This is a genomic window from Phenylobacterium sp. (assembly GCF_036501465.1).
In the GTDB taxonomy this organism is placed as follows: Bacteria; Pseudomonadota; Alphaproteobacteria; order Caulobacterales; family Caulobacteraceae; genus Phenylobacterium.
Genome location: NZ_DASYAF010000148.1, coordinates 1 through 41,288 on the forward strand (window position 1 = coordinate 1; position 41,288 = coordinate 41,288).

Sequence of the window (41,288 nt, forward strand, 5' to 3'; positions counted from 1 at the left end):
GCCCCCGAAACCGCCGTGACGCGAATTTTGCTACCGGTGTCATAAGGGACATGACGACTGAAACGCAGGCGGGCCACGGCCGGGTTATGTTCGAAACGCCAGGGGAGGATCGATCGTGACGCTGAATCGTCGGCTGGCCCGAATCGCCGGGCTCGCGCTTCTCCTGCTCGGCCTGGCCGGGGCGGCGTATGCGGAGGAACCGGGCCTGCTGTTCCGGGCCTCCGGCGACAAGGGCCTGAACGCCGAGGTGGCCGGCGGCGACCCGGTCCCCAACTTCGCAGACAAGGTGCACATCATCCCGAATGGAAGGATCGGCGGGGCCATCTCCACCGACGACGACGTGGTGCTGACCTGGAAGGCGCCCGGCAACATCTACGCCCAGCGCGGCACCCTCTCCTTCTTCTGGCGCAGCCGCTATCCGGTGGGCGTGGCGCCCTTCCCGATCTTCCGGGTGGGCTACGCCGACCACACCAGCTGGGACATGGTCTGGCTGCGCATCGACTGGAACGGCGACGGCTACGACGCCTTCGTCACCGACGACAACCTGGCCCGCGTGCGGGTGTCGTTCAAAGTCCCGAACAAACCCGCGCCCGACCGGTGGACCCACCTGGCGGTCACCTGGGACGAGACCCAGGGGATCGCGCTCTACGTCGACGGCAAGTTGGCCGCGAAGAAGGACTCCGTCGGGGTCTGGGACACCGGCCTCGATCAGTTCGGGCCTACCATCCGCGTCGTCTCCCCGCACCAGGTGCAGAGCCGCTACAACTTCCTGCGCGGCGGCGACTACGACGAATTCCGTATCTATGACCACGCCCTGCCGGCGACTGCGATCGCCTCGCTCGCCAAGGCGGAGGAACCCGCCGGGCCGCCCGCCCCGGTCCGCGATCTCGCCAACCAAAGCGTCCGCGACGAATGGTGGTTGCGCTACGGCTGGAACCGGCCGGGCGACGTCCCGACACTCTTGGCCACCCCCTCGACCCGCATCCGCAAGGTCGAGTTCACCGACGCCAAGGACATCAAGGAATGGATGTGGAAGGCGACCGACGGCATCGCCGAGACCACCTGGCCCGGGGTCTACAATCGCTCGCGGCTGCCCGGCCGCAACGACTACTTCCCGCTGCCGGACTGGAACGTCTACGTCGAGGGCGGCAAGGCGCTCACGCTCACCCTGCCCAAGGAGCCGTGGAACCACCTGGAGATCCAGGGCGCGGCCTGTGGCGACCTCACCTGGGGGCCGGGCGCGACCTCGGACACGAAAATCGCCAGCCGGGCGAAAGACCAGGAGCGCACCTTCAACCAATTCGCCGAGGCGCGTACCGGCGGCACACTGACCTTCACCAACATCGCCCAGGAGACCCCGATCCAGGAGATCGCGGCCTATGACCTCGGGCCAGGCGCGGAGCCCAAGGGCACGACCAGGCTCACCTACACCGTCCATGTGAACGCGGCGGCCGACTCGCCGGACCTGGATGCGCTGAACGCCTTCATCGCCGGGCGCTATCCGCCGGAAGAGCGGTCCACCGTGGTCGCCCTGCCCGACGGGGCGCCCTCACGGACGCGGCCCGCCGACAAGGGCCCGCGCCTGCCGCTGGTTCACATCCTGATCCCCTATGAGATCGGGGCCTCACCGCATGCCGAGCCGCTCTACCGCTCGTTCGGCTACGGCTGGGAGAACATGCACGACGCGCTCGACGGCATCGCCATCGACCTGCCGGCGCTCAAGGTGAAGCCGACGCACGGCGAGGCCTTCCCGCTGAACATCCAAGTCAAGGATCCCATCTGGCCGATGCGGAACCTGATGGACATCTCGGTCTCGGTGAAGCCGGGCGAGGCGCGCACCCTTTGGCTCGACACCCGCGACCGCATCCTGCCGAACAAGAGCTTCTACATCACCATCGCAGGCGCCGGCGCGGACTTCGACGCCAAGGCCCTGGACGGAATGAAGATCCGCCTGGTGTTCAAGGACCGGCAGGCCGGCCTGAAGGAGCACGTCACCGACCGCTTCAACCAGATCAAGGACAATTGGGGCTATCTGGTCGAGGAGCACACCGCCTCGAAGCGCGAGAGCCTCTACGACCGACTGGTCACCGACGCCACGGACCTGTTGAAGGTCGACCCGGACAACCGGCTGGCCCGCGAGTACTGGGCCGACATCACCTACAACAGTCAGGGCCCGCTGCCCTTCACCCAGCCCACGCCGCCGCCGGGCGCGCCGCCCAATGAACCGCTATGGGCCTTCCGCCAGCTCGAGGACCTGAAACTGGTCCATAGGTTCGTCGACTGGTGGATCGACAACCGCCAGGTGCCGTTCGGCGACCTGGGCGGCGGCATCTCCGACGATACCGACCTGCTCGAACAGTGGCCTGGCCTGGCGCTGATGGGCGTCGAGCCGGACAAGATCCGCCGCTCGCACACCGCGTTGGCCGACGCCGCTTACAAGGACCACATGTTCACCAATGGTCTGGCGACCATCGCCACGGACGAGCTGCACTCCTACGAGGACGGCATCAATTCCAACTCGGAGGCCATGTACATCGGCTGGGGCGACCCGAAGGTGGTCGAGCGGCTGATGACCACCACCGCGGCGCTGAACCGGATCATCCAGCCGAACGCCGCCGGCCACCTGCACTTCAAGACCAGCTGGTTCTCCGGCTCCATCGTCTACAGCGAAGGGCCTTGGGAATGGCAGAAGGACCAGTCGGTGCTGGTGATGCACCCGAGCCTGTTGATGGCCGACTTCAACGCCGATCCGACGGCGCGGAAGTATGTGCTGGGCGTCGCCGACGGCCTTCTGGCCCACGCCAAGCCGGACGGCTCCGTGCCGGACGAGATCAACTGGCGGACCGAAGCGACCAAGGGGTCGCTGCCCACCAATACCCCGGCCATGCAGCTGCTCTGGGGCGCCTATCGGCTTTCCGGGAACCCCAAGTACGCCGGCCCGCTGATCGCCGCGGCCAACAAGACCGGGCCGCGCGCGCTCACCGAATTCAACGAGAACATGCTGGATGCGCTGAACAAGCGCGGTGACTGGAGCGCGGACGCCATCAAGCGCGGAGCGAGCGCGAACGCCTCGAACTACGACCGCTACCTGGCCTGGCAGGCCAGCGGCGACAAACGCTTCCTCGAGGACCTCTACGCCGACGAGATCCGCGTCGCGAACCAGCACATGTACATGCACACCGAGGGCCACTGGTGGATCGACCGAGTGGAGATCCCCTCCGAAGAGCTGCAGCGAACGCGCCTGGGCGGCATCGCGCTGAAGCGCAACTGGATCTGGCCGGGGAACACCGTGTCCTGGCGCTTCGACCGCGACGAGGCGGCCGAGCAGGTGGCGATCCTGATGCCGGGCGCGACGCCGACCCACTTCAAGGTCATCGCCTTCAACACCGCCGAGCGGCCGGTGAAGGCGGCCATGACCGGCTGGGACGTCACCGCCGGCGACTGGACCATGACCTCGGGAACCTCAGCGTCCGGTGCGGACAAGGCCGACGCGGTCGCGACCCGCACCGTGCCGCTGGAAAAGTCGAGTTCGGTGGAGGTGACCTTTGCGCCGCGCACCACGACGGTGCTGGAGTTCACCCTGGCCAAGGCCGGCCCGGCGACCGAGCGCCGGCCAGACCTCGGCATCGGGCCGGATGACGTGAAACGGACGGGCCGCCAGCTTCAGGTGACGGTTCACAGCCTGGGCGCGCTGGACGCGCCCGCGGGTTCGGTGATGGTCGAGGACGCGAGCGGCAAGGTGGTGGTCCGTGCGGGCACGCCGGCGCTGAAAGCGCCTGTCGACCTGAAGCCCAAGACGGCGGTGGTGAAGCTCGCCCTGCCCGAGGGCTTCAACGCAAAGGGAGCGAAGGTGCGCGTGGCCTTACCGGAGGGTGTGCGCGAGATCACCCAGCTCAACAACGCGGTGGCCCTGCCCTAGGTCGCCTTCAGCGATGCGGGCCGCAGCAGCCGCCAGATCCAGCCGATGAAGGCCAGGACCATGAACGGATAGCCGAGCGACGGCAGCGGCGCACCGGTGGGCAATATCTGGGCGCCGGCGAATATCTGCGCCGCCGTCGCCAGGAAGACCACCGCGGCTACAGCCGCCGCCGCGCGCGACCACCACGGGAACGACCCGGGCAGGCTGACGATCACCAGGCCCGCCGACCAGAGGGCCAGGCCGGACCCGAAGGTGGGCACGCTCGCGGCCAGGCCGGCGGGCGCATCGGACAGGACAAGGGTCTGGCCGGCGCCGTAGACCAGGAAGCCGGCGGCGAGCAGGTCCTGGCCGCTGCGCAGATATTTCACCGCCAGCAGGGCCGCGGCGACCACCAGGGCTGTCCCGTCCACGCCCCAGAGCTCCTGGCGCAGCGCGGCGTCGGACATGAACGAGCCCGCCATCCCGCAGGCGCCGCCAATCGCCAGCCCCGCGGCGGCGCCCCAGTCCGACGATGTAGGTTTCATGGCATCCCCCCAAAACTCTCGAACATGGGAAGGACGCCTGCGTCCAAGGTCAAGCTTGGAGCCGCCGCTCCAGCTCACCGAACGGCCAGGGGCCGTCGATCAGCACGGCGCGATGGAAGGCCGGCCACCTTGCCTGGTCCTTCGGCCGCCAGTGGGCCAGCGCCAGCGCGCCCAGGCCCTCGGCGGCGTACTTGCCGGGGGTGACGGCGATGCGGTCGACATCGGCCTCGATGGTGATGAAGGCGGCGTCGAAGCCCTGCAGGTCGCGCACGGCGGCGATGGCGCGGTCGTGGTTCCAGCCCATGGCGCCGAGACCAGTGTCGACGACGATGCGGGCCAGGCGGAACAGCCGCCATTGCAGGTAGCCGATCTCGCCCAGCGGATCTGCGGCATAGGCGCCGAGGTCGGCGCAAAGCTGCTCGGCGTAGATGGCCCAGGACTCGAAATAGGCCGCTGCCGCCTTCACCCGCTCGGCCGGCGGATGGGCGGCGGCCTGCAAGGGAAGCTGGGTCAGATGGCCCGGGATCACCTCGTGGAAGGCGACGGTGGTGAGCGTCCAGGCCGGCCGGGCGCGGATGTTGCGCAGGTCCACGTAGTAGGCGCCGGGCCGGTCCGCAGGCGCCTCGCGGTAGCCGCCCTTGCCAGCCGCCACATCGGCCGGCGACATCCGCAGCGCCCGGCCCTCGCCCAATGGCAGGTCGCCGAACGCATGCTGCAGGCGCGGGCGCAGGGCCGCGACGCGGGCGTTCATCTCGGCCACCGCCTGGTCGCGGCCCGCCTCGGTGTCCGGATAGAGGAAGCGCGGATCGGCCTGCAGGGCGCGCAGGCGCTCGGCCACCGAACCTGTCGAAAGCCCCCGCCCGCGCAACAGGACGTCAGCCCGGGCCTGGGCGGCGCGCGCCGCGGCCAGGGCGTCGGCGTGCGCCACGGCCGGATCGATCGGACCGCCATAGGCTGCTTCCAAGGCGGCGCGGTAGGCCGCACCGGACGCGGCGAACGCTGGCGTCGCGATGGCGGCAAGGCCCGCGGCGATCAGCTGTCGACGGCTCGGCATGGCGGTCACGCTAGCGGGACTCCGCAACGAATGATACCGGTGTCATAGCCTTCTCACCGGAACGGCCAGCATGCCGTACGACCGCCGCACTGTCCTGGGATTCGCCGCCGCCGGCGCGGCCGCGCCGGCGCTCGCCCAGGCGCCACCGGTCAAGCCCGGGACCTTGCCCGATCCGACCGAAGTCGTCCCGCTGTGGCCCGGTCTCCCGCCCGGCGCGCGCGCCGCCCTGCCCCGCGAGACGATCACCGACCGTGCAGCGACCTCCGGCTTCCAGGATCGTTTTGTCACCGGGATCGCCCGGCCGATCATGACCGTTTTCCGTCCGGCCCGGCCGAACGGAGCGGCAGTGCTGATCGCGCCCGGCGGCGGCTACATCCGGGTGGTGATCGACAAGGAGGGCTTCGAGGTCGGCCACCGGCTGGCCGCGGCTGGGATCACCAGCTTCGTCCTGCGCTACCGCCTGCCGGGCGAGGGCTGGGACCGGCCGGCCGACGTCCCCTTTCAGGATGCACAGCGGGCCGTGCGCCTGATCCGCCAGGGCGCGGCGGGCTTCGGGATCGATCCCGGCCGGGTGGCGGCCATGGGCTTTTCGGCCGGCGGCCACGTGGCGGCCTCGTTGGCGACCCGTCACGCCGCTCAGGTCTACGCGCCGCTCGACGCCGCCGACCGGCTGGACGCGCGGCCCGACCTGTCGGCGCTGATGTATCCGGTGATCGACATGGCGAGGCCCTACGCCCACCCCGGTTCGCGAGAGGCGCTGCTCGGTAAGCCAGCCTCGCCCGCCAAAGAAGCCGCCTATTCTCCGCAGCGGCATGTGGACGCGACCACGCCGCCCACCTTCCAGGTCCACGCGCTCGACGACCCGGCCGTGCCGCCAGAAAACACCTTGCAATATCTCGCCGCCCTGCGCGCCGCGAAGGTCCCGGCCGAGGCGCACCTTTTCGAGGCTGGCGGCCACGGTTTCGGCATCTGGGGCGCGCGCGGCAAGCCGGCGGCGGCCTGGCCGGAACTGTTCCTGGCCTGGGCGGCCCCGCGCGGATTCCTGGGGGGCCGGACGTGAGGCGGCGCGAGGTGCTGGGCGGCGCGGGCGCAGGCCTGCTGCTGGTGCGCGGCGCCTGGGCCGCGGGCGACGATCCGGTGGCGCAGACCCGCCACGGCCCGGTGCGCGGCTACCGCGACGGCGGAATCAAGGTCTTCAAGGGTATCCGCTACGGGGTCGACACCGGTCCGCGCCGCTTCCAGCCGCCGGCCGCGCCGGCCCCCTGGACCGAGGTCCACGAGGCCAAGACCTATGGCGCTGCCTCTCCGCAGGGCGGGCGCACTGGAGAACCGACCAGCGAGGATTGCCTGTTCCTGAACGTCTGGACGCCAAGCTTGGGGAACGGGGGCCTCAGCGATGGCGCCCGGCGGCCGGTGATGGTCTACATCCATGGCGGCGCCTATTCGACTGGCTCCGGCTCGGCGGCGCTCTATGACGGGACGCGCCTGGCGCGGCGTGGCGATGTGGTGGTGGTGAGCCTGAACCACCGGCTGAACGCCTTCGGCTACGCCTACCTCGCCCGCCTGGTCCCGGAATTGGCGGACAGCGGCAATGCGGGCCAGCTCGACCTGGCGCTGGCGCTTCGATGGGTGGCCGACAACATCGCCGCGTTCGGCGGCGACCCCGGCCGGGTGATGGTTTTCGGCCAATCCGGCGGCGGGGCGAAGATCGCCACCCTGATGGCCATGCCGGCGGCGAAGGGCCTGTTCCATCGCGCCGCCACCATGAGCGGCCAGCAGGTCACCGCCTCCGGCCCCGGCAACGCCACGCGCCGGACCCTGGCCTGGCTCGACGCGCTGAAGCTGAGGCCGGAACAGGCGGCCGAGGTCCGGCGACTTCCCGCCGAACGGCTCGTGGAGGCCCTGCGCGTCCAGGACCCGGTGCTGGGCTTCGGCAGCGTCTATTTCGGCCCGGTGCTGGACGAGCGCAGCCTGATCCGCCACCCGTTCTATCCGGACGCGCCGGCGCAGTCGGCAGCGATCCCGATGATCATCGGCAACACCCACGACGAGACCCGCGCCTTCCTAGGGGGCGATCCCACGAACTTCACGGTCGACTGGGCGGGCCTGCCGGCCAAGCTCACCCAGGCCAATCTGCGCGTCGATATCGACCCGGCCACGGTGATCGCCGAGTACCGCCGGCTCTATCCCGCCTATTCCGCCAGCGACGTGCTGTTCGCGGCCACCACCGCCTCGCGGTCCTGGCGCGCGGCGGTGATCGAGGCAGAGGAGCGCGCCAAGGCCGGGACGCCCGCCTTCGTCTACCAGCTCGACTGGGTAAGCCCCAAGGACGGCGGCAGGCTCGGCGCCCCGCACATGGCCGATATCCCCCTGGTGTTCGACAACGTCGCCGCCCCGGGCTCGCGCGCCGAGGGCCCGGGCGCCCAGCCCATGGCCGAGGCCATGAGCGAGGCCTTCATCGCCTTCGCCCGCACCGGCGATCCCAACGGCAAGGCGATCCCGCATTGGACGCCCTATGGCCTGCCGCGGCGCCAGACCATGATCTTCGACGTCCAGCCGCACATGGCCGACGACCCGCGCGGGGCCGAGCGGCGGCTGTTCGCCAAGGTTCCGTTCGTGCAGGCGGGGACCTGAGGCTCAGCGGGCCAGCCAGCCGCCGTCCACGGGGACGATGGCGCCATGCATGTAGTCGCTGGCCGCACTGGCCAGGAACACGGCGACGCCGGCCAGGTCGTCCGGCGCGCCCCAGCGGCCGGCCGGGATGCGCTCCAGGATCTGGCGGCTGCGGGTCTCGTCGGCGCGCAAGGCCTCGGTGTTGTTGGTGACGAAGTAGCCAGGCGCGATGGCGTTGACGTTGACGCCCCTCGCCGCCCACTCGTTGGCCATGGCCTTGGTCAGGCCCGCCAGCCCGCTTTTGGAGGCGGTGTAGGACGGCACGCGCACGCCGCCCTGGAACGACAGCAACGAGGCGACCTGGATGATCTTCCCGCCCCGGCCGGCGGCGATCCAGCCGCGCGCGGCGGCCTGACTGAGGAAGAAGGCCACCTTCAGGTTGGTGTCCATCACCGCGTCCCAGTCGGCCTCGGAGAAGTCGATAGCGTCGGCGCGGCGGATGACGCCGGCGTTGTTGACCAGGATATCGATGGGCCCGGCTTCCTCCATCACCCGGGCGATCGGCTCGACACTGGAGAGGTCGGCGAAGACGGCCTGCACCGAACGGCCGGCATTGGCCACAAGCCTGGCGGTCTCCCCAGGTTCGGAGCGGCCGACGGCGACGATGTCCGCGCCAGCCTTCGCCAGGCCCACGGCGATCGCCTGGCCGAGGCCGGTGTTGGCGCCGGTGACCATGGCCCGCTTGCCGGCGAGGTCGAAAAGGCCGGTCATCCGCCTGCGCTCCTGGTGGAGCTTCGGAGGATTGATCTCGGGAGGATGCATCCCCCGAAGCCTTGGCGAAGGAGGATCATTTCAGCTGGCAGATGTCGAGGACGTTCATGTCGGTGTAGTCGAGGTTCTCACCGCCCATGGCCCAGATGAAGGTGTAGTTCGAGGTGCCCGAGCCCATGTGGATCGACCACGGCGGGCTCATCACCGCCTCGTCGTTGGCCATCACGATGTGGCGCTGGGCCTCCGGCTCGCCCATGAAGTGGTAGACCCGCTCGTCGTCCTTCAGGCCGAAGTAGAAATAGACCTCGCTTCGGCGGTCGTGCAGGTGCGGCGGCATGGTGTTCCAGACGCTGCCGGTCTTCAGGATCGTCAGACCCAGCAGCAGCTGGGCCGAGCGGCATGTGGCCGGCACCACCAGCTGGTAGATGGTCCGCTCGTTGGATTGGGCCAGCGAGCCACGTTCGAGCGGCACAGCCTCGGCGACCGAGATCTGCTTGGCCTCAAACCGCGCGTGGGCCGGGGTGGAGACAAGGTAGAACTTCGCGCCATCCCCTTCAAAGATGACGTCTTTCGAGCCCATGGGGATGTAGAGGCAGTCGCGCGGCTGAAGCGTGTAGACCTGCCCGTCGACGGTGATCGTGCCGGTGGCGTCGGAGACGTTGACCGCCCCCAGCTCGCGCCGTTCCAGGAACGGCTGGCCGGCGGCCGAGGCGGGTTCGGTCTGGGCCGGCAGGCGCACCGGCCCCTTCCCCGGCATGGCGCCGCCGATCACGAAGCGCTCGTTGTGGGAGTAGTTCAGCACCACCTCGCCCGGGGCGAACAGGCCGCCGATCAGGTAGCGGTCGCGCAACTGATCGTTGGTGGCGCCGTCCATCATGTCCGGGTGGGTGGCGTGATAGGTCTTCTTGAACACGGTCGCGTCTCCGGCAGTTACGCGCTCGCCCGGTTGGGCAGGGGCGCGTCGGCGTCCAGTCGATAGGCTTGTTTCGGCAGGTTGTAGGCGAGATCCGCAGCGACCTCCGCCGCCTCGTCCTCGTCCAGGCGATGCTCGGCCACCAGGCGGGCGAGGAATCCGCAGTCCACCCGCCGGGCCACGTCGTGCCGCGCCGGGATCGACAGGAAGGCGCGGGTGTCGTCGTTGAAGCCCACCGTGTTGTAGAAGCCCGCCGTCTCGGTGGTCTGCTCGCGGAAGCGGCGCATGCCCTCGGCGCTGTCGTGGAACCACCAGGCGGGCCCGAGCCGCAGCGCCGGATAGTGGCCGGCTAACGGAGCGAGTTCGCGGGCGTAGGCGGTCTCGTCCAGGGTGAAGAGAATGACGGTCAGGGCCGGCTCGTTGCCGAGGCGGTCCAGCAGCGGCTTCAGCGCGCGGACATAGTCGGTGGGCCGCGGGATGTCGGCGCCCTTGTCGCGGCCGAAGGTCCAGAACAGCTGGGCGTTGTGGTTGCGGAACGAGCCGGGGTGGATCTGCATCACCAGGCCGTCGTCCAGGCTCATCTTCGCCATCTCGGTCAGCATCTGGGCGCGGAACAGCTCGGCGTCCTGCGGGCTCCAGACGCCGTCGAGGATGCGATGGTAGAGCGCCTCGGCATCGGCGGCCGGCAGGTCGGCGGTGGCGGCGCTGGGATGGCCGTGGTCGGTGGAGGTGGCGCCCGCGGCGATGAAGGCCCGCCGGCGGATGCGGTGCGCCTCCAGGTAGCCCGCCCAATAGGACACATCCTGGCCCGCCAGTTGGGCGAAGCGCTCCAGAGAGACCCAGAACTCCTCGTGCTCCGGATCCACCACGGAGTCTGGGCGATAGGCGGTCACCACCCGACCCTTCCAGCCGCTCTCGCGGATCGCCTTGTGGTGCAGGAGTTCGTCCGTCGGGCTCTCGGTCGTGGCCAGGAGCTCGATATTGAAGCGGTCGAACAGGGCCCGCGGCCGGAAGGCGGGCGCGGCCAGCAGCTCACCAATGCGGTCGAAATAGAGGTCGGCCGTGGCGGCGCTCAGGCGCACGTCGAAGCCGAACACCTCGGCGAACACATGGTCCAGCCAGACGGCCGACGGCGTGCCGCGGAACAGGCGCATGTGGCTGGCGAACAGCCGCCAGGCGGCGCGCGGGTCGGCCACGCTCGCGCCCTTGCGGTCGGGCACGCCCAGGGCCTGCATCGGCACGCCCTGGCTGTAGAGCATGCGGTAGAGGTAGTGGTCGGGCGCCAGCAGCAGGCTGGCGGCGTCGGCGAAGGGTTCGTTCAGCGCGAACCAGGCCGGGTCGGTGTGGCCGTGGGGGCTGATGATCGGGAGGCTCGCCACCTCGCCATAGAGCCTGCGCGCCAGGTCGCGGACCGCCGGATCGGCCGGGAACAGGCGATCGGGGTGCAGGCGGAGCGGTCTGGCTTGCAGCGGGTTCGGCGGCTGGCCCATGGCTTTCGGACGCACTTTTCGGATCGGCGCAGGTAACCGGTGTCATGATCCGCTGGCAAGCCCTGTCGACAAGCCTGACCACGAAATTGACACCGGTTACCTAATCGCCCAATGTCGGCCCATCGTGATCCCCGAAACCCGACCCTCCAAGCTCCGAAAGACGGTCCGCGCCCGCTGCGGGACGGCTCGCGACCTTCGCGGGAAACGCCTCTCGTGAGCGGCGCGGCGCGCAAACCGGTCGCCGCCCTGCCGCCGCTGGAGGTGGCCAGGCGCTTCGTGGGCGGACGCCGATCAGCCCGTGCGCTGACCGACTTCCCCGGCGCCCTGCCCGCCGACATGGCCGCCGGCTACGCCATCCAGGAGCAGGCTATCGGCCTGTGGCCCGACAAGGTCGCCGGCTGGAAGGTGGGCCGCATCCCGACTGAGCTGCAGGCTGAACTCAACGCCGACCGGGTGATGGGCCCAGTGTTCGCCGCCAATGTGGTCAAGGCCGGTCCGAAACCCACGGTGGTCCGTGTCATCCCCGGGGGATTCGCGGCGGTGGAGGCGGAATACATCTACCGCATGGGCGAGGATGCGCCGGCCGGCAAGGCCGACTGGACCCCCGCCGAGGCGCTGAAGCTGGTGGAGGAAGAGCTGGTCGGCGTGGAATTCGCCGGCAGCCCGCTCGCCACCATCAACATCCTGGGTCCGCGGGTCGTGGCCGCGGACTTCGGGAACAACGCCGGCCTGATCCTTGGCCGCCCCATCCCCGACTGGCGCACCCGCACCGACGATTGGCCGCCCTGCGAGGCGTGGATCGAAGGCAAGCTGGTGGGTCGCGGCGCCCCCTCGTCGCTGCCGGGAGGCCCAGCCGCCTCACTCGCCTTCCTTATGAACGCGGTCGCCGCGCGCGGCCGGCCGCTGCAGCGCGGCCAGTACGTGACCACCGGCGCGGCCAGCGGCATTCATGATATCGAGGCCGGACAGACGGCCCGCATCGCCTTCGGCGACCTGGACGAGATCTTCTGCGTCGCGCTCGCGGCCTCGCCCCTTCAGGTCGATTTGGCCGATGGCAAGGGAGGATCCGCAGATGGCGGCCGAGAGCGTCCCGGCTAACGACCATGCGGCGGCCAAGGCGGCCGCGATGGGACGCTATCGCTGGGTGATCGTGAGCCTGTTGCTGGCGGCCATGGTCATCAACTACGTCGACCGTCAGACCATCGGCTTCCTGAAGGGCGACCTCTCCAAGCAGTTCGGCTGGAGCGAGGGCGACTACGCCGACATCATCTTCTGGTTCCAGGCCGCCTATGCGGTCTCCTACCTGGTCTTCGGGCGCGTGGTGGACCGGATCGGCGCGCGGTTCGGCTTCGGCCTGGCCTTCCTGATCTGGCAGTTGGCCCACATGTCCAACGCCTTCGCCCGCTCGATGGGCGGCTTCATCGGCGCGCGGATCGCGCTGGGAATCGGCGAAGGCGGCGCCTTCCCAGGCGGCATCAAGGCCATGGCCGAGTGGTTCCCCAAGAGCGAGCGCGCCTTCGCCACCGGGGTGTTCAACGCCGGCACCAACATCGGCGCCATCGTCACTCCGCTGATCATCCCGGCGATCGTGCTGGCCTGGGGCTGGCAAGCGGCGTTCATCGTCACCGGCCTGGGCGGCCTTCTCTGGCTGCCGATCTGGCTCTTGATCTACCGCACGCCGCGCCAGACCAAGGCGCTGTCGGCCGCCGAACTGGCGCACATCGAGAGCGATCCACCGGACCCGGTGGAGAAGATCGCCTGGCTGCCCCTGCTCCGGAAGCGCGAGACTTGGGCCTACGCCGCCGGCAAGTTCCTGATCGACCCGATCTGGTGGATGTTCCTGTTCTGGCTGCCGGACTTCATGCAGAAGCGTCACGGCCTGGACCTGAAGACCTTCGGCCCGCCGATCGTGGTGATCTACCTGGTCTCCGACGTGGGCAGTGTGGTGGGCGGCTGGGCCTCGTCGCGGCTGATCAAGCGCGGCTGGAGCCTCAACGCGGCGCGCAAGGCGACCATGCTGGGCTGCGCCCTGCTGGCCACGCCGGTGGCCTTCGCCGCAATGGCCGACAACCTGTGGCTGGCGGTGGCGATCATCGGCCTGGCGACGGCGGCGCACCAAGGCTTCTCGGCCAACCTCTACGCCCTGCCCGGCGACGTCTTCCCCCGAGCCGCGGTGGGATCGGTCGCCGGGATCGGCGGCATGGTCGGGGCCATCGGCGGCATGGCGATGTCGAAGTACGCGGGCTTCGTGCTCGACAAGCTGGGCACCTACACCCCGATCTTCGTCGTGGCCGCCTCGGCCTATCTGCTGGCGCTCGCGGCGATCCAGCTGCTGACGCCCAGGATGGAGCCGGTGAAGCTCTAGCGCGCCGGGCCGGTGGATTCTCGGACCACCAGGGCCGGCAGGCGGTCCTGTGGCTCGCCCTCGTCCGCGCGGCCCATGAGCTGGGCGACGGCCAGGCGGCCGATCTCGCGGGTCGGCGTGCGGATGGTGGTCAGGCTGGGCCAGAGCCGGCGCGCGATCTCGAAGTCGTCGAAGCCCACCACCGACAGCTCGGCCGGCACCGCCACGCCGGCCTGACGGGCGGCCTGCAGGACGCCGGCGGCCATCTCGTCGTTGCCGGCGAAGATCGCCGTGGGCTGGGGATCGAGCTTCAGCAGCTCGCCCGCGCAGGCGATGCCGGATTCGAACGTATAGGCGCCCTCCTGGGCGTAGTGCGGCTCCAGCGCCAATCCGGCCGCCTTCAGACCGGCCTCGAAGCCCGCCCGCCGCTCATGGGCCGAGCGGAAGCTGGCCGGGCCGGAGATGTGGGCGATCCGCCGGTGGCCGAGTTCCGCCAGATGGCGCGCCGCCGCCTCGCCGCCCAGCCGGTCGCGGGTCTCGATCATGTGCTGCGGCGCGTCCAGCGACACCGAGGCCACGCGGACGTAGGCGCAGCCGATGTCGGCCAGCAGGGCCGCCACCCGCTCGTCTTCCGACACGGACGGCGTCAGCACCACGCCGAACAGTTTCTGGCGCTCCACGAAGCCGCGCAGGTCGGCGAGGAAGGTGGGGCTGGCCCGGTTGCACGGATGGACCACCAGCTCGAAGCCCGAGCCCTTCATGCCATCCAGCAGGCCCAGCTGCATGTTCACGACGTACTGCGGGTTGGGGTTGTCGTAGACCAGGCCGATCAGGAACGAGCGACGGAAGGCCAGGCCCCGGGCCTGCGGATCCGGGGCGTAGCCGTGCTCGGCGATCACCGCCTCGATCCGCTCGCGGGTTTCCTTCTGGACGTAGGGGCTGGCGTTGATGACCCGGCTGACGGTCTTCTTGGAGACCCCGGCCAGGCGGGCGATGTCGTTGATGGTCGGCCGCCGGCGCGGCCCCTCGCCCGGCCCATGGTCGTCCGTCTCAGGCGCCTCGCGCTTCGCCATCCGGCCGATTCTCTCCCTGCTCTCCGCGCGGCGCTTCATAGCCCCGGCGGCGCCGTGGGGTATAGGCCCAAAGGGTGACACCGGTTACCATGGCCCATGTCCAGCGTCCTGACCATCGATCCGCGCGACGACGTGGCCGTGGCGCTGGCGCCGTTGGCCGCGGGCGAGGCGGTGGCCGATGGCGTCCGCGCCGCGGCCGACATCCCGGCTGGGCACAAGGTGGCGGTCCGCCCGATCGCCAGGGGCCAGGCAGTGCGCAAGTACGGCTGGCCGATCGGCTGCGCCACGGCCGACATCGCGCCCGGCGAGCACGTCCACAGCCATAACCTGGCGACCGGCCTTTCGGGCCTGGAGACCTACGCCTACGACCCCGCCACGCCGGAAGCGCTGGAAACGCCCGAGCGGGCGACCTTCGACGGCTATCGCCGCGCGAACGGCAAGGTCGGCACGCGCAATGAGATCTGGATCCTCTGCACAGTCGGCTGCGTGGCGCGCACCGCCCAGAAGATCGCCGCCGAGGCCGACCGGCGGTTCAAGGGCCGCGTCGATGGCGTCTACGCCCTGACCCATCCCTTCGGCTGCTCGCAGTTGGGCGGCGACCTGGCCGCGACGCGGACCATGATCGGGGCGCTGGCGGCGCATCCCAACGCCGGCGGGGCGCTGATCCTGGGCCTGGGCTGCGAGAGCAACCAGCTGGGGCCGCTGCTGGAAGCCGCGCCGCACATCGACCCTGCCCGCCTGCGCGCCTTCACCGCCCAATCCACCGAGGACGAGGTCGAAGCCGGGCTGGCGGCCGTGGAGGAACTGGTGCGCGTCGCCGAGCAGGATCGCCGCGAGCCCTGCCCGATCTCCGAGCTGGTGGTCGGCGTGAAGTGCGGCGGCTCCGACGGCTTCTCGGGCCTCACCGCCAACCCGCTGGTGGGCCGTATCGCCGACGCGGTGGCGGGCGGCGGCGGCACGGCGATCCTGACCGAGATTCCGGAGATCTTCGGGGCCGAGCGCCTGCTGATGGCGCGCGCCGAGACGCGCGAGGTCTTCAACGGCATCGTGGAGGTCGTGAACGACTTCAAATCCTACTTCCTGAGCCACGGCGAGCCGGTGAGCGAGAACCCCTCGCCCGGCAATATCGAGGGCGGCATCACCACGCTCGAGGAGAAGTCGCTGGGCGCGGTGCAGAAGGCCGGGCGGGGGCCGGTGACCGAGGTGGTGCGCTATGGCGAGCAGGCGCACCGCGGCGGCGTGGTGCTGCTGGAGGCGCCCGGCAACGACGCGGTCTCGTCCACGGCGCTGACGGCGGCCGGGGCGACGGTGATCCTGTTCACCACCGGGCGCGGCACGCCGCTGGGCTTCCCGGCCCCGACCCTGAAGATCGCCACCAACTCGGGCCTGGCGCAGCGCAAGCCGCACTGGATCGACTTCGACGCCGGACGGGTCGCCGCCGGCCAGGGGCTGGACGAGGCGGCCGAAGGGCTGCTGCGGCTGGTGCTGGCCACGGCCTCCGGCCAGGCGACGCGGGCGGAAGACAACGGCGAGCGCGAGATCGCGCTCTGGAAGCGCGGCGTCACCCTTTGAGCGCGCGGCTGAGCGAGGCCACGCTCGCCCAGGCGAAGGCCGAGGTCGTCCGACCGGCCTACGACCGCGCCGCGACCCGCATCGGATGGCTGCATTTCGGGCCCGGGGCCTTCCATCGCGCGCACCAGGCCTTCTATGCCGACCGGATGCTGGCGGCCGATCCGGGGCTGGCGATCAGCGCCGTCTCGCTGCGCAGCGACGACCTGCGCCAGGCGCTGGGGCCGCAGGACGGGCTCTACAGCCTGTTGGAGCGCGAGGCCGAGCCGCGCCTGAGGGTCATCGGTTCGATCCAGGAGACGGCGACTGCGCCGCGCGATCCGGCGGCCGTTTTCGCGCGCCTGACCGATCCGGGTCTGCGGGTCATTTCAGCGACGGTGACCGAAAAGGGCTATTGCCTGACCGTCGCCGATGATCTGGACGAGGCCCACCCGGACGTTCTCCACGACCTGGCCGGGCCGCCCTGCCCACGCACCCTGACGGGCTGGCTGGTCGAGGGTCTGCGACGGCGGATGGCGGCAGGCTTGCCTGCGCCGGCGGTGCTGAGTTGCGACAATCTCGCGGGCAACGGCGGCAAGCTGCGCCGAGCGGTCAGGCAATTCGCCGAGGCGCGCGGCGAGGCCGACCTGGCGCGCTGGATCGCGGGCGAGGTTCGCTTCCCTGACAGCATGGTGGACTCCATCACACCAGCGACCGACGAGGCCCTGCGCGCCGACGTCGCGCGCAGACTGGGCCTCTCCGACGCCTGGCCGGTGCAGCGCGAAGGCTTCACCCAATGGGTGGTGGAGGACAGGCTGGGCGCCGAGGCGCCCGCCTTCGCCGAGGCCGGCGTGATCCTGACCGGCGACGTGGCGGCGTTCGAGCGCGCCAAGCTGCGGCTGCTGAACGGGGCGCATTCGACGCTGGCTTATGTGGGCCTGCGCCTCGGCCACGCGACGGTCGCCCAGGCCATGGCCGACCGGAAGCTCGCGGCCTTCGTCGAGGCGCTGATGCGCGCCGATATCGCCGCCAGCCTGGGGCCTGCCGCCGGTCTCGAGGTCGACGGCTACATCGGCGACATCCTGGCCCGGTTCCGCAATCCGGCCATCGCGCATCGGCTGTCGCAGATCGCCTGGGACGGCTCGCAGAAGCTGCCGATCCGGCTCTTGCGGACCATCGGCGAGGCCCGCGCAGCCGGGCGGCCCGTGGCGCGGCTGGCGGTGGGCGTGGCCGCCTGGATGCTGTTCGTCCGCGACCAGGCCATGGCCGGGGTCCCGATCGTCGATCCGCTGGCGGAGACGCTCGCCGACCTCGGCCGCGCGTGCGACGGCGATCCCACGGGTGACACGCGACGCTTCCTGGCGCTCACCAGCGTGTTTCCGCGCGACCTCGCCGGCGACGGGGAATTCGGCGCAGCCCTCGCCCGCGCCTATGGGCGGCTGTCCGGGGGCGCGCCCCGCGAAGCCCTCGCCTAGCCGTTCGCCGGGGTTGCGGCGCGCCTGCGGAGCGACAGGCGACCGGCCCGGCGCTCGTTACGCCGCCAGGCTCTCAGGCGGGCGCGTCCTTCGCGCTGTTTGGCATCGACCCTCGCCCCGTCGATCTGGTGCGCGCCGTCGTCCGATTCGTATTGGAAGTAGCCCTTGGGCCGGACCCCGAAGGGATCGAGCGCCAGATTGAGGAAGTTGGTGGCCTGGGTCTTGCCGCCGGGAATGGCGAAATAGGCCTTGGTGATGAAGTTCGACACCGTCACCGTGCCGATCACATAGGTGTCGCCCTGGGTCGGGTCGCAGACCTCCAGGTCGTAGTTGACCGTCGATCCGGCCGGCGCCGCGGCGTTCGGATCCGGACCGGCGATGGTCTTCACCGCCGTCGGGTCGCCCAGGAGTTCCAGCATCTCGTGCGACAGGGTGGTGCTCCAGGCCTCCTGGTACAGGGCGCAAACGTCCAGGTAGACGAAGCCGTAGGGCTTATCGCCGTGGTTCGTGGAGTGGTAGCCGAAGGCGTTGCTGACCCCCGACGTCGGGTCGGACGAGCTGTCACCCAGGTAGATAACCGCCTCGGCGGCGGTGTCGATCCCGGCTTCGCTGTCGCCCAGATCCAGCCGCACGCCGCTAATCGAAGCGCCCAGTCCCCACTCCGGCTGGAAGTCGCGCGCGACCTGGGTCTGCAGGGCGGCGACGGCGGTGTTGAAATCGGCGTCGGTGATCTGCTTCGAGACGTTGGCGATCACCAGCTTCAGCCCCGGCGGCGCGACGCCCACAGGCGGCGGAGGGAGAGGCGGCGGGGCCTTGGCCGTGACAGCCGCGGCGACCGCGCCGGCGCTGAAGATCGATTTGATCTGGTTGAAGGCATAGGGGAGGAACAGCGCGGCCCCGATCAGGAAGAAGTTCTGCACGCCCTGGAGCAGGAGCTTCATGTCGCTGATATTCGTGAAGGCCTTCATCAGCAGCAGGTTGCCGATCGCCCAGAAGAAGGCGGTCATGGCCACCGCGCCGACCATGCCGGTGATCCGGCTGTAGCTGGTGGTGTCGGAGGTCCCCCCGATGGGGTCCTTCTCCTTGAGCGCCTGCCGCAGCTGGCTGATGAATGGCATGCCGCCCAGGATCAGCATCACCGGGAGGTTGAAGATGACGAGGACAAACCACTCGAACAGGCCGTCGGGATATTTGACCATGAAACGATCTCCCCCTGCATCCGCGGCGGCGCACGGCCCCTAGGCCAGGCCCGCAGAACGAGCTAGACCGCATATCAGCGTTCTTCAATTAAGAATAGTCTCGATCTATAACACACGCATAGAGACGCAAATCGCGGGGAGCGGGACATGTCGAAGCAAGCCTGGGCGAGCCTGTGCCTCGCCATGCTGAGTTGCCTGTGCGTGAGTTGCGCGACGCCGAAGGCCTGCGATCCGGCCAGCAACATGGGTCAGTGCTGGACCGCCCAGCAGCGCGCGGACTGGTACGGCGCGACCCAAGGTTCGCGTCTGATCCCCTACGCTTGGCTGACTGCGATTGAGCAGCCGGATTCGACCGCCCCGTTCCTGACCGACAGCTACATCGACGCCTTCCGCTACATTCCCAAAGGCGGGGCCAAAGGCGTGCTGCCCATGGGCTTCGCGGTCGACACGCAGGACGACACGGCGCTCACCGAAAGCAAGCTCCGCTGGTGGTCGGGCCAGGGCGGCAAGGAGCCCTGGGTGGGGCTGAACTGCTCGGCCTGCCACACCACGGTGATGAGCTATGGCGGCCACACGCACACCGTCGACGGCGGCGCCACCATGGCGGACTTCCAGTCGTTCCTCGCCGCCCTGAACCAGGCGCTGGTCAATACGCAGGCCCAGCCGGACAAGTTCGACCGGTTTGCGCGCAAGGTGCTGGTTCAGCCGGTGGGCGTGGGCTCGATCACTCTTTGGCGGCGCAGTCTGGACACGCCCGCCAATCGCGCCCTGCTGAAGACCGCGCTCGACCAGCACAACCGCTATGAGCGCATCCATGCGGTGATGAACACAACCAGCGTCCACTACGGCTTCGGCCGCCTCGACGCCTTCGGCCACATCTTCAACAAGGTGGTCCTGGCGGCGACCCAGAACACCACCGACGGCGCTCCGCCCGACGCGCCGGTGAGCTATCCGTTCCTCTGGAACGTGCCGCAGCACCAGGCCGTGCAGTGGGACGGCATCGCCCCCAGCTTCACCGTGCCGGGCGGCCAGCCGTTCGACGTGGGCGCGCTGGTGCGCAACACCGGCGAGGTGACCGGCGTCTTCGCCGACGTCAGCACCAAGCCCTCGCCGGCCGGCGGTTATGCCTCGAGCCTGGACGTGCAGAACCTGATGGCCATGGAGATCTTGCTGACGCAACTGCGTCCGCCGAAGTGGCCCGCCGACTTCCCGCCCATCGATCCGAAGAAGGTGGAGGCGGGCCGCACCCTGTTCCACGACCACTGCAGCGGCTGTCACCAGGTGCTGGACCGCGCCGACCTGAAGACGCCGATCCCGCTGCAGATGAGCCTGTTCAAGCCGGGCGGAAAATTCATGAACCCCGCGCCGGGGACCGACAAGTCCATGGCCTGCAACGCCGCCATGGCGACCTCTCCCACCGGGACCCTGAAGGGCGCGCACTTCGCCTATGTGGACGTGCTGCACCCGCCGCTGGGCGACACCGCACCGGTGGCCGACATGCTGATCACCCTGGCCGGCGGCGAGCTCTGGAACCACCGCGACGTGGTGGCGCAAGGCGCGATCCAGAGCTTCCTGGGCCAGCATCCCCCGCCGCAGGTGGTCCCGCCGCCGCCGAAGAACCCGTTGCTCGCCGCCCAGCTCGGGCGCGACGCGCTCTGCGATCTTGCCGGGTCGCAGCCGATCCTCGGCTACAAGTCGCGGCCGCTGAACGGCATCTGGGCCACGCCGCCTTACCTGCACAACGGCTCGGTCCCGACGCTCTACGACCTGCTGCGGCCGCCCGCCTTGCGGACGAAGAGCTTCTATGTGGGCACACGCCGGTTCGACCCCGTGAAGGTGGGCTATCAGACCGCCCAGGCGCCCGACAATCCGTTCCTTTTCCAGACCCAGGCGGGCGACCAGCCGATCCGCGGCAACGCCAACGCCGGCCACGACTATGGCAACGCCGGCTTCACCGACGCCGAACGCTACGCGATCATCGAGTACCTCAAGACCTTCGGGGAGACGCCCTAGGCGCAGCGCGAGGCCCGTTGCGCCGACGCCGGCAAGCAGCCTAGCTTGGAGAAAAGCTGGGAGGATGGGGTCATGAGGATGCCGACACGCCTGATGGCGGCGAGCGTTCTGGCGGGTTTGGGCCTTGCGGCGGTCTGCGGCCTGGCCCAGGCGGCGGAAAAGCCGGCCGCAGCGCCGGCGGCGAAGCCCGCGGCGGGGCTCTCGATCCGCACCCTGTCATCGCGCCCCGACATGGTGAGTGGCGGCGACGCCCTGGTGGAGGTGAAGGGCGGGGCCAAGGGAGCGAAACTCAGCCTGAACGGCAAGGACGTCACCGGCGACCTGCGGCTCGATCCCGCCAGCCACACCCTGCGCGGCCTGGTCGGCGGCCTGAATCCCGGCAAGAACACGCTGACCGCCACGGCCGGAGCGACGAAGGCCAGCGTGACCCTCACCGACTATCCGCTCACCGGGCCGATCCTGTCCGGGCCGCACATGAGCCCTTACGAATGCCGCACGAAAGAGTCGGGCCTGGGCGAGCCCACCGATGCGGACTGTTCGGCGCCGACCCGCAGCGACTGGTTCTATCGTTCGACCGACGGGAAATTCAAACCCCTGGCCAACAGGACGGATCGGCCGGCGGACCTGGCGACGACGACGGTCGACGGCGCGAACGTGCCCTACGTCGTCCGCGTCGAGTCCGGCACGATCAACCGCTCGATCTACCGGATCGCCATGCTGGACGACCCCAAGGGCTGGAACCACCGCCTGGCGGTCAGCTTCGGCGGCGGCGCTGGCGCCAAGTACAACCAGGGCAGCAATACCGCCGAGAGCGCGCTGTCCGACCTCTACCTGTCACGCGGCTTCGCGCATGCGGTGGACACCGAGCTGGTGAACAACCTGCACGGCAACGCCGTTCTGCAGGGCGAAACCCTGATGATGCTGAAGGAGCACTTCATCAAGACGCACGGCGTCCCAAAGTGGACGGTCGGCAACGGCGGCTCGGGCGGGGCGATCCAGCAGCTGACCATCACCCAGATCTACCCGGGCCTGCTGGACGGGCTGCAGCCATCCCTCTCCTTCCCCGACTCCACCCTGCACACCTCCGACTGCGGGGTCCTGCAGCGGTTCTGGAAGTCGGACGCCGGCAAGGGCTGGAGCCAGGAGAAGAAGACCGCGGTCGAGGGCTTCACGCCCGGCAGCTGCGCCGCCTGGGAGCGCTCGTTCGTGCCGGTGTCGATGAGCGGCTACAAGCCCGGCTGCGACCTGAAGGACCAGAGCCTGGTCTGGGACCCGGTGAGCAATCCGAAAGGCGCGCGCTGCGCCCTGGCCGACTGGCGGGTCAACGAGTACGGCCGCGACCCTGCGACCGGCTATGGCCGCACCACCGAGGATAACACCGGCCTGCAGTACGGCTTCAAAGGCCTCAACGACGGCGCGATCAGCGTCGACGAATTCCTTGAGCTCAACGAGAAGATCGGCGGCTACGACAAGAACGGAAAGATGGGCGACGCCCGCTCCCACGGCGACCCGATCGCCCTGAAGGCGGCTTACCAGTCAGGCCTCCTGGATGGCGGCGGCGGCGGCCTGGCGACCGTGCCGATCATCCACTACCGCACCTACAACGACCGGCTGGGCGACATCCACAGCCGCGAGCGGGACATGTCGATCCGCGCCCGCCTCGTGAAGGCCAATGGCGACGGCGACAACGAGGTCTTCTGGGTGGGCCCGGGCGGCAGGCCCGGCGGGCCACGCAACGATCCGGCGGTCGCCAAGGGCTACCAGCTGATGGCGACCGAGGCGCTCGACGCCATGACCCAGTGGCTGGACGCCCTGGCCGCCGACCCCGCGCCGCTGACCCATGCCAAGGTGGTCAGGCACAAGCCGGCCGCGGCCAGGGACGCCTGGTTCGACGAGGCCGGCCAAAAGCACGTGGAGAAGGCCACCTGGGACGGTCCCGGCGGCTACAACGCGACCTATCCGAACCACTCGGAGCCCAGGATCGTGGCCGGCGCGCCTATCGCCAACGACGTCCTGAAGTGCCAGCTGAAGGCGCCCAAGCCGTCGGACTACAAGGTGAAGTTCACGCCCGCCCAGTGGGCGCGGCTGAAGGCGGTGTTCCCGACCGGGGTCTGCGACTTCTCCAAGCCCGGCGTCGGCCAGGTCCCGTTGAAGGGAACCTACCAGCGCTATTGAGGCCGGGTCAGCCGCTGGTCAAGCTGACGTGGGTGGCGCCCAGCGAGGCCAGCGTCGCCGCGCGCTGGGGCGAGCCCACGCTGTAGACCAGGACCGACCTGGCGACCTTCTTGGCGGCGGTGACGGTGGCCGTGGCCCAGCCCAGGAACTCGGCGTCGCCGAGGCCTTGCTGGCATTCGAAGGAGAGCGCCTGCAGCCCCGCGCCGCGCAGCCGTTGCATCATGGCTGCGGACGCGCCGGTGAGCCGGCCCACGACCAGAAGCGAGAACGGCTTGACCAAGGTCGCGGCCGAGGTGAGCGCGCCGGATGGCACGCCTTCGAGGTCGAGGATCTCGGTCACCACGCCCAGGCGCACCAGGCCGCCGGCCTCCTTCAAAGGCTCGACCAGCTCGGCGCGGCCGCGCTGGCTTGAAAGGCTAGAGAAGGAGATCGGCACGATCAGGCTGAGCTGCTGCTCGCCGCCCGCCTCGGACTGCAGGCGGTCGATCCCGCGGGTTATGGTGGCCAGGTCGGCCCGCAGGATGTCGCCGGCCGAAAGCGCGCTCACCTGATGCGGCGCCAATTCATCGGCGGTGGCGATGTCGATCACCCGGCGGATCATCCTAAAGCCGATGCGGGTGAAGCCCTTCAGCTCATAGACCGGCTCCAGGGTTGCCGAGACCCGAAGGCGCCGGCCGTCGACCGCCACGAATGGGCTCCAGCGATTGACCAGCCCGCCGGTGATGTCGCTGTCCTCAGTGAAGCCCGCGAGCCGGCAGATATCTTCGTCGCCGGCGCCGGTGCGCAGCGCGCTCTCGGCCTGCAGGGCGTCGACCTCGGCGGTCTGCAGGCGGGTCTTGGCGATCGAGGTCACCTGGCGGATGCCGCCCGGCGCGTCGCGGTCGTCGTTCAGGAAATGGCCCAGGATCTCGCGCATGTAGCGCAGGCAGGCCACCTGGCAGGCCAGGCGGCTGAGGTCCGGGTGGATGACGAAGAAATCCATGTCCGAGACGCGGATCGCCACGCCGCGGTCGCCGATCGAGCGGGCCAGGACCCGGTCGGCGAAGTCGAAGACCTGCTCGCGGTGGCTGGGCCAGCGGTCGCCGAACTTATGCTGCACCGCCTCGAGCGAGATGATGTTGACCTTGCCCGAGGCCAGCAGGGCCGGGTCGCTGAACCGTTCGATGGAGACCGCCGCCTCATTGGAGATCAGCCGGGTCGCGCCGGAAAGCTGGGCCTGCGCCAACGCGTCCAGCGCCTCGCCCTGGGAATCGGGCCGGGCGCCGGCGGGGCCCGTCGGACGGGCGAGCGTCGCTGCGCTGTCTGCCACCGTGACCTCTTGGGGCACAACCGTTCGTCGCGCAGGATGGCAGCGTACGGTTAAGGGATGGCGCACACGCGCGATGAATTCCCAGGGGGCGGCGCGTAACCATAGGCCTTAACCATGGCCTCGAAATACAACCAGAACGCAAGAAGCCTCGCCGGCCAAACCGACGAGGCTTCTGCAACCCTTGGCTTGCAGCGAGGCCCCAAGTCCCCGCTGTGGACCAGTCCTACTTCAGGTGACCGGCCAGGTGCTTGTTCATTTCGAACATGCTGACCTTGTCCTTGCCGCCGAAGACCGGCTTCAGCTTGGCGTCGGCCAAGATGTCGCGCTTGTTCTTCGGATCCTGCAGATTGTTCTTCTTGATGTAGTCCCAGATCTTGGAAACCACTTCGCCCCGGGACAGCTGTCCCGAACCGACGACGGCGGCCAGTTGCGGCGACGGCGTGAGCGGCTTCTGCAGGGCGTTGGTCTTCTTGGCGTCTGCCATTTTGTGGGCTCCCCCAGCTAGATATTTAGGCGTCCGAGGCCACACGTCGAATGTGCGTGAACTGAGTCGCTTGGTGGTATGTTGGAGCGCAAACAGCCCCGCGTCACCTAGAGAAACGCAAGGCGCTCCCCCTGCGCGTGCAAAATGGCGATTTAGCCGCTTCCGGACAGCTCTGCCGTGCGTTCCGCCGGCTCCGAAAGACCGGCGCGGACCCGGACGCGCGTGCGACAGGCGCTGAGAATCTCGTCCGCCAATCGGTCGTCCGAGACGGCGCGGGAAAGCGCCACCGCGCCGGCCATCTCGGCCAGCAGGGAGGCGGCCAGGGCGCGCCGCGCCGCGGGCTCCGCATCCGGCAACCAGCGGGAAAGCCCGTTCAGCATACCATCAACGCCCGCATCGAACGCGGCGCGCGCCGCCGCGGGCTGCCGGGCCATGTCGCCGGCCAAGGCCGAGACCGGGCAGCCGCGGGCCGGGTGGTCGCGGTGTTCGCGTGACAGATAGGCCTCGACGAAGGCCGCGAGGGCGGCGGCCGGGGCCAGACCCTGGGCCTGGCGGCCGAAGCGGCGACGGCCCTGGGCGAAGGCGTCCTCGATGGCGGCGACGACCAGGGCGTCCTTGCTGTCGAAGTGGGTGTAGAAGCCGCCATGGGTCAGGCCGGCCTGCGCCATCACCTCGGCCACGCTCACGCCATCGGGGCCCCGCGCGCGGACGGCAGCCGAGGCGGCGCGCAACACCCGGCTGCGGGTCTCGTCCTTGTGGCCTTCGCCGTACCGCACTGCGCCTCCATTTATATGATGATCGTAATTTCCGGGCGCCGCAGCGGCAAGCGGGCTTCGGAGATCATCTGGCGCATGGAGCGCGTGAACTGTAGATCAGGATTCTCAGCCTGGGGGTTCGTGCATGCAGATCGTTCTCGACTCCATCGACCGTCGCATCCTTCGCGAGCTGCAGGCCGACGCCACCGTGCCTATCGCCGAGCTGGCCGAGCGGGCCGGCCTGTCGCAGACGCCCTGCTGGAAGCGGGTGAAGCGGCTGACCGACGCGGGAGTCATCGAGAAGCGCGTCGCGATCCTCGATCGCGACCAGCTGGACCTGGGCCTCGTGGTGTTCGTCTCGATCCGCACCAGCCGCCACGACGAGGACTGGCTGAACGCCTTCGCCAAAGGCGCCTCGGGCCTGCCGGAGGTGGTGGAATTCTATCGGATGAGCGGCGAGACCGACTATCTGCTGAAGGTGGTGGTCAAGGACATCGGGGCCTACGACGCCTTCTACAAGCGCCTGATCGCCGCCGCCCCGTTGCAGGACGTCTCGTCCTCCTTCGCCATGGAGCAGATCAAGTGCACCACAGCGCTGCCGATCTGACCCCACGACACCGTTGACTCCGAAGCGTCGCGAGACGCCAACTTCACCCCAACGACAAGACGTTGGGAGAATGCGGTGACGACCTGGACCTTCGCGGACGTGTGGGAGGCGATCGCCGCCGTCCAGCCTGAGCATCCGGCCTTCATCCAGGGTGATCGGGTCATCACCTGGGGCGAGTTCGACGCCCGGGCCGATGCGCTGGCCGCCCACTTCATCGCCAAGGGCATGGGCCGCCAGGGCAAGGTGGCGGCCTTCCTGTTCAACGGGCCGGAGTACATCGAGAGCTACTACGCGGCCTTCAAGGGCGGCTTCGCGCCGGTGAACACCAACTATCGCTATGGGCCGGAGGAGCTGTTCTACCTGTTCGACAATGCCGACGCCGAGGCGGTGGTGTTCCACGCCAGCTTCACCGAGACGCTGGAAGCGATCCGCGGCCGTCTGCCGGGCGTAAAGGCCTGGGTGGCGGTGGCCGAGCCTGGCCATCCGGTCCCGGCCTGGGCGGACGACTATGAGACCATCGTGGCCAGAGCGCCGGCGCAGCGGCCGACGCGCGCGCCCTGGGGCCGCTCCGGCGACGACCTGCTGCTGCTCTACACCGGCGGCACCACCGGCATGCCCAAGGGTGTGATGTGGGCCCAGGACGACCTGTTCAACGTGATCGGCGCGGGCGGCAACGCGCTGTTGGGCATCCCACCGGCGGAGTCCATCGAGGGGCTGGTGGCAAACCTGCAGACGCCGCAGCACATGCGGCCGACCTCGCTGATCGCCTGCCCGCTGATGCACGGCACCGGCCAGTTCTCGAACCTGATCGCCTTCAACGCCGGCGGCACGGCGGCCTATCTGCCGTCGCGCAAGTTCAACGCCATGGAGCTGTGGGACGAGGTCGACCGGATCGGCGCCACCGCCGTCGTGCTGGTCGGCCTGGCCTTCTCGACTCCGATGCTCGAGGCGCTGGAAGCCAATCCCTGCCGTTGGGATCTTTCGACGGTGAAGGCGATGAGCTCTTCCGGCTCCATGTGGAGCCAGGAGAACAAGCGCGGCCTGCTGAGCTACGCCAAGAACGCCATGATCTTCGACAGCTTCGGCTCGTCGGAGGCGGTGGGCCTGGGCGTTTCGGCCTCGGCGCCGGGGGCGGAGGCGCAGACGGCGGCCTTCATCATCGGCCCCAACTGTTCGGTGTTCACCGAGGATGGCCGGCGCGTCGAGCCCGGATCCGGCGAGCGCGGCCTGGTGGCGGTGACCGGCTTCCTGCCGCAGGGCTACTACAAGGACGCCGAGAAGACCGCCAAGACCTTCAAAACCATGGAAGGCGTGCGCTGGAGCGTGCCGGGCGACTGGGCGGAGGTGAACACCGACGGGACGCTGAAGCTGCTGGGCCGCGGCTCGGTCTGCATCAACACCGGCGGCGAGAAGGTCTTCCCCGAGGAGGTCGAGGAGGCGCTGAAAACCCATCCGGTGGTGCGCGACGCCGTGGTGGTGGGCCTGCCCGACGCGCGGTTCGGCGAGCGGATCTGCGCGGTCGTGGAGACCGCCGAGACGCCCAGCCTGGCGGAGCTGTCGGAGCACGTGCGCCTGACCCTGGCCGGCTACAAGGCGCCCCGCGAGCTGGTGCTGGTGGACAGCATCGGCCGCGCCCCGAACGGCAAGGTGGACTACAAGGCGGTGAAAGACCGGGCCGTCGCGGCGCTGGGGGTCAGCGCCTAGGGTCTGGGCCGCGGCTCCTTGGCGAGCCGGGCCATGAGCAGGGCGGCGCGTTCGGCCTGGACATCCATGGTCTTGAGGTCGGCGGTTTCGCCGGGCGCGTGGGCCCCCTCGCCGCCCATGCCAAGGCCCAGCAAGCCGGGCAGAAACGACACCAGGGCGATGTCGCCGGCGCCGCGCTTGTCGGGGTCGCCTTCGGGCATCTGCGGCAGGCCGAGCGAGGTGTTCACCTGGTTCAGCTTGGCCAGCAGCTTGCGGCTGGCCTCGGTGGGGGCCATGGCCGGATAGCCGGTGTCGGCAAAACTGATCTCGGCCTGCGTCTTCGGCAGGTGCTTGGCGACGATGGCGGCCATCTTGGCGCGGACGCGGGCCTCCTGCTCGGGCGAGAGCGTGCGGATATCGCCCATGGCGATGGCCTCGGCGGAGATGACGTTGGACTTGCCTGAGGCGGTGGCGCCGGTCTCGGTGGGGTTGATCGTCGCCTGCGAGCCGCCGGAGATCAGGCCCACATTGTAGGTCAGGTGCGGCTCGGGCAGCTCGCGGCGGAAGTCGTCCAGGATGCGCGCCAGCTCATAGATCGCCCCACAGCCGGCCTGCGGCGTGCAGACGCCGGACGAGTGGCCGGACTTGGCGTGCGCCCGCACGGTCCAGGCGCCGGAGGAGCGCCGGGCGATCGAGCCGATGTCCTGGCCGTTCTGTCGGGCGAGGCCCTCGAATTCCAGGGCGACGTCGTTGGCGTGGCCGGCGTCGATCAGGTCCTTGCGGTCGACGGCCAGCGGCGCGCCGCGCTTTTCCTCATCGCCGGTCATGACGACGGTGATGTCGGCGTCCTTCAGCGTGCCGGCCGCCTGCATGGCGCGCAGGGCAGCGATCATGATCACATCGCCGCCCTTCATGTCGCTGGTGCCGGGTCCCTCGACGATGTCGTTGCCCTTCAGGGTCCAGCCCTGGAAGGGGCTGTCGAGCTCGAAGACCGTGTCCAGGTGGCCGATCAGCAGCATGTGCACGCCGCGGCCACTGCCCTTGTGGATCGCCACCAGATGGCCGGCGCGGTTGGCCGCGGCCATAGGCGACCAGCGGACCTGGAAGCCCAGGGGCTCAAGCTCGGCGCGCACCATCTGGCCCACCTGCTCGACGCCCTTGAAGTTCATGCTGCCGGAATTGACCAGCACGAGGCTCTCCAAGAGCTTCAGGTTGCGGGCGTGGTCGGCCTGGACGGTCTCCACCATCTTGCGCTCGGCGGGGTCGCTGGGCGCGGCGCAGCCGATCCCCGGTGCGGCCATGGCGAGGGCGAGGCCGGCGGCGGCCGTCAGCAGCAAAGTCTTGAACATGGTTCCTCCCCCGCGATGCGGGCGAGGCTTAGACCGCTTTCAGACTGCGGACAAATTCCACCAAGGTGGCCCTGGGCGCGCCGCGCGGCAGCATAGAATAGGCCTTCAGCAACTCCAGCGCGCCGGGCTCGGCCAGCAGGGCGGCGACCTCGTCGATGGCGCCGCTGGCGGCCGGATTGATCTCGCCGAACATCTCCGAGACCGGGGCCTGCAGGGTGGCGGCGATGCGCGAGAGCATCGAGGCTGAGACGCGGTTCGCGCCGCGCTCGTACTTCTGGATCTGCTGAAAGGTGACCCCGGCCGCTTCGGCCAGCGCCTGCTGGGACATGCCACGCACCTTGCGCAGCAGGCGGATTCGCGCGCCTACGGCGATGTCGATCGGATCGGCTAAGGTTTCAGGCTTACGGGCCATGGAATCTCCGGAACCCAAAGGAACTAGCGCGTCCGACGCGCGGAGTCATCGGTCGGCGGCGCCCACTCCGCCTGGGCCACGCCGGGGTCACTGATCAGGTAGCAGGCTTCGGCGATGGCGATGCCCACCGCGCGCCGCAGCGCCCCGGCCGCCGGATTCAGCCGTTCGAACGCCATCAGCTCCTCCTCGTAGGGGCCCAGGATCTCCAACAGATTCCGCGCCAGCGCGGTTTCGCGCCCAGTCTCCGCTTGGCTCATGAAGTCCCCCAGAGTTCGATCGGAAGCTTGGCCATGGCGGAACCGAATGCAAGACGCCGCAGCCCGGATTGTTCCGCATACGGTGACGCTTATCGCCGCAGGGGTTAATTGGAGGCGCTGGCCTTGGCGCGCCGCGTGGGGTCCCGGCGGCCCGCGCCATAGCGCGGATCACGTTCCCAGCGCAGGGCGTCCTCGACGATCCGGTCGAGGGACGAACATCGAGGCGTCCAACCCAGGAGGCGGCGGGCGCGGGCTGGGTCGGCCACCAGGCTGGGCGGGTCGCCGGCGCGACGGCCGCCTATGCTGTGCGGGACGGGCGCGCCCACCGCCTTGCCCACCGCGGCCACCACCTGGGAGACCGAGCGGCCTTCGCCCGTGCCGACATTGATCGCCTCGAAGGTCCCGCTCGGCAGGTCGACGTTCAGCGCCGCCACATGGGCCGCCGCCAGGTCGCTGACGTGGATGTAGTCGCGCAGGCAGGTGCCGTCCGGCGTCTGGAAGTCCTGGCCGAAGATGGTCAGCGGCTTGCCGTCGCCGAGCGCCGCGGCGATGGCCAGGGGCAACAGGTGGGTTTCCGGCTCGTGGGCCTCGCCGATCAGGCCGGAGGGGTCGGCGCCCGAGGCGTTGAAGTAGCGCAACGCCACCGCGGTCAGGCCATAGGCCCGGCATTGGGCGGCGATCAGCCACTCGGCCGCCAGCTTGGTCGCGCCGTAGGGGCTGTCGGGCGCCTTGTCGGCCTCCTCGGCCAGCGATTCCTGGACGCTGCGCTCACCCTGGCCGTAGACCGCCGCGCTGGAGGAGAACACCAGCCGGCCGACGCCCTTCTCGCGCATGACGCTGAGCAGGCCGATGGTGCCCCCGACGTTGATGTCCCAGAAGAGATCCGGCTGGACGGTCGAGCGGCCCACCTCGATCAGGCCGGCGAAATGGATGACGGCCTTGATGTCGTGGTCGGCGATGGCGTCACCCAGCGCCGCGCGGTCGCGCAGGTCGCCATGGACCAAGGGCCCCCAGCGCACCGCCTCGCGGAAGCCGGAGCTGAGGTTGTCGTAGACCACCGGCAGGAAGCCCTGCTCATGCAGCGCCTTAGCGGTGTGGGCGCCGATGTAGCCGGCCCCGCCGGTGACCAGTACGGCCGTTTGCGATCCGCGATCCATCCGCCCCTTTTCCCACCGACCGGTTGAAATTCCCCTAGCTCCCGCCTCAGCCGGCGAACAGTGGCAGCGACAGCCCCTTGATACCCGTCTCGACGGCGAATAGGCCGCCGGCCAGCGGCTGTTGCGGTCGCGCGCCCAGCGGCAGCTCGTCCCAGGCGCTGGTGATGAAGAGCGTGGTCATGTCCTCCCCGCCGAAGGCGCAGCTGGTCGGGTTCTGCACCGGCATCGGGATCACCCGCTCGATCGAGCCGTCGGGGGCGTAACGCGCCACCCGCCAGCCACCCCACTGTGCGTTCCAGAGATAGCCGTCAGCGTCCACCGCCGAGCCGTCCGGGCTGGCCGGCGCGCCGGCCGTGTGGGCGAACATCCTGACCTTCGAGAGGTCGTCCATCGGATGGGCGAAGATGGTCTGGAGTTTTGAGTCGACCATGTAGAGGGTCTTGCCGTCCGGGCTCATGGAGATGGTGTTGGGCACGTGGATGCCGCTCAACATCTGCTGGGTCTCCAGATCCGGGCCGGTGCGGAACACGCTGCCCGGCCGTTCGCCATGGTTGTCGTCCATGGTCGACCACCAGAAGTTCCCGAAGATATCGATCTTGCCGTCATTGGTCCGGAAGCCCTCCGGCAGCTCATAGGCGCGGACCATCTCCAGCGTGCCACGGACAGGATCGCAGAACGCCAGGCCCTTGTCGGTCGCAATGATCAGGCCGCCCTGGGCGCGGGGCGCGCCGGCGCTGGCGCGGAACGGCAGGTCGAAGGCGCCGCGCGCGTCGGTCTTGGGCTCGTACCAGGCCAGCCGCTTGCCCTTGATGTCGAACCAGTAGAGGCGGCCTTCGAACGGCGACCAGCAGGGGCCCTCGCCCAACCGGTCGTCGGATTTCACGAGGCAGCGGAGTTCCATGGGCGTTGGCATGCCGGGCGACTTAGCGCGGCAGCTTGGAGATTCCCATCAAAGCTTCGTCGACGGCGCGGGCGCACTGGCGGCCTTCGCGGATCGCCCAGACCACCAGGGACTGACCGCGGCGCATGTCGCCGCACGCGAAGATGTTGCGCTGGCTGGTCTGGTAGTTGGCGACGTTGGCGGCCACGTTACCGCGCGGATCGAGCTCGACGCCGGCGTTCTCCACCAGGCCGGCGCGGGTGGGGCCCAGGAAGCCCATGGCGAAGAGCACGAGGTCGGCCTTCAGCGTGAACTCCGAGCCCGCGACTTCGCGCGTCTCCATCCGGCCGTCGGCGCCCGCGACCCACTCGAGACGCACGCATTCCATGGCGGTGACCTTGCCGTCCTTGCCGAGGAACCGCTTGGTGGCGACGGCGAAGTCGCGCTCGCAGCCCTCCTCCTGGCTCGACGAGACGCGTAGCTTCAGCGGCCAGTCGGGCCAGGTCAGCGCCTTGTTCTCCCGCTCCGGCGGCTGCGGCATGATCTCCAGTTGGGTGACCGAGGCCGCGCCCTGGCGGTTGGAGGTGCCGATGCAGTCGGACCCGGTGTCGCCGCCGCCGATCACCACCACATGCTTGCCCTTAGCCGAGATCGCGCCCTTTGGTGCGGCGATGGCCTCTGCGTCACCGGCGTTGCGCTTGTTCTGCTGGGTCAGGAACGTCATGGCGAAATGGACGCCGTCCAGCTCCCGGCCCGGGACCTCCAGGTCGCGCGGCGCCTCGGCCCCGCCGGCCATCACCAGGACGTCGTAGTCGTCCAGCAGGCGCTGCGCCGAGACCGTGACCCCAACCTCGAAGCCGGTGCGGAAGATCACGCCCTCGGCCTCCATCTGGCGGATCCGCCGGTCGATGAGCGGCTTCTCCATCTTGAAGTCTGGGATGCCGTAGCGCAGCAGGCCGCCGATCCGGTCGGACTTCTCGAAGATGGTGGGCGCGTGGCCGGCGCGGGCCAGCTGTTGCGCACAGGCCAGGCCCGCGGGGCCGGAGCCCACCACGGCCACGCGTTTGCCGGTGCCGCGCGGCGACATCTGCGGCTGGATCCAGCCCTCGTCCCAACCGCGGTCGACGATCTGGCATTCGATCGTCTTGATGGTCACCGGCGTGTCCGGGATGTTCAGCGTACAGGACGCCTCGCAGGGCGCGGGGCAGACGCGGCCGGTGAACTCTGGGAAGTTGTTGGTCGACTGCAGGTTCTCCAGCGCCGCCTTCCACTGGTCGCGGTAGACCAGGTTGTTGAAGTCGGGGATCTGGTTGTTGACCGGGCAGCCCTGGTGACAGAACGGGATGCCGCAATCCATGCAGCGCGAGGCCTGCCGCGAAACCTCGGTCAGCGGCAGGGGTTGGACGAACTCCTTCCAGGTCTTCAGGCGCTCGGCCACCTTGTCGTAGGTGCGGTCGCTGCGCTCGATCTCAAGGAAGCCGGTGGGCTTGCCCATCGGGTTGGTCTCCGGAACTAGGTGTCTATTCGGCGGCGACGGCGGCGGCCGTCGCGCGTTCGGCGGCCATGTCGCGCAGGGCCTTGGCGTAGTCGGTGGGCATCACCTTCACGAAGGACGACAGCGCCTTGTCCCAGTTGGCCAGAATCTCGGCGGCGCGCGCGCTCTTGGTGTGCAGGTGGTGGCGTTCGATGAGGATCTTCAGCCGCTCGGCGTCGAAGCGCAGCATGTCGCCCATGCCGGCGTTCTCCACCGAGACCGATCGCTGCTTGGGCGTCTGGGCGTCGTCGGCCTCGTTCGCCGCGGCGGCCGGGCCGATCTTCTCGAGCTCGACCATCGCCTTGTTGCACAGGGCCTCGAAGCGGCCGGCCGGGTCGTAGACATAGGCCACCCCGCCGCTCATGCCTGCGGCGAAGTTGCGGCCGGTGTCGCCCAGCACCACGACGACGCCGCCGGTCATGTATTCGCAGCCGTGGTCGCCTAGGCCCTCGACCACCGCCACGGCGCCGGAGTTACGCACGGCGAAGCGCTCGCCGGCCACGCCCTCGAAATAGGCCTCGCCGGCGATGGCGCCGTAGAGCACCGTGTTGCCGACGATGATGTTGCGGGTGGGCTCGCGACGCGCCTGCGGCGGCTGGCGCACCACCACCCGGCCGCCGGAGAGGCCCTTGCCCACATAGTCGTTGGCGTCGCCGATCAGCTCCAGCGAGACGCCGCGCGCGGCGAAGGCGCCGAAGCTCTGGCCCGCGTTGCCGGTGAAGCTGAGCGAGATGGTGTCTTCCGCCAAGCCCGCGTGGCCGTAACGCCGGGCCAGCTCGCCGGAGAGCATGGCGCCCACCGTGCGGTTGACGTTCTTCACCGCATATTCGCGGCGCATGGGCTTGCCGTGCTCCAGCGCCTGGGCGGCGTCAGCGATCAGGGTGTTGTCCAGCGCCCGGCCCAGGCCGTGATCCTGGCGATCCTGGTTCCAGAGGCCCTTGGCGGCTTCGGCGGGGCCGGCGTGCAGGATGCGCGACAGGTCGACGCCCTGCGCCTTCCAATGCTCGATGGCGGGCGACAAGTCGATGCGGTCGACGCGGCCGATCATCTCGTTGACCGTCGCAAAGCCCATCTCGGCCATGATCGCCCTGAGCTCTTCGGCGACGAAGAAGAAGTAATTGATCACGTGCTCAGGCTGGCCTGTGAAGCGCGCGCGCAGCACCGGGTCCTGGGTCGCCACGCCCACCGGGCAGGTGTTGAGGTGGCATTTGCGCATCATGATGCAGCCGGCGGCGATCAGCGGCGCGGTGGCGAAGCCGAACTCGTCAGCGCCAAGCAAAGCCCCGATGGCCACGTCGCGCCCGGTGCGCAGACCGCCGTCCACCTGCACGGCGATACGGGTCCGGAGCCCGTTCAGCAGCAGGGTCTGCTGGGTCTCGGCCAGTCCGATCTCCCAGGGCGAGCCGGCGTGGGTGAGCGAGGTCAGCGGCGAAGCGCCCGTGCCGCCCTCGAACCCCGAGATGGTCACATGGTCGGCGCGCGCCTTGGCCACACCGGCGGCGACTGTGCCGACGCCCACCTCGGAGACCAGTTTCACTGAGATCCGAGCACGTTGATTGACGTTCTTCAGATCGTGGATGAGCTGAGCCAGGTCCTCGATCGAATAGATGTCGTGGTGCGGCGGCGGACTGATCAGACCGACGCCCGGGGTCGAGTGGCGCACCCGGGCGATGTTTTTGTCGACCTTGTAGCCGGGCAGCTGGCCACCCTCCCCGGGCTTGGCGCCCTGGGCCATCTTGATCTGGATGTCGTCGGCGTTGACCAGATACTCCGTAGTGACGCCGAACCGGCCCGAGGCCACCTGCTTGATGGCCGAGCGCATGGAATCGCCGTTCGGCAGCGGCTTGAACCGGTCGCTCTCCTCGCCGCCCTCGCCGGTGTTGGACCGGCCGCCGATGCGGTTCATGGCGACGGCGAGCGTGGTGTGCGCCTCGCGGCTGATCGAGCCGAAGCTCATGGCGCCGGTGGCGAAGCGCTTGACGATCTCGGCCGCCGGCTCGACCTCGTCGATCGACAGCGGCTTTTCCGCCGGCTTCAGCCGCATCAGGCCACGCAGGGTGAGCAGGCGTTCGGATTGCTCGTTGATGCTCTGGGCGAAGGTCTTGTAGGCCTCCGACTGGTTGCCGCGCACGGCGTGCTGCAGGGCGCCGATGGTTTCCGGCGTCCAGGCGTGCGCCTCGCCGCGCAGGCGGAAGGCGTACCCGCCGCCGACGTCGAGCATGTTGCGGTAGATCGGGTTGTCGCCATAGGCGTCGCGGTGGCGGCGCACGGCCTCGCCGGCGATCTCCGCTAGGCCCACGCCTTCGATCGTGGACGCGGTGCCGGTGAAGTACTTCTCGATCAGGCCGGACGACAGGCCCACGGCGTCGAAGATCTGGGCGCCGCAATAGGACTGGTAGGTGGAGATGCCCATCTTGGACATCACCTTCAACACGCCCTTGCCGATGGCCTTGATGTAGTTCTTCCGCACCTCATAAGCGGTCTGGGAAAGACCGTTCTGGATGCGCAGGGCTTCCAGGGTCTCGAACGCGAGGTAGGGGTTCACGGCTTCCGCGCCGTAGCCCGCCAGGACACAGAAGTGATGCACCTCGCGCGCCTCGCCGGTCTCGATGACCAGGCCGGTCTGCATGCGCAGACCCTGGCGGATCAGGTGGTGGTGGACGGCGGCGGTGGCCAGCGCAGCCGGGATCGGCGCCCGGTCGGGGCCGGTCGCCCGGTCCGACAGGATGAGGATGTTCATGTCCGCCAGCACCGCGTCGGTCGCATCGCGGCACAGCCGGTCCAAGGCGCCTTCCAGGCCGTTGGCGCCTTCGATCGCGGGCCAGGTGGTGTCGAGCGTGGCGGTGCGGAAGGCGCCGTCCAGCAGGTCGTGCACGGCACGGATCTTGGCCAGGTCCTGGTCGGTGAGGATCGGCTGGGCGACCTCCAGGCGTTTGTGGGCGCCAGCCTGGCGGCCAAGCAGGTTGGGCCTGGGCCCGATCATCGAGACCAGGCTCATCACCAGCTCTTCGCGGATCGGGTCGATCGGCGGATTGGTGACCTGGGCGAAGTTCTGTTTGAAATATTCGTAGAGCAGCTTGGGCCGGCGCGAGAGCACCGCGATCGGGGTGTCCGCGCCCATGGAGCCGATCGGATCGTCGCCCGCCTTGGCCATGGGTTCGAGGAAGAACTGCAGGTCCTCCTGGGTGTAACCGAAGGCCTGCTGGCGATCGAGCAGGGTGGCCGGATCGTTGGAGATCGGGGCCTCGGGCTCGGCGGTCAGGCCAAGCTCCTCCAGCTTGAACTGGGTGTCCGCCAGCCACTCCTCGTAAGGCGCGGCTTCGGAGAGGGTGCGCTTGATCTCCTCATCCTCGATGATGCGGCCTTCTTCCATGTCGATGAGCAGCATCTTGCCGGGCTGGAGCCGCCACTTGCGGACGATCCGCTCCTCCGGCACGTCGAGCACGCCGACCTCGGAGGCCATGATCACATGGTCCTGGTCGGTGATGATAAAGCGCGCTGGGCGCAGGCCGTTGCGATCGAGCGTGGCGCCGATCTGGCGGCCATCGGTGAACGCCACGGCGGCCGGCCCGTCCCAGGGCTCCATCAGAGCGGCGTGGTACTCGTAGAAAGCCCGGCGCTTGGCATCCATCAGCGGATTGCCGGCCCAGGCTTCGGGGATCAGCATCATCACCGCATGGGCCAGCGGGTAGCCGCCGGCCAGCAGCAGCTCCAGCGCATTGTCCAGGCAGGCAGTGTCCGACTGGCCGTGCGGGATGATCGGCCACATCTTGTTGAGGTCCGGCCCCAGGAGGTCGCTCTCCAGGGTGCGCCGGCGCGCGTTCATCCAGTTCACGTTGCCGCGCACCGTGTTGATCTCGCCGTTGTGGGCGATGAACCGGTAGGGGTGCGCCAGGCGCCAGGACGGGAAGGTGTTGGTCGAGAACCGCTGGTGGACCAGGGCCAGCGCCGATTCCGTCAGCGGGTCGGTCAGATCCTTGTAGAAGGTGCCCACCTGGTGGGCGAGCAGCAGGCCCTTGTAGACCACCGTCCGCGTCGACATGGACGGGATGTAGAGCTGGGCCACGGCGGGCATGTTGTGCTTGCGGGCGAGCTCGGTCAGCGGGTTCTGGGTCTGCTTGCGGATCGCCAGCAGCTTGCGCTCATGGGCGTCCTGGTCCCGAACGTTCGGGCCGCGGCCAATGATCGCCTGGCGGATCACCGGCATCTGGGCCAGGACAGCGTCGCCCAGGCCCGTAGTGTCCACCGGCACGTCGCGCCAGCCGATCAGCGGCTGCTTCTCGACGGTCAGGAAATGGCTGAACTGGGCGATGGCGATGGTCCGCGCCGTCTCGTCCTGCGGCAGGAAGCACATCGCCACGGCGTATTCGCCCGCCGGCGGCAGCTCGAGGCCTTCCTTGCCGGCCCAATCGCGCAGCAGGGCGTCGGGGATCTGGATCAGGCAGCCCGCGCCGTCGCCGACCAGGGGGTCCGCGCCCACCGCGCCGCGGTGATCGAGGTTCATCAGGATCTGCAGGCCGCAGTCGATCACCTCGTGCGATTTGCGGCCCTTGATATTGGCCACAAAGCCCACGCCGCACGAGTCATGCTCGTTCGCCGGATCGTACAGTCCCTGCTTCGGGGGGAACCCCATCTCGTCCTCTATCAAACCCCGGCCCATCCTAAGGCCGTCTACTCTTGCGCCGTCTACGCATGCCGAAACGCGGCCAAACCCCGTTTTGTTGAGAGGCTGGTCGTGTTCGCGGGCATTTACCCGGCAAGATCGCCCCTTGTCGATGGGCGGACGGCCGCAGGCGAGGAAGATTCTTCTAATGCCTGCCCCAGGGCGCCTATCGACGGCAATGCGCCTTTCAGGGCGCAACGAGCGCTTGCTTGCCCGTGCAGCCGATCCAGCCGCCTCCGGCGCGGCGATAGGCCACTGGCGCATAGGTCCCGGGCGGCAACCTGCGGATGAAGAAATCGCCCACCAGGCCGCTCGCCTCGCCGTTCGGATTCTTGAAGTAGGCCGCGACGTCGGGCCGCGGCCTGTCCATGTCGATCGGCGCAACGAGCAAGGCGCCGGCCTGACTCTTCAGCCCGATGAGGCCGTGGGGCGAAGTCACGCCACGGCCAAGTTCGGAAAGCCATCCGGATACGCCGAACCGGGCTTGGCCGCCGCTGGACGAGAGCTTGGCGGTCTCGATGTTGCAATTGTCTGTGCGCACGGCCGCGGCGATGGCCGCCGCCTGTTCGCGACTGGCCGGCTCGAGCGTGGGCAGAGCCTGGCCCGCCGCGGCGTGGGCGGCCATGTCGACCAGCATCTTGTCGATGCGGACCATGGTCTGCGGCGAAGGGTCGGGACTGCCGTACATGCTGACCCGCAGGCCGTGCTCGATGGTCTCGCCGATCACCAGGTCGGGCTTGAAGCGGTCGACCAGGTCCGGCCGCCAGGTTCCGTCCTGGTTGTGCGCCAGGATGATCCGGCTGAAGTGCGGCAGGAGCAGCGGCAGCATCTCGTTGGAGAAAGAATCGCGCAGCAGCAGCAGCGTGGGTTTGCCGACCTGACCGGTGTCCAGCTCTTGCGGCGAGGTCCAGTCGGTCTTGTCGGTCAGGAAGGTGCGCTTGAGCGCCGTCTCGCCGGGCGGGTTGATGATGTGCGGATAGTCGATCGACACCTTGTCGCCGACGCCTAGCATTTTTGCGAGATCACGCGGCTGCGCGGAGCTTCCTGGGCCGCCAGGAATCATGACGAAGGCGCTTTCCGGCAACGGCCCTTCGGTCAGGCCCAAGGCGTGCAACCGGGTCATCAGCGCCGCGTAGCCGACATAGGCCCCCTGCCCGTTCCAGTGGGTGTCGTGCAGGCTGTAGAGCGGCGGGCCATTGCGGGCCGCCGCGGCCAGCGCTGGCGTGAGGTCGATCACCTCGCCGAGGTTCGCCTGGCGAACCAGGCGCGGGAGCAACTGGGTCGGGCGGTTCGGGTCCAGCCCGTGCAGCCACCCCGGCGCGAACTGCGGATAGATGATCTCCTTGGCCGGGGCGACGACCATGACGTAGGCGATGCCCCGGGCGCGCAGGTTTTCGGTGCGGCCGGCGAAGGCAGTCAGCCAGGCGCGCAGGTCGGGCCCCGACATGGGCGGGTCGTTGCGCGCCGCCCCCAGGTGCGTGCCGTCGTCGTAGAACAGCCACCCCTGGCGGCCGACGATCACCCGCTCGGAGCCGCTGACCCCCACCATCATGCGTAGCCGGTTCAGATAGCTGATCAGGTACGCACGCCCGGGGAAACGGTCGGCCACATAGGCGTCGCCGGCCTTTCGGAAGGCGTGGATGTCGGCGAGGTGGCGCGGCAAAGCCGGGGCCGCGGCAAGGACGCGGTTCTCCTGGAAATCCGGCTTGGGCAACCAGGCCGGCATGAGCCAGATCGCCGCCATCAGCGCCAGGATGGTCCCGATCAGCAGCCGCCAGTGGAAACTTGAGGCGATCACGGCTTCAGAACCTGAAATAGAGGAAAGGGTTGAGCGTCGAGCCGACCAGCAAGGCGACCGACAGCACAAAACCCGCCGCCAGCAGCGGGATTGGCAGGGCGTGGACCGACCGGGTCTCCAGCCGGGCCGGCAGGTCGGGGCGCGGTGCGCCGGCCAGGGGACGCTTCAGGCGCGCCATGAGGGTCGGCAGCAAGGGCGCGGCAAGCAGCGTCCCGCCCACCAGGGCCGCGACGACCTGGGCGTTGAGCACCACGGCCAGCGCCACATCCTGTCCGGCGACAGCGCCAGGCCACAGCATCCGGCCCAGGTAGCCCAGGGCCTGCGGCAGGCTGTCGGCGCGGAAGAAGACCCAGCCCACCATCACCACCAGCAGGGCGTAGAGGTGGCGCAGCGGCCGCGGCGCCTTCTCCAGCGCCCGGCCCAGGCCGAAGCGCTCCAGCATCAGGAAGGCCCCGTGATACAGGCCCCAGACGATGAACCGCCAGGCCGCGCCATGCCACAGGCCGGTCAGGAAGAAGACGATGAGCAGGTTGCGCACCGTCTGGACCAGGCCATGCCGGTTGCCGCCGAGCGGGATGTAGACGTAGTCGCGGAACCAGGACGACAGGCTCATGTGCCAGCGCCGCCAGAACTCGGTGATCGACTGGGCGATGTAGGGGTAATCGAAGTTCTTCGGGAAGGTGAAGCCCAGCAGGAAGGCCAGGCCGATGGCCATGTTCGAATAGCCGCAGAAGTCGAAATAGATCTGCAGCGTGTAGGCCCAGATCCCCAGCCAGGCGGCGCCGGTTCCCAGATGGGCGAGGCCCAGGCCGAAGGCGTGGTCGGCCAGCGGCGCCACGGTGTTGGCCACCAGCGCCTTCTGGCACAGGCCGACGATGAAGTACTGGATCCCCAGGCCGATGTGGGCGGTGCGCCGCCGGTCGGCGTGCATCTCGTCGCGGATGTCGGCGTAGCGGACGATGGGCCCGGCGATCAGGTGCGGGAACATCAGGATGTAGGCGGCGAAGCGGGCGGGATCGCGCTCCACCTTCACCGCGCCGCGATGCACGTCGACGGCGTAGCTCACCAGCTGGAAGGTGAAGAAGGAGATGCCAAGCGGCAGCCGCTGACGCATTTCCGGCAGCGGCGCGCCCGGCAGCACCAGGTTCAGATTGTGGGCGATGAACGCCGAGTACTTGAAGAAACCCAGGACGGAAAAGTCGGCGACCGCCAGGGCCAGCAGCACCGCGACCCGCCCGCCGCCTCGCAAACGGTCCAGCCCCAACGAACCGGCGTAGTTCAGCCCGATG

Annotated in this window: 30 protein-coding genes; 11 read left to right on the forward strand and 19 right to left on the reverse strand. The window is 69.3% G+C overall.

From position 1 onward, the window contains the following. Window positions 1-115: 115 nt before the first annotated feature. A complete protein-coding gene (locus tag VGL85_RS16470) occupies window positions 116-3,919 on the forward strand; it encodes a LamG-like jellyroll fold domain-containing protein (RefSeq protein ID WP_331590062.1) in 3,804 nt (1,267 codons plus the stop codon). On the opposite strand, the gene VGL85_RS16475 is transcribed toward VGL85_RS16470, so the two are convergent. Both VGL85_RS16475 and VGL85_RS16480 read right to left on the reverse strand, forming a co-directional pair. After that, window positions 3,916-4,443, reverse strand: coding sequence for a hypothetical protein (locus tag VGL85_RS16475; RefSeq protein WP_331590063.1), 528 nt, complete (start codon window positions 4,441-4,443; stop codon window positions 3,916-3,918). The genes VGL85_RS16470 and VGL85_RS16475 overlap by 4 nt on opposite strands. Window positions 4,444-4,492: 49 nt before the next feature. Then, complete coding sequence (locus tag VGL85_RS16480; RefSeq protein WP_331590064.1) at window positions 4,493-5,497, reverse strand: DUF885 family protein; 1,005 nt, start codon at window positions 5,495-5,497, stop codon at window positions 4,493-4,495. Between the two features lie 70 nt (window positions 5,498-5,567). Here VGL85_RS16480 and VGL85_RS16485 point away from each other — a divergent pair, with 70 nt between their 5' ends. Together VGL85_RS16485 and VGL85_RS16490 are read left to right on the forward strand one after the other, a co-directional pair. Continuing rightward, on the forward strand, window positions 5,568-6,557 hold the full coding sequence (locus tag VGL85_RS16485; RefSeq protein WP_331590066.1) for an alpha/beta hydrolase: 990 nt from the start codon (window positions 5,568-5,570) through the stop codon (window positions 6,555-6,557). Further along, window positions 6,554-8,131: a carboxylesterase/lipase family protein gene (locus tag VGL85_RS16490; protein WP_414695288.1), complete on the forward strand. Its 1,578-nt coding sequence runs from the start codon at window positions 6,554-6,556 to the stop codon at window positions 8,129-8,131. The genes VGL85_RS16485 and VGL85_RS16490 overlap by 4 nt, the downstream gene beginning before the upstream one ends. A 3-nt stretch (window positions 8,132-8,134) precedes the next feature. Here VGL85_RS16490 and kduD read toward each other — a convergent pair whose 3' ends face one another. The 3 genes from kduD to uxaC all read right to left on the reverse strand — a co-directional run bounded on the left by kduD (window position 8,135) and on the right by uxaC (window position 11,284). Next, entirely contained in the window at window positions 8,135-8,881 is a 747-nt protein-coding gene (gene kduD, locus VGL85_RS16495; protein WP_331590067.1) for a 2-dehydro-3-deoxy-D-gluconate 5-dehydrogenase KduD, read from the reverse strand. A 76-nt stretch (window positions 8,882-8,957) separates the two neighbouring features. Next, complete coding sequence (kduI, locus tag VGL85_RS16500) at window positions 8,958-9,794, reverse strand: 5-dehydro-4-deoxy-D-glucuronate isomerase (protein ID WP_331590068.1); 837 nt, start codon at window positions 9,792-9,794, stop codon at window positions 8,958-8,960. A 17-nt stretch (window positions 9,795-9,811) separates the two neighbouring features. Next, window positions 9,812-11,284, reverse strand: coding sequence for a glucuronate isomerase (gene uxaC / locus VGL85_RS16505; RefSeq protein WP_331590069.1), 1,473 nt, complete (start codon window positions 11,282-11,284; stop codon window positions 9,812-9,814). Window positions 11,285-11,497: 213 nt separating this feature from the next. Between uxaC and VGL85_RS16510 the strand changes: the two genes are divergently transcribed. Continuing rightward, window positions 11,498-12,382, forward strand: coding sequence for a 2-keto-4-pentenoate hydratase (locus VGL85_RS16510; protein WP_331590070.1), 885 nt, complete (start codon window positions 11,498-11,500; stop codon window positions 12,380-12,382). Further along, window positions 12,357-13,649, forward strand: coding sequence for an MFS transporter (locus VGL85_RS16515; protein ID WP_331590071.1), 1,293 nt, complete (start codon window positions 12,357-12,359; stop codon window positions 13,647-13,649). Before VGL85_RS16510 ends, VGL85_RS16515 begins: the two co-directional genes overlap by 26 nt. On the opposite strand, the gene VGL85_RS16520 is transcribed toward VGL85_RS16515, so the two are convergent. Next, window positions 13,646-14,701 carry a LacI family DNA-binding transcriptional regulator gene (locus VGL85_RS16520; RefSeq protein WP_331590072.1) on the reverse strand — a complete coding sequence of 352 codons (1,056 nt, stop codon included), beginning with the start codon at window positions 14,699-14,701 and terminating at the stop codon, window positions 13,646-13,648. The genes VGL85_RS16515 and VGL85_RS16520 overlap by 4 nt on opposite strands. Before the next feature lie 96 nt (window positions 14,702-14,797). Between VGL85_RS16520 and VGL85_RS16525 the strand changes: the two genes are divergently transcribed. Next, a complete protein-coding gene (locus VGL85_RS16525) occupies window positions 14,798-16,273 on the forward strand; it encodes an altronate dehydratase family protein (protein ID WP_331590073.1) in 1,476 nt (491 codons plus the stop codon). Beyond that, entirely contained in the window at window positions 16,270-17,724 is a 1,455-nt protein-coding gene (locus VGL85_RS16530) for a mannitol dehydrogenase family protein (RefSeq protein ID WP_331590074.1), read from the forward strand. Before VGL85_RS16525 ends, VGL85_RS16530 begins: the two co-directional genes overlap by 4 nt. Here VGL85_RS16530 and VGL85_RS16535 read toward each other — a convergent pair. Beyond that, entirely contained in the window at window positions 17,721-18,923 is a 1,203-nt protein-coding gene (locus tag VGL85_RS16535; RefSeq protein ID WP_331590076.1) for a hypothetical protein, read from the reverse strand. The two genes, VGL85_RS16530 and VGL85_RS16535, sit on opposite strands and share 4 nt — an antisense overlap. A 147-nt stretch (window positions 18,924-19,070) precedes the next feature. Here VGL85_RS16535 and VGL85_RS16540 point away from each other — a divergent pair, with 147 nt between their 5' ends. Further along, window positions 19,071-20,936, forward strand: a complete 1,866-nt coding sequence (locus VGL85_RS16540) for a di-heme-cytochrome C peroxidase (protein WP_331590077.1) — start codon at window positions 19,071-19,073, stop codon at window positions 20,934-20,936. A 72-nt stretch (window positions 20,937-21,008) separates the two neighbouring features. Continuing rightward, the gene (locus VGL85_RS16545) at window positions 21,009-23,111 is read left to right on the forward strand and encodes a DUF6351 family protein (RefSeq protein ID WP_331590078.1); all 2,103 of its coding nucleotides are present in this window, start codon (window positions 21,009-21,011) and stop codon (window positions 23,109-23,111) included. A 7-nt stretch (window positions 23,112-23,118) separates the two neighbouring features. Here the strand turns inward: VGL85_RS16545 and VGL85_RS16550 are convergent, their stop codons facing one another. From VGL85_RS16550 to VGL85_RS16560, 3 genes are all read right to left on the reverse strand, one after another. Beyond that, window positions 23,119-24,420 carry a hypothetical protein gene (locus VGL85_RS16550; protein WP_331590080.1) on the reverse strand — a complete coding sequence of 434 codons (1,302 nt, stop codon included), beginning with the start codon at window positions 24,418-24,420 and terminating at the stop codon, window positions 23,119-23,121. A gap of 223 nt (window positions 24,421-24,643) precedes the next feature. Then, window positions 24,644-24,904, reverse strand: coding sequence for an SWIB/MDM2 domain-containing protein (locus VGL85_RS16555; RefSeq protein WP_331590081.1), 261 nt, complete (start codon window positions 24,902-24,904; stop codon window positions 24,644-24,646). Window positions 24,905-25,056: 152 nt separating this feature from the next. After that, window positions 25,057-25,680, reverse strand: coding sequence for a TetR/AcrR family transcriptional regulator (locus tag VGL85_RS16560; RefSeq protein WP_331590082.1), 624 nt, complete (start codon window positions 25,678-25,680; stop codon window positions 25,057-25,059). A 124-nt stretch (window positions 25,681-25,804) separates the two neighbouring features. On the opposite strand from VGL85_RS16560, the gene VGL85_RS16565 reads away from it, so the two are divergent. After that, a complete protein-coding gene (locus tag VGL85_RS16565) occupies window positions 25,805-26,266 on the forward strand; it encodes an Lrp/AsnC family transcriptional regulator (protein ID WP_331590083.1) in 462 nt (153 codons plus the stop codon). A gap of 75 nt (window positions 26,267-26,341) precedes the next feature. Continuing rightward, on the forward strand, window positions 26,342-27,970 hold the full coding sequence (locus VGL85_RS16570; protein WP_331590084.1) for an AMP-binding protein: 1,629 nt from the start codon (window positions 26,342-26,344) through the stop codon (window positions 27,968-27,970). Here the strand turns inward: VGL85_RS16570 and VGL85_RS16575 are convergent. From VGL85_RS16575 to VGL85_RS16615, 9 genes are all read right to left on the reverse strand, one after another. Beyond that, window positions 27,967-29,298: a M20/M25/M40 family metallo-hydrolase gene (locus VGL85_RS16575; RefSeq protein ID WP_331590085.1), complete on the reverse strand. Its 1,332-nt coding sequence runs from the start codon at window positions 29,296-29,298 to the stop codon at window positions 27,967-27,969. The genes VGL85_RS16570 and VGL85_RS16575 overlap by 4 nt on opposite strands. A 28-nt stretch (window positions 29,299-29,326) precedes the next feature. Then, window positions 29,327-29,710, reverse strand: coding sequence for a helix-turn-helix transcriptional regulator (locus tag VGL85_RS16580; RefSeq protein WP_331590086.1), 384 nt, complete (start codon window positions 29,708-29,710; stop codon window positions 29,327-29,329). 23 nt (window positions 29,711-29,733) lie between these two features. After that, window positions 29,734-29,967, reverse strand: coding sequence for a hypothetical protein (locus VGL85_RS16585; protein ID WP_331590087.1), 234 nt, complete (start codon window positions 29,965-29,967; stop codon window positions 29,734-29,736). A 104-nt stretch (window positions 29,968-30,071) separates the two neighbouring features. Then, window positions 30,072-31,124 carry a UDP-glucose 4-epimerase GalE gene (gene galE / locus VGL85_RS16590; protein ID WP_331590088.1) on the reverse strand — a complete coding sequence of 351 codons (1,053 nt, stop codon included), beginning with the start codon at window positions 31,122-31,124 and terminating at the stop codon, window positions 30,072-30,074. A gap of 46 nt (window positions 31,125-31,170) precedes the next feature. Then, a complete protein-coding gene (locus VGL85_RS16595) occupies window positions 31,171-32,007 on the reverse strand; it encodes an SMP-30/gluconolactonase/LRE family protein (RefSeq protein WP_331590089.1) in 837 nt (278 codons plus the stop codon). 40 nt (window positions 32,008-32,047) lie between these two features. Next, window positions 32,048-33,499: a glutamate synthase subunit beta gene (locus VGL85_RS16600; protein ID WP_331590090.1), complete on the reverse strand. Its 1,452-nt coding sequence runs from the start codon at window positions 33,497-33,499 to the stop codon at window positions 32,048-32,050. Window positions 33,500-33,524: 25 nt separating this feature from the next. Beyond that, entirely contained in the window at window positions 33,525-38,171 is a 4,647-nt protein-coding gene (gltB, locus tag VGL85_RS16605) for a glutamate synthase large subunit (RefSeq protein WP_331590091.1), read from the reverse strand. Window positions 38,172-38,388: 217 nt separating this feature from the next. Beyond that, entirely contained in the window at window positions 38,389-39,999 is a 1,611-nt protein-coding gene (locus VGL85_RS16610; RefSeq protein ID WP_331590092.1) for an alginate O-acetyltransferase AlgX-related protein, read from the reverse strand. A 4-nt stretch (window positions 40,000-40,003) separates the two neighbouring features. Then, window positions 40,004-41,288: MBOAT family O-acyltransferase (locus VGL85_RS16615; RefSeq protein WP_331590093.1), on the reverse strand; the 1,285-nt coding region annotated here is incomplete at its 5' end.

Coding starts and splice junctions, on each gene's coding strand:
- VGL85_RS16545 (WP_331590078.1), top strand. CDS start 21,009: ATGAGGATGCCGACACGCCTGATGGCGGCGAGCGTTCTGGCGGGTTTG.
- VGL85_RS16480 (WP_331590064.1), bottom strand. CDS start 5,497: ATGCCGAGCCGTCGACAGCTGATCGCCGCGGGCCTTGCCGCCATCGCG.
- VGL85_RS16525 (WP_331590073.1), top strand. CDS start 14,798: ATGTCCAGCGTCCTGACCATCGATCCGCGCGACGACGTGGCCGTGGCG.
- VGL85_RS16535 (WP_331590076.1), bottom strand. CDS start 18,923: ATGGTCAAATATCCCGACGGCCTGTTCGAGTGGTTTGTCCTCGTCATC.
- uxaC (WP_331590069.1), bottom strand. CDS start 11,284: ATGGGCCAGCCGCCGAACCCGCTGCAAGCCAGACCGCTCCGCCTGCAC.
- VGL85_RS16585 (WP_331590087.1), bottom strand. CDS start 29,967: ATGAGCCAAGCGGAGACTGGGCGCGAAACCGCGCTGGCGCGGAATCTG.
- VGL85_RS16475 (WP_331590063.1), bottom strand. CDS start 4,443: ATGAAACCTACATCGTCGGACTGGGGCGCCGCCGCGGGGCTGGCGATT.
- VGL85_RS16575 (WP_331590085.1), bottom strand. CDS start 29,298: ATGTTCAAGACTTTGCTGCTGACGGCCGCCGCCGGCCTCGCCCTCGCC.
- VGL85_RS16520 (WP_331590072.1), bottom strand. CDS start 14,701: ATGGCGAAGCGCGAGGCGCCTGAGACGGACGACCATGGGCCGGGCGAG.
- VGL85_RS16515 (WP_331590071.1), top strand. CDS start 12,357: ATGGCGGCCGAGAGCGTCCCGGCTAACGACCATGCGGCGGCCAAGGCG.
- VGL85_RS16555 (WP_331590081.1), bottom strand. CDS start 24,904: ATGGCAGACGCCAAGAAGACCAACGCCCTGCAGAAGCCGCTCACGCCG.
- VGL85_RS16565 (WP_331590083.1), top strand. CDS start 25,805: ATGCAGATCGTTCTCGACTCCATCGACCGTCGCATCCTTCGCGAGCTG.
- galE (WP_331590088.1), bottom strand. CDS start 31,124: ATGGATCGCGGATCGCAAACGGCCGTACTGGTCACCGGCGGGGCCGGC.
- kduD (WP_331590067.1), bottom strand. CDS start 8,881: ATGACCGGCCTTTTCGACCTCGCCGGCAAGCGGGCCATGGTCACCGGC.
- VGL85_RS16580 (WP_331590086.1), bottom strand. CDS start 29,710: ATGGCCCGTAAGCCTGAAACCTTAGCCGATCCGATCGACATCGCCGTA.
- VGL85_RS16485 (WP_331590066.1), top strand. CDS start 5,568: ATGCCGTACGACCGCCGCACTGTCCTGGGATTCGCCGCCGCCGGCGCG.
- VGL85_RS16540 (WP_331590077.1), top strand. CDS start 19,071: ATGTCGAAGCAAGCCTGGGCGAGCCTGTGCCTCGCCATGCTGAGTTGC.
- gltB (WP_331590091.1), bottom strand. CDS start 38,171: ATGGGGTTCCCCCCGAAGCAGGGACTGTACGATCCGGCGAACGAGCAT.
- VGL85_RS16600 (WP_331590090.1), bottom strand. CDS start 33,499: ATGGGCAAGCCCACCGGCTTCCTTGAGATCGAGCGCAGCGACCGCACC.